Origin of the sequence: Nocardia anaemiae NBRC 100462, assembly GCF_001612725.1 — a bacterium.
GTDB lineage: Bacteria > Actinomycetota > Actinomycetes > Mycobacteriales > Mycobacteriaceae > Nocardia > Nocardia anaemiae.
In genome coordinates this window covers 1-48,259 of sequence record NZ_BDAZ01000080.1, presented here as the reverse complement: position 1 = coordinate 48,259, position 48,259 = coordinate 1, and the positions used below count along the sequence as shown (strand labels likewise).

Sequence of the window (48,259 nt, the reverse complement as noted above, 5' to 3'; positions counted from 1 at the left end):
ACGGCCGGTGCGACCGGCGCGGGCAGCGGCGCCACGAACGGCTGCACGGGCTGCACCGCAACGGGCTGCACCGCCGAGTACGGGGATCCGCCAGCGGGCTGGGTGCCGACCGAGTTGGCCGTGGCGTGCGTGCCGGAACTGTCGAGACCGGAACGTCCGGTACCGCCCGGGGTTTGGCCGAGCCAATCGGAGAACCTGTCGATATTGTCACCGACCCGACCCGCACCGACCTCGACCTTCAGCGCGCCGTCGACCTCGACCTTGGACTGCGTGGCCAGGTGCATCCCGTTCGGGCCGACACTGAAGTCGACTCCGAGTTCGGTATGCACGCTGAAAGCGGCCTCCGCATTGATGAATACGCCGACGGCATCTGGATTGCCGACACCGTGGAACATGTCGGCCCCGTGGAGTGCGTCGCTACCTTGGAACGCGTCGTTGCCGTAGTAAGCGTCGTTGCCGTGGAACAACGCACCGCTGCCCCCGGTCGCGCCGCTGTGGAACATGTTGCCGCCGTAGAACGAAACATTGCTCGCGTCCGCATCGCCGTCGTCGGTGCCTTCGGCATCGCTGCTCACCGATTCGCTGATCGCGATGTTGTCGGCCGTCGCCGACACCGGAACGCGGGGCAGAGCAAAAGGGTTCGAACCCGGAGTGAGGAACCCGTTCGGGTTGGGCAGGTTGAAACCGTGACCGGCCTGCCCCAGGTCGAATCCGGGTAGGTTGCCGAAGCCTCCTGGCACGTGTCCGGTACCGAGATCGAGGCCGGACGGCGGTGAATCGCTGTGCAGATCGAGACCGGACCGTTCGCTCTCGGTTCCGAGGCCGAGTCCGGGCTGATAGCTGTTGCCGTATCCGGCGTTCTGCCACGGCTGTGCTGAATGCTGCTGCGGCACAGGCCCGATGTATACGCCTGAATTGGGCACGTTCGGGATGGTGAACGGCGCGTTGACGCTGACATCGCGCGGCGTCGGCGTCGACGAATGCACCGGTGCGGGCGGTGTCGAATTCGGGTCCGGATCCGGGAAGGTGACCACCGGACTCGGCGCGTCCGCATCGGGATCGCGAGTGTAGGCCGAAGTCCAGCTGTCGAGCCGTTGCCCGCCGGGATGAACGGGGGCGGGACCGCCATTGGTGGCGACCAGCGCACCGCCGGTGACGTACGCGCCCGCCCGCGCTACCCGCGCGACGCCGGTGGCGACGCGATAGGCGGTATCGCCCGCACGATCGTCAGCATCGGTGGCATCGCTGTCGAAGGGCAGGTCACTCGTCATGCAAGCTCCACTCTCAGGTTTCCAGCATCCTCACCACGCCGGGCAGACCGAGTGAAGATCACCTAACGATATTCCGGAAAACCCAACTGTCACATTCTGCAGGTCCGCAGAGCATACGACTGTGACGAGCAACATAACTTGCCATTGGAAAAACCAGAACGGAAGCCCTGTTTCTGCGGGCATCCCGAACCGGGGCCGGTGTTGCCATCGGACCTGCTCGAGCGCTCCGGGCCCGCGGCCCGAAACCGTGTCGACGAGACTAACTCGTCGGCGGCCACGCGTACAGCCCGAAGTTGGATGCGCCGCAAGAGATTTCTAATAATTGCTCAAGAGTTGGTGAAGTTGCGCTGCTTAACGTCGGTCTCGCCGGAACAGACCCGGCACCGACGCGAAGGAGATCCCATCATGACCCTCGGACGCGGCCGAGCCCGCATTATCACCATCGTCACGGGTACCGCATTCGCCGCGACCGCGACCGCGCTGGTCGCCGGAGCCGCCTCGGCCCATCCGCCGCTCCCGGACGACGGGGACCTGACGGTGACGTGCGTGGTGCAGGAGCCTGGCGAACCTCATGTGGTGATCCAGGAGCGTCGGGAGCTCGGCGCTCCGGGCGCACCGCTGCCGCCGATCTTCGCACCGCCGGGCTGCCCGGACATCGATCCGTCCGGACCGGTCATCGTGCGGCCCGACCGGCCAGGCGAGCCTGCTCGGCCCGGCGTCGTGTACATCCAGCCCGCCCGTCCGGCGCCGACCGGCAGCAGCGGCAGCTGACCGAGGGGCGGCTCTATGGTGGCCCCATGACCGGACAACGCATCTTGGTCGTGGACGACGAGGTTCGAGTTCTCGCGTCGCTGCGGCGCGGGCTCGAACTCTCGGACTTCGAGGTGGTCACCGCGGGGGACGGCGCCGAGGCACTGTCGATGGTCCGCAGCGCCGAGCCGGACGCCATGGTGCTCGATGTGAATATGCCGAATCTGGATGGGGCCGGCGTGGTTACGGCTTTGCGCGCGATGGGCAACGACATTCCGATCTGTGTGCTCAGCGCGCGCACCGCGGTCAGCGATCGCATCGCGGCACTGGAGCGCGGCGCTGACGATTACCTGACCAAGCCCTTCGACCTCGGCGAACTCGTCGCGCGCCTGCACGCGTTGCTGCGCCGTCGGCCCGCGCTGATCCGGCCGTCCGGTGATGAGCAACGCCAAGTCGGACAGGTGCGCATCGATCGGGCCGGGCATCGGGTGTTCGCGAGCGGACAGCAGGTCGAGTTGACCAAACGGGAATTCGAGGTGCTCGCACTGCTCGCCGAGAACATCGGCATCGTGCTCAGCCGCGAGCAGATCCTTTCCGCGGTCTGGGGATACGACTTCACCACCGACACCAATGTGGTGGATGTGTTCGTCTCCTATCTGCGGCGAAAGTTGGAGGCGCACGGTGCGCCTCGGGTGATCCACACCGTGCGCGGGGTGGGATTCGTACTGCGGGAACAAGCATGAGCGCTACGGAGGAATCATGAGCGAGCAGCGGAATCGTGAGCGAGCAGCGGAATCGGTCCCCGCACAACGACCCGAGCGCCGATGAGTCGGTGGAGTCGGACAGTGAAGTCCGCGAGAGGCAAAGTGTCCCTGTCGTTGCGCGCTCGTGTGGCGTTGGTGTCGGGCGTGGTCGCGGCGCTTGTCGCGGTCACGCTCGGCATCGCCTACACGGCACTTCTCGACGCTACCGGTTCCCGTCAGTTCGACGACACGGTCTCGACCATGGGTGTCGCCATCGCACCACCACTGGATACGCCACCGCACGTAGTGATTCGGACCCTCCCCAACCCACAGCACCTCCCCGCACCGCAACCGGGTCCCGACATCCCCCTCCCGACTCTCGATCCCGCCATACCAGCGCGAGTGATCGTCAGCCCCGGTGACGTCCGCACCGCCGTCGCGGGCGCGCCCGGTTTGGTGGTGCGGCTCGAACCCGATCGCGCACTGGTGGATTCGGCCATCCGCCACAGCCAGCTTATTGGGGTCGGGATCGGCATCGCGGGCGTCCTGCTCGCCGCGGTGCTCGGCTGGTTCCTGGCCGGTTACGCCGCGCGGCCACTGCGCCGACTGGCCGCCGCGACGCACGGCATCGATACCCTCGAACAGCTTCCGCCGCTGAGCGGCCGCGGAGCCCGTGAGGCGGAAGAGCTTTCCGACGCCATCACCCGCATGCTCACGCGACTCGAAGCGGCACACGGCGCCACCAATCGCGCGCTTGCCAGTGCCAGGGACTTCGCCGCGGTCTGCGCCCACGAGCTGCGCACACCGCTCACCGCGATGCGCACCGACCTGGAAGTCCTGGCCACCAAGGAATTACCCGCCGATCAGCAGCGCGCGGTACTGGCCGATGTCCTGCTCGCCGAGCGCCAGATCGAGAACACCCTGACCGATCTGGAACAACTCGCCGTCGGCGAACTCACCGAATCCGACGCCTTCGAGCCCTTCGAAGTCTGCGAAACCCTCGACCGCGCAGTGCAAGACGCCCGTCGCCGACACCCGGAGGTCAGCATCGACCTCGCCGAATGCACCCCGGCCACGGTGACCGGTCTCCCCGGCGGCCTCATGCTGATCGTTACCAATGCGGTTGCCAACGCCGTCCAGCATGGTCACGCGAACACCGTCACGGTCGCCGCCCACCGCCACGACGACGACACAATCGAAATCACCATCGACGACGACGGCACCGGCATCTCCGATGCCCTCCGCCCCACCGCCTTCGACCGCTTCGCCAAGGGCCCCGGCTCCCCCGGCTCCGGCCTAGGCCTGGCCCTGGTCCGTCAACAAGCCGAACTCCATTCCGGCACAGCCGAACTGGACCAGAGCCCACTGGGTGGTGTACGCCTCCGAGTAAAGATCGCAATCACAACCTGACAGCAGCCTGGCGATGCACTGACCGATGGCGCTGTGTATACCGAATCAGCCACTTCGACGCGGCCAGTCGGCCTACTTCTGGCCCTTGGGTTTATCGGAGGCGGCGTCGGAGGAGAGGGCGGCTACGAAGGCTTCCTGGGGGACGTCGACGCGGCCGATGGTCTTCATGCGCTTCTTGCCCTCCTTCTGCTTTTCGAGCAGTTTGCGCTTACGGCTGATGTCACCGCCGTAGCACTTGGCGAGCACGTCCTTGCGGATGGCGCGGATGTTCTCGCGGGCAATGATTTTCGAGCCGATGGCGGCCTGGATGGGCACCTCGAACTGCTGGCGCGGAATGAGTTCGCGCAGTTTGGTGGTCATCTTGTGGCCGTAGGCCTGGGCGGCGTCGCGGTGCACGATCGCGCTGAACGCGTCCACTGCCTCACCCTGCAGCAGAATATCCACCTTGACCAGCGCCGATTCCTGCGCACCCGACTCCTCGTAGTCGAGGCTGGCGTAACCGCGGGTGCGCGACTTCAGCGAATCGAAGAAGTCGAAGATGATCTCGGCCATCGGCATGGTGTAGCGCAATTCGACGCGGGTCTCGGACAGATAGTCCATGCCGCCGAGTTCACCGCGCCGGGACTGGCACAGCTCCATGATCGAGCCGATGAATTCGCTCGGCGAGATGATCGTGCACTTGACCACCGGCTCGTACACATGCCGGACCTTGCCCTCGGGCCAGTACGACGGATTGGTGACGACGTGTTCGGCGCCGTCCTCCATCTCCACCTTGTAGACCACATTCGGGGCTGTCGATATCAGGTCCAGATCGAATTCGCGCTGCAGACGCTCGCGAGTGATCTCCATATGCAGCAGGCCGAGGAAGCCGCAGCGGAATCCGAAGCCGAGCGCGACCGAGGTCTCCGGCTCGTAGGTCAGCGCGGCGTCGTTGAGCTGGAGCTTGTCGAGCGCGTCGCGCAGGTCCGGGTAGTCCGAGCCGTCGACCGGGTACAAACCGGAGTACACCATCGGGCGCGGCTCGCGATAGCCGGTGAGCGGTTCGCTCGCACCGCCGCGCGCGGAAGTCACGGTATCGCCGACCTTCGACTGGCGCACATCCTTAACACCGGTGATCAGATAACCGACCTCGCCGACGCCGAGGCCCTGGGTGGGCTTGGGCTCCGGGGAGACGATGCCGACCTCGAGCAGTTCGTGCGTCGCGCCGGTGGACATCATCTTGATCTTCTCGCGCGGAATGATCTTGCCGTCCACCACGCGGACATAGGTGACCACGCCGCGATAGGTGTCGTAGACCGAATCGAAGATCATGGCGCGCGCGGGTGCGTCCGGATCGCCGACCGGCGGTGGCACCTGCTTGATGACCTCGTTCAGCAGCTCCGCCACACCGACACCGGTCTTACCGGAGACCCGCAGCACGTCATCGGGTTCGCAGCCGACGATATGGGCGATCTCGGCGGCGTAGCGGTCCGGATCCGCGGCAGGCAGGTCGATCTTGTTCAGCACCGGGATGATCGTCAGATCCTTGTCCAGCGCCAGGTACAGATTCGCCAGCGTCTGCGCCTCGATGCCCTGCGCCGCGTCGACCAGCAGCACCGCACCCTCGCATGCCTCGAGCGCACGCGACACCTCGTAGGTGAAGTCGACGTGGCCGGGGGTATCGATCAGATGCAGTACATAGTCGGTGCCGTCGACCTGCCAGGGCAGCCGCACATTCTGGGCCTTGATGGTGATGCCGCGCTCGCGCTCGATATCCATCCGGTCCAGGTACTGGGCGCGCATCGCCCGCTCCTCGACCACACCGGTGAGCTGCAGCATGCGGTCGGCCAGCGTCGACTTGCCGTGGTCGATGTGCGCGATGATGCAGAAGTTCCGGATCCGGGCGGGATCGGTGAACGTCGTGTCGGCGAAGCTGGCGGGCACTCCACTCCTCATGGGTATCGGCAAACTGCCGTCTATCGTCCCATGCGCGAGGTAGCGGCACTGTCAGCGGTTCACCGTTCTGCGTTCCGTACCACTTTTCAGCCGCGGTAGCCGGTGCCGGGGATGCGGTGCGTGTAGTCGGTGCACAGGTAGGTCTCGGGTACCTGTTCGGTCACCGGCACCTCGAAATAGTCGTCCTTGGTGCGGACCGCGAGGTACTGGTCCTTGGCATCGCGATGACACCACATGCCGGTGAGGCCGTGGCCGTACGGCGAGTAATCGGAGAACAGGCAGGTAATGCAGGACAGCAGGCGGATATCGTCCGGGAACTGCTGTCCGAGTCGGAACAATGCGTCCTCGAAGTATCTGTCGGTGCCCTGGTAGGTCTGTCCGTCGATATCGATGGCGAGCTCGAGCGACTCCCCTACCCCGCCTGGCGGCAGTGTCAGGCGGAAGTGGATGACGCCGGATCGGCGCTCACCGTGCGCCTGCACCGAGCAGGGCAGTTCGCCGGAGAATGCGCAGCCCGAGATGGCATCCCACTCGTCGATGGGCAGTCCGACCCGAAGCGCGGCGCTCTTGTCGTAGGGACCGAGCGCGTCGAAATCCGGACCCGCCACCGGAACGCCGCGGATCACCGTCCGGATATCGAACCGGTTCGGACCCCAGTGCCGCGATGGCCCGATCCGCCACATGATGCGCTCGGTGCCGTGGTCGTCGGTGTAGGTTCCGGGAAAAACCTGCGGTTGCACAGCTGGATTACCTTCTCCCGCGACGAACTTCGCCAGACTCTAGCGGAGAATGCGCGCGCACGAACCCTGTTGCGCGGCATCGCCGAATCCGTCCCGCTAATCGGACAAATCCCACACACCGGCGGGTCCGCGGCCGTACGTTCGGCGGATGGAGAAATTGGTCTTCGTCCTGCGCCGATCCGATGCCGAGGCGACCGAATCATGGTGCGAATCGCTGCGCACCACCGTGGCCGCGCGCCTTGTCGACCTGGGGGTCGCGGGTGTCACCGTCTATGTCCGTGACGCGGCGGTGCAGGCCGCACTGATGCGAATGGTCACGCTGGATCCGCCGATCGCCGCGGCGGTCACGGTCTGGGTCGAGCAGAGCTACGGTCCCGAGGCCACGGCCGCGGCGGACATCCTCGCCGAATTCGCCACCGCGGCACACGGCTACCTGGTGACCGAGTCGGTGCCGCTACGGCTCGACGATTCGGTCCCGAACCGCACCGAGGGCTTCGGCAACCTCGCCTTCTTACGCAGACCCGCCGAACTCACCCAGGCGCAATGGCTCAGCGACTGGCAGGGACGGCACACCGCGGTGGCCATCGAGACACAGTCGACATTCGGCTACACGCAGAACGTGGTGGTCCGGGCGATCACACCGGACGCACCCGCCATCGATGCCATTGTCGAGGAACAGTTTCCGGCCGCGGCGCTCACCGATCCGCTGGTCTGGTACGGCGCGCGCGATGCCGCCGAATTCCAGGACCGAGTGCGCCGGATGCTGGACTCGGTCACCCGGATCGGCGCCGATCGCGACCTCGATACCGTATCCGCCAGCAGGTATCCGGTGCTGCAACCGTTTTCGACACGCGTCCGTCAGCGCACCGGCGCATGACGCGCGAACTCGCACTACCGGGCGGTAGGCAGTGCTGATGAGAAGACGAGATCGCGCCGTTACCATCCAAGGATGGCCCGAACTTGGAACACGATCGGCAAGCAGCTAGGCCTCATCGCGAAGGAGCAGGGTCCCAAGATCGTCAAGCAGCAGGGACCGAAGCTGGTGGACAAACTGCAGCGTTCATCGCTGCTCGAGCGCGCGGTCGGGTCGCTGGCGACACGTAAGGCGCCCGCGGTCGCGATCCGGCCGATCGCCTCGACCCCGGTGCCGACCGCCGAGCGGGCCAGACAGATCGTTTACTGCCCGCAACTGGACGGTCGCGCGGATCCGGGCGAGATCGTGTGGACCTGGGTGCCCTTCGAGGAGGATCCGAACAACGGCAAGGACCGCCCGGTGCTCGTGGTCGGTCGCGACCGCAGGACGCTGCTCGGACTCATGCTGTCATCGAATCCGGAACGCGCCCACGATCGCGACTGGGTCGGAATCGGCAGTGGCAGTTGGGATCACGAGGGCAGGCCGAGCTGGGTCCGCCTCGATCGAGTACTCGATGTCCCGGAGGACGGCATCCGCCGCGAAGGCGCGATCCTGGCCCGCAAGACCTTCAACCTGGTCGCCCACCGCCTGTGCGCCGAATACCACTGGCATTGATGGGAATCGGGTCCGGGTGCAGCTGACGCGGTTACCGTCAGTGGCCGCTCACCGCCCTGGCAGCAGGGCCCATTTCGTCGCGACGACGCACGGTTCGCAGACCACACGCCTGCCCCACGCTCTCACCTTCCAGGACATACTGCAGCGCGATCAGAACAAAGCCGAACAGCCACCGCCACAACGTCTGCCAGAAGCGCGGACGCCTGCCATTCTTCCACCGCACCACCCGCATTCCGAGCAACAGCTTGGCGACGCTGCCACGAACCAACAATGTGCCGACCACGTGATTGACGAAAGACACCGCAAAGACACAGGAAACGAAACCCGCGAGGAATTCCATAGCGCCGTCGGTATCAGGAAAGATCCTTACCGAAACGCTCAGACCGACAGTCAGGGCCAGTAAGCCGTCGATCATGGCCGCCAGGGCCAGGCGATTCTCACCTGCCTCCTCAGGAACATCCGCCTGCGGCCGAGATTGCGGATGCTGACCAACCCCGCGGGCTCCAGGGCCCGGATATTGAACACTCACGCGACGCATTGTGCCGTACTCCCATGATCTGGAGCCCTACGCTCGACCCCGTAGCGAGACCCGCACACGAACGATCAAAGCCCCAGCGCCACAATGGATGCCCAGCTGCATCGGGCGACAGCAACGCTCGGCGGCACGACCGCATGCCCTCTTCAGGGGGGTCTCGACGCGCTGCGGCCGGAAGTTCTTGCGCGGGAGCCGAAATCGGTTCGCCGCGCTTCAGCTGTCGTTAAGGACTTCTTAAGCGCGATCGGCAAGCGTAATCGTGAACCAACAGTCTACCAATGGATTTCACGCAAATTCGGACTCTGACGACGAGTAGACGCTTACTGCTGCTGCGACAGTGATTTCGATTCGATCAGGAGCCTTGATGATCCCAACCCGTCTTACCCTTCTTGGGCTTTCCGCGCTCGCGCTGACCGCTACCGCCGGTCTAGCAGCGGCTCCCACTGCCGCGGCTCAACCCCCGCTCCCGACCTACACCTGCAAGTACACGCCCATCGTAAACGTCTTAGTGGTATTCAACTCGATGAAAGGGCGCAAGTGCACGGCCTCACCCGGCGCCCCGTTGGATGACACATATTTCTACCCTGTCTGGATGGAAAACAGCGTCACCGGCGAAAAATGGGAGTGCGGTGCTGCGTTCGTATACTTCGACAATCCGGTCCACCCGGGAATGTTATACGCGGAGGAGGTACTCAACGCCGGGGTGGACGCGAGCAACTGTCACCCTATCTGACGCGGCTGCGCAAACGATATAGCCGTTCGCGAGAGACCATTTCCCACGGTGTTACTTATTTCGATTTCGAACAGGAACCACGATGATCACAACCCGCCTTGTCCGCCTCGGCTTGCCCACACTCATCCTTGCCGCCACTACCGCCGGTCTGGTGACCACCCCCACAGCTACGGCACAAGCCCTGCCGACCTACACCTGCAAGTACACACAGCTCACGCCATTCGGATCCGTGAAAGGGCGTGAATGCACGGCCGCGGCGGGTGCCCCTTTAAGCGGCTGGCACATCTTGAATTTTCTCATAGAAAATAGTGAAACGGGTGAGAAATGGCTGTGCCGAGATGTCGAAGCAGCCATTATCCCGTATTACATGGACAAGGTCGATCCGAGTTATTCCGATTTTGAACGGGCGTACGGTCGCGGGGCAGACGCGGGCAGCTGTGACCGCATACTGGACTGATCCTTTTACGTGCCCTCTGTTGTCTCGGATCCGCAGAAGCTCGGGCTATACCGAACTGAACTTACTGGGGAACATCGCCCCAGCACGTTGGCCGTGAACCAGTGAGTACACAGAGGAGGTTGAGTACACCATTGAGCAGATATCCAGAGCCACTGGACGATCCCGAATCGATCGGAGCCGCTACGGTGGTAGAGGTTTGAGCAGAAAGATCGGAGGCGGCCGACGCGGTCGGAGCAATGGTCGCAACCAAAGCCAGACCAGCGGCGACGGCCGCCAGCGAACGTTTCAGCCGAACTTGTGCCGTACTGGTTTCCATGGATGGTGTCTACCTTGACCGGCGAGCCAGGGGCAACACTGCCGCGGCTCCCATGGCAGGGGATAACTCGAAGTCTCTCAGCTTGTGGGAGGCGGTCAAGACACCATTTCGCGGGAGCGGCCGAACAGCAGGCCATAGATCAGCGCGCCGAGCACGCCACCGATGAGCGGGAACACCACGAAGACCCAGACCTGGGGTCCCGCACCGTTCTGGTAGAAGGCGACGGCGAGGCTGCGCGCCGGGTTCACCGAGGTGTTGTCCACCGGGATCGAGATCAGGTGGATGACCGCGAGTGTGACGCCGATCGACAGACCGGCCAGCGGGATATCGGAGATCTGGTCGGTGGAGGCCAGCACCACGAATACCAGCAGCGCGGTCAGCATGACCTCGATGATTATCGTCGCGGACAGGCCGTAGCCGTTCTCGATCACCACCTGTCCGAGCGGGCCGCGCACCGCGGACGGACTGTGCTTACCCCAGCCGTTCGCACCGAGCCCGTTGACCGCGCGGTCGTAGGAGGGCAGGTTCTTGGCGATCGCGAACAGCACGAGTCCGGCCAGGAATCCGCCGATCAGCTGCGCGATCACATAGCCGACCGCGGAGATCACCGAGAGCCTGCCGAGCAGCAGCTGCCCGACGGTCACGGCCGGATTCACATGGCAGCCGGAGATCGGGCCGATCGCGTACACCAGAAACAGCAGAGACAAGCCGAAGGCCAGTGCGATGCCGAGCGCACCGACGCGCTCACCGGCCAGTACCGCGGTGCCGACACCGCTCATGACCAGCACGAATGTGCCGAGCGCCTCGGCGGCCCACTTCTTGGCCTCTGGCGTCGGCTCCAGTTCGGTGACTTCCTCGACGACTTCCTGAGCAGTGGGAGACATACGCGCCACCTTCCGAGAGGATCTTCCCCGTATGCGCGGGGCTTCTACCTGGGACCTGCTACGAAAATCACGGCTGATGCGAAAAAGGACGTTACGCGAGACAGGTGAGCACTACAACGCTATGACTTGGCTAGGCGAGCCGGGTGATCTCAACGACGACCTCCAGATCAGTCGATCCGCCGCCGGAGAAGATGCCCTTGAGCGGTGGCACATCGGCATAATCGCGGCCGACGCCGACCGATATGTGCTGCTCGTTGATGGCGATATTGTTGGTCGGGTCGTAGCCCCACCAGGCACCGGTCCACGCCTCGATCCAGGCGTGCGACTGCCCCGCGACCGTCGCATTGATCTCGGCGGCCGGGTTGGGGTGCAGATATCCGGAAACGTAGCGGCTCGGAATCCCCATGCTGCGCAACAAAACCAGGGTCAGGTGCGCGTAATCCTGGCATACGCCTCGGCGTTCGGCGAAGGCCTGGACGGCCGAGGTGTGCACCGAGGTGGTACCCGCGACGTAATTCATTTCGCCGTGCACCCATTCGGCCGCGCGCACAACGGCTTTCGCGGGCGACACACCGCGCGCGAGCTGTTTCGCGATCGCGGCCAACTTCTTGTCCTGCGGCACATAGGCTGTGGTCGAAAGCATTTCGTCGAAACGGTCGACGATATTCTCCGAATGCAATTCCGCCCAGGACAACTCCTCGACTGGTCCGGCGAACGGTTCGGTCTCCACCACCGATGATCCGGTGACCTCCAATTCGGTATGCGGGGCGTGCAGATCGAAGGAGGTGACCGCGGTACCCCAGTAGTCGGTGTAGCGATAGGACCGGGTGGATGGCACCGTCTCGACCCGATTGAGGATGACGTTCTGTCTGCTGTCCGCGCGCGGAGTGAGCCGAGCCTCGTTGAACGACCGGGTGACCGGGGCGTCGTAAACATAACCGGTGGTGTGCACCACCCTGATCCGCCAGCTCACAGGTCTCCCTCTACCTGCGCATGGTTATCGTGACTGCTGCGCAGATCGGTCCAGGCCACCCACGGCGCGGCGTGGAAATACTGCAGCGCGATCGCCTCGCTGACCTCGCGACAGGTCTTCTGCAGGGAAAGCAGGCGATTCTGTAGATCCTCCAGCAGCGCACCGGGCGGGAGGAATTCGAGTTCGCTGCGGGCCCGGCCGAGCAGTCGCTGCGCCTCGTGACGCGCGCCGACCCGGCTGCTCGGGCGCTGATCGAGTTCGGCGAGGCAGGCCTCGGCGACCCGCACCGAATGGAAGACCGAACGCGGGAAAAGCCGGTCCAGCAGGATGAATTCGGCGACCAGATGCGCATCGAGCGCGCCGCGGTGGGTGCGCAGATAGGTGTCGTGCGCACCGGCCGAGCGCAAAACCGTCACCCAGGCCGGTGACGAGGTGCGGTCGCCCGCGCGCGAAAGCAGCAGGCGCACAGTCATATCCACGCGTTCGATGGAGCGACCGAGCAGCAGGAAGCGGTAACCGTCGTCGCGACTGAGCGTGGAATCGGAGAGCCCGGCGAACATCGCCGCCCGATCCTTGATGTAGTGGAAGAATTCGTGCGGGCCGAGACCGCGGGCGGCCTTCTCGGTGGCCGTGAGCCCGATATACGTGGCGTTCAAGCACTCCCACATTTCGCTGGAAGTGACTTCTCGTGCGCTCCTGGCATTTTCGCGCGCATTGGCGATCGAGTCGACAATGGAATTGCCGTGGTCGTGACTGAAGGCCACCAGGTCGGTGACCGACCAGACATCGAGTTCGACCTCGGGCGGTTCGATACCGAGTACCCGCAACAGGACTCGCGAGGTTCGGTCCGGATCCACCGTGGCGTCCTCGAGCAATTGATGCACCGCCACGTCGAGGATGCGGGCGGTGTCATCGGCACGTTCGACGTATCGTCCGATCCAAAACAGGGATTCGGCGTTACGGGCCAACATCAGCGCGTCCCCCGCTCTGTTGCCCCAGCCGCTGCTCCTGTTGTTGCTGCTGCTGTTGCCGATTCGACTGTGCCGTGGTCGATTCCCGGCCCAGCTCGCGCCGATCGGACTGCGGCGGGTCACCGACCAGTTCCTCGCCCGCGAGCTCACGGTCGGCGGGTGAGGTCCGCCCGGCCAGCACCCAGGTGTCCTTACTGCCGCCGCCCTGACTGGAATTGACGACCAACGAACCCTCCGGCAGTGCCACCCGCGTCAAACCGCCGGGCAGCACCCAGATGTCCTCGCCATCATTGACCGCGAACGGCCGCAGGTCGACATGGCGCGGCAGCAGCTCGTTGCCGATCTTGGTCGGCACGGTGGACAGCTGCACCACCGGTTGCGCGATCCAGCCCCGCGGATCCGACTCGATCTTGCGTCGGATCGTCTGCAATTCCCGTGATGAGGCCACCGGACCGATGACGATGCCGTAGCCGCCGGACCCCTCGACCGGTTTGATCACCAGTTCGCCGATGCGGTCGAGCACCTCTTCACGCTCGTCGTCGAGCCAGCAGCGATAGGTATCGACATTGGGCAGCACCGGTTTCTCGGCAAGGTAGTACTCGATGATCGTCGGCACATACGCGTAGGTCAGTTTGTCGTCGCCGACGCCGTTGCCGATCGCGCTGGAGATGACCACATTGCCCGCCCGCGCGGCATTAACCAATCCGGCGACGCCGAGCACCGAATCGGGCCGGAAGTGCATGGGGTCGAGGAAGGTGTCATCGATGCGGCGGTAGATGACATCGACCTGGCGCTCCCCCGCCGTGGTCCGCATATAGACGACGTTGTCGCGGCAGAACAGATCGCGCCCCTCGACCAGTTCCACCCCCATCTGCCTGGCCAACAGCGAATGTTCGAAGTAGGCCGAGTTGTAGACGCCGGGCGTGAGCACGACGACCGTCGGATCGGCCTCGTTCGGCGCGGCCGAGGCGCGCAGTGCGGCCAGCAGATGGCTCGGATAGTCGCCGACCGCGCGCACCCGGTGTGAGGAGAACAGATCCGGGAAGACCCGCGCCATGGTGCGCCGGTTCTCCATGACATAGGACACCCCGGATGGCGAGCGCAGATTGTCCTCGAGCACCCGGAAATCTCCGCGCTCGTCGCGGATCAGATCGATACCCGCCACATGGATGCGCACCCCGTTCGGTGGCACCAGTCCGGCGGCCTCGCGGTGGAAGTGCTGACATGAGGTGACCAGCCGCCTGGGGATGACCCCGTCGCGCAGGATGTTCTGCTCGCCGTAGACATCGGCGAGGAACAGCTCCAGCGCCGTCACCCGCTGCTTGATCCCGCGCTCGAGCTTTGTCCACTCGGCCGCCGCGATCACCCTGGGCACCAGATCGAGTGGAAAGGGCCGTTCCTGTCCGGATAGCGAGAAGGTGATGCCCTGATCGATGAAGGCGCGGTCGAGTGCGTCCGAGCGGGCCGCGAGATCGGCCACGTCGATCGGCGCGAGCGCCGAGAAGATTCCCTTATATGGCTGACGAACCCGTCCTTGGCCGTCGAACATCTCGTCGAAGGCGTCCGCGTATCGGCCGGGACGGTAACCCTCGAATAGGCCGGATGTGGTTGCTGTGCCATTGCCGTTCGCATGCCCGTTCGACCGGACTCGTGTCGGCGCAGGTGATCGCGCCGAACGTGGCGGCGAGGCGGGAGTCATGCAAAAATCGTGCTACACGCAGCATCAATGCCGTGTGAGACGCAGGTAAATTTCTTGCGTCACAGTCCTGTTTTCGCCCCATTACCGTGGTCGGTAGCGTTGCCGGTCGAACTGTTCGCGCGGTGGCGATTTCGCGCGCCGGGCTGTGGTGATTTCGTGTGCGACGCGGCGGCTGGTACCCTCGATCTTCGGCGTCGCGTTACCTGATTACTCCGGTTTCCAACGCGCGCTCGCGAACTTTTCAGCACAGTCCACCAGCGACAGGAACACGAGGAAACAGGCGTGGCCAACATCAAGTCCCAGATGAAGCGGATCCGTACCAACGAGGCGGCGCGCAAGCGCAACCAGTCGGTCAAGTCCGAGCTGCGCACCGAGATCCGCCGCTTCCGGGAGGCCGCCGCGGCCGGTGACACGGACAAGGCCGCCCAGCAGCTGGTCGTCGCCAGCCGCAAGCTGGACAAGGCCGCTTCCAAGGGTGTCATCCACGCCAACCAGGCCGCCAACAAGAAGTCGGCTCTCGCGCTGGCGCTGAACAAGCTCTGAGCACACCGGTACCGCCCGCGGTACCACCCATACGTTGACGCAGCCGCCGTGGCCTCGATGACCACGGCGGCTTTTGTCGTCGCTGACCAACTATTGCGAGGATCACTTTTCCGGTTCGGCGGCGTCGATTCCGATATTTTTCAGCAACAGTTCGGCAATCTCAATCTTCGGCTGCGATGCCGCTCCCTGGGCGTCGAGCGGAACCCGCCTGGCAGGCGCCCTGGCATCGAGCCTGTCCTGGCAAATCGGCAGGAAAGTGGCGACACGACAACATGCCCAGGTCATCGCCGCATCCCATTCCTCGAGCCGAATTCGGATCGGGCAGCCAGATGTCGGAGGTTCCCGCTACGATTCGGCGCATGGTTACCGTGTACGCCAATCAGACGCCGGTTCGCTCCGAAGATCTGCCGGACATCATCCGCGCAGCCGAGGTCCTAGGCATCGGACTGAAGATCGAGAACGTCATGGTCCCCGATGAGGAAGGCGGCTACTCGCTGGAGTGGATCGTCACCCGGGACGAGGAAATTCCGGTCTACGAGGAGTGGGAGGGCCGGTACGAGGAGTCCGAAGACGACGTCGAGCTGGTTCTCAGCTCGGTCGAATAGATCCAGCGAATCCGCACCCGCGCCGAGCGGGTGCGGATCTGGCGAGTAGCTCAGTCCAGGTCGCCGTTCAACCGGTCCAGCGCGGCCTGGGAGTCCGCATCGGCCGCGCGATAGATGATGACGCGCTGGTCGGGATCCTGTAGCGGCATGAGCACTTCGAAATTGACAACCAGCGGCCCGACCTCCGGGTGGCGCAGCGGCTTCTTCCCGCGCCCCTGCACCCTGACGTCGTGCCTGGCCCAGCCCTGCGCGAACTCCTCGCTTCGCGCGGTGAACTCGGCGACCAGATCGGCCAGCTCCTGATCATCCGGATGGGCCGCCCACGCGGCGCGCAGATCGGCGGCGCCCTCGCGAATGATCCGGTCCCGATCGCAGTAGAAATCGCGCATCGCGGGATCCAACAGGCACAGCCACATCGAGTTGCGCTGCCGCGGCGGCAGGGCGCCGAAGTCGACGACCAGCCGCGCCATTTCCGGATTCCACGCCAAGATGTCGTAGCGGTGATTGATCAGCATCGCGGGCAGCGGCGACAGATCGTGCACCAGCAGCTCCAGCGCGGGCGGGGGGACGGTGCTCGGTTTCCCGGCATTCGGCTGGCGCTGCTGGGCAAGATCGAAGAGGTAGGCGCGCTCGTCGGTGTCCAGGCGCAGGGCGCGTGCGAGCGCTTCCAATACGTCCGCGGACGGACGTAGGCCGCGTCCCTGCTCCAGTCGCACGATGTAGTCGGTGCTCACACCCGCCAGCTCGGCGACTTCCTCACGCCGCAGCCCCGGGGTGCGCCGAGCCTGTTTGCGCGGGGGCAGACCCAGGTCGCCGGGATTCAAGCGCTCACGCCGAGCGCGCAGAAAGGCCGCGAGTGCTTGTGCCCAATTCGCGGAGCTCCCTTGCCCGCTATCACCTCCGGGCCTGAGCTCGCTCCGCTGTCTGGCATTCACCGTGCTCGTCATCGTCCTCGATCTTACGGCTGACTAGGACTGGGCTTCCCAGGAAAAGCCTTCCCTTACCCATGCTCTCGCGCTGTTCCAGACTCGAAGGCACCGGAAACGCAGTACGAACGACAGGAGCACGACATGTCCGGAGCCCGCACTCTCGATACCTACCGGTTGCTCGGCCGCTCGGGTCTTCGGGTGTCTCCGCTGTCCCTCGGGACCATGACGTTCGGCGCCGATTGGGGTTGGGGCGCCGATAAGGACGAGGCCCGCAAGATCTTCGACACCTATGTCGAGCGCGGCGGCAATTTCATCGATACCGCGAGCCAGTACACCAACGGCACCTCCGAGCAGCTGCTCGGCGAGTTCAGCGCCGCCAATCGCGAAAGTCTGGTGCTGGCAACGAAATACACGATGCTGCGGCGCCCGACCGATCCCAACTCCGGCGGCAATCACCGCAAGAGCATGGTCGGTTCGGTGGAGGCCAGTCTGCGTCGGCTGAATACCGACTACATCGACCTGCTGTACCTGCACGCCTGGGACTTTCTGACCCCGGTCGAGGAAATCCTGCGCGCTATGGACGATCTGGTGCGCGCCGGGAAGGTGCTCTATGTCGGCATCTCCGACGCACCGGCCTGGCAGGTCGCCCGCATGCAGACCATCGCCGACCTGCGCGGCTGGTCGCCCCTGATCGCACTGCAGATCGAGTACAGCCTCATCGAGCGGACCGTCGAACGCGATCTGATTCCGATGGCACGGGAACTCGGCCTCGGTGTGGTGCCGTGGTCGCCGCTGGCCAGCGGTGTGCTCACCGGCAAGTACAGCCGCGCCGATTTGGACCACGACACCGCCAGCTCACCGGAGGGCACCCGCAAGAACGTCGCGGCGGCCAACGGATCGCTCACCGAACGCGGCCTTGTTATCGCCGATGTCGTGAAAGACGTTGCCGCACAACTCGGTAAGACGCCCTCGCAAGTAGCGCTCGCCTGGACACTGCAGAACCCCGGTGTCACGGCACCGATCATCGGCGCACGCACGGCCGCACAGTTGGAGGACAACCTCGGCGCACTCGAGGTCGAATTCGACACCGCTCAGCTGGATCGGCTCGAACAAGCCAGCGCGATCGAACTGGGCTTCCCCCACAACATGCTCGCCCGTCCGATGACCCGCAGCGTCACCTTCGGCGACCTGAAAATCGAAGGCCGCGACTGAGTTTCACCCGATGCGGTGGTGCGAGCCCAACTCGCACCACCGCATCACCGCGTCAGCCTCCGATGGGTCGATGAGAAGTTGGCGACCGAGCGGTAGTGCGTTGACACGGTGGTGAAGGCAGTTCATCGAGGAGGGCGGTGGCACCTTTCGACCAGAGTGCCCCATCGCGGTCGCCGAACCGCTGCCCGGGGCGTGCCTATACCGCGCCACTTCGCATAGGGCGGTGCGGTGCCGCTGTCGGCCTGTGCCGGGATCGGCTAATTGCTATCGCGGCACCGATTCAGCTCGCGGAGTGCAGGTCCAGGATCTGGGTGAGTGCGTGTTCCAAGGCGTAAGTGGCGTCGGCGGCACCGCCCTTGACGTCGGCATTCAGTGTGGCGACTACTTGCAGGGCCGTGCCGATGCTGGCCTGGTTCCAGCCCCGTGCTTGGGCCTGGGCCTTCTTCACCTTCCATGGCGGCATGCCCAATTGCTGGGCCAGTTTGAACGGGTCGCCGCGGCCCGCGGAACCGACGCGGGCAATGGTGTGCACGGAGTCGGCGAGTGCGTCGGCGAGCAGTACATGCGGTACGCCGCGGTCGGTGGCCCAGCGCAACGCCTCCATGGCACCGGGCCGATCCCCCGCGACCGCGAGTTCCGCGACATCGAAACCGGAGATCTCGGCCTTGCCGGAGTAGTAGCGGCGCACCGCGGCGATATCGATCTTGCCGCCGGTATCGGCGACCAATTGTGAACAGGCCGCGGACAATTCCCGCAGATCCGAGCCGACCGCCTCCAGCATCACCTGCACGACCTCGCTCGAAACCCGCACCCCCGCATTGCGGAATTCGCCGCGCACGAACTCCACCCGCTCGGCGGCTTTGGTCAGCTTGGCGCAGTCGTGCACGTGCGCACCCGACTTCTGCAGCGCGGGGGCCAGCGCCTTGGCCCGGCCGCCGCCGGAGTGCAGCACCACGAGCACCACACCATCGGGCGGATCTCCGGCGGCGGCGGTGATCACCGCGACCGCCTCCTTACCGGCCTCCGCCGCCGACTCGAGCACGATCACCCGATCCTCGGCGAACAGCGAAGGACTCAGCAATTCCGCTAGCTCAGCGGTGCTGGCATCACCGGCCCGCAGCCGATCAACGGGCACCGCATCGGGATCCGGCGCATTCGCCCGCACCTGCGCCGTAATCCCCGCGATGGCCCGTTCGACCAACAGTTCTTCATCACCGAGCACCAGGTGCACAGCCGCAGTCCGTTCGGTCACGACTGCACCTCGCTGGTGCTCGACTCCGTCGGGCCCGACAGAGCCGTGTCTTTGGTTCGCTCGCTGCGCTCGCTCACGCGAGCATCCTACGGTTCGTCACCGACACGTCGTCACGACCAGCACCCCGCTCTCAACCACCAGGTGCGGCGGATGTGCAGCGGCCGTCGCAGACGATGTCGTTTGCGCCGGGGTGGTGCTGTTCGAACTTCCGCGCGCCGGTCGCCCCAAACATTTCCGCGAGCCAGGGGCACGAGTGTGGGCGCCCGTCTGGGGCAGAATCGTGGCGCTGAATAGCGGGAATGCATGCGGCCGCGAGCAGTACCGCAAAACGACGGTCAGTCGCCCGCTGGGAGTGGCCAAATGTTGGAAGTGTCGGTCCGCATGGTGATCCGCGACGTCGAAGCGCTATCGGCGGCGACAACTGCGTATCAGCCGCCAGCGTCCCAGGATTTGTGTCCGGATATGGCAAGTCATCTACCCGGGTCCGCCGAACTGCTGGGCGCGGCGTAGCAGGGTGGGATCGTGGGCGTTGACCAGCAGCAGCTCATGAGCGTGCGTGGTCCACAGTTGGGCGAGGCGTTCGTGGTTGGCGTAGACGCGGGGCATGTCGCTGGCGACGAAGCGTTCCATGATGGTCAGGGCTCGGGGCACGTGACCGGTGCCATCGATCTGGCCATGGTGATAGAACGCGTCACCAGCGTGGAAGATCCATTGCTCGCCGGTGTCGACGGCAATGGCGGCGTGGCCGCGGGTGTGGCCGGGCAAGCTGATCATGACCAAGCCCGGGGTGATCTCGGTGAGTTCCTTGGCCGCGGCGAAGCCATACCAGGGTTCGCCGTCACCGGGCGTATGACAGACCAGCGTCGGATGGTGGTTGCGGTGGGTGGGCAGGTAACGGCCGGTTTCGACGAACCCCTGCGGATGTAGTGCCGCTTCCGCCTCGTCGGCGGTGAGATGGATTCTGGCCCAAGGGAAGTCGGCGAGCCCTCCGGTGTGATCGGCGTCGAAGTGGGTGAGCACGATATCGCGGACATCGCGCGGGTCGAAGCCGAGGCGTTCGATCTGCCGGATAGCGGATTCGTTCTCGTCGAACCGTGGGCGCACGTAGAAGCGGGCCGGGCCGAACCGGCCTGCCGGGTCGGCGGCGTCGCGCAGGCCCAGTCCACTGTCCACCAGCGCGAGGCCGGAGCCGGTTTCCAGCAGCAGAACGTGGCAAACCAACCCGTCGGGTGTGGCCGGTGGACGCATGGTGCCGCAGTTGAGGTGGTGGACTTTCATCCCAGCGCGCCGCTGCCGTCGGTTTCGGCGAGAAGGACCGATGCCAGGTCCTCGGTGGTGGTGTCGATCGTGACATCGGCACCGGCCGCCAGCAGTACGGCGCGTTTGCTGTCGCTGGTGGTGCCCTTGCCACCGACGAGCGCACGTATTGTCACGGTCTACTCCTGAGTTCGTTCGAGTTGCGGTCGGCGGTCAGTCGCCGAGGTTCGGTGGTGTGGTGGTCAGCAGGCGCGGGTCTGGTTCGTTTCCGGCTGTGGCGACGGCTCCGGCGAGAGCACGCGCGAGGGTGAGCAGGTCGCGTGGGTTGCGTTTGTCCAGCCCGCCCAGCAGTTGCTCGAGGATGGTGAGCTGGTCGAAGTAGATCCGTTCGGTCGTCAGGTTCTCGTGCTCGTCGAATATGAAGTAGGCCGTCATCCTGGTCCGATGGGTCGACCCGGTCGGCGGTATCTTGCCCAGCGGCCCCAGATGTGTTCCGAGCAGCCAGAATTCGACGATTACCGCGTCGTGACTGTGGCGCAGGGCGATGATCTCGTGGTCCTGGTCGGGAAAGGCGCGGCGGGTGTCGCGGTAGTAGTCGCGGACCTCGTCGTCGCCGTCGTGGACGACCATCGGCGCGATCAGCTCGTAGTGCGGGTGCGGGAATGTCGCAAGTGTCGCGTCCCAGTCCTGGGCCACCTCATCGTGGAAATGGTCGAGGACGAGTTTCTCGCGAGCGCGCAGGATGTGTTCGGGGGGAAGGGTGAATCGTGCGGACATGATCTAGTCGCTCCTAGCGCTGAGGACCGTGGGTGATGTGGCCGTGATGGAAGGTGGGGTGGGTGCCTGGGTTGGTCCACACCCCGGTGAGCTCGCTGGAGGGGAAGAACTGCAGGAAACGTGAGTCGGCTTGGCTGCGGTCGGCCAGCGTCTTCTCGACGATGATCGAGTTGTACTGATCGGCGGTGGTCTCGATGGTGTTGGCATTGAGCACGACCTCCTGCTGCCACTGCTGCGCCCATCGCGCAAGTCCCGGCATCCTGGAGTGCTCCGGGGTCAACGCCTCGGTCGCGATCACGTTCTCGCTGCTGACCCAGATCCCGGTCGAGGTGTTGAGCACCAGGCTCTGATTGCCGAATACATGTCCCGGCGTCTTGACCACGGCGACACCGGGACCGAGGACGATCGAGCCCTCGATGGGCAGGAACGCATCGGCGGGGACATCGCGGTAGGTGGCGGGCTGGTACCACGGCTTCTGCAGCGGGTGCAGCTCGGCCATTCCCGCCAGCTCGTCACGCTGGACGATGACTTTTGCGCTGGGGAAGATCGCGGCCGGTTGGGTGTTCAGGTCGGCTTGATGGCTGGTGGTGCCTATCCAGCGCCGCAGGTCCTGAGTGTGTAGGTGGTCGAACATCAGATAGTCGACCTCCTCGCGGGCGATCCCCAGGCGCGACAGATGCTCCAGTACCGTGCCGTGCTCGCGGACCATGCGCCGTTCGATCACGGCCGGGGTGCGCTGGGAGAGGTCGTCGAAATACGGTGTGTAGCGGCCGAGTTCGACGTCCGAGGGCTCGAACAGCAGGGTGCGACGGCGGCCATCGGAGTCGTGCCAGCGAATCACGAGCATCCGGTTGGTGATCGACAGGAACGGCGCGATCGCCCGCGAAGCACGGAACAACCCGAATCGCGTCGGATACGGCAGTGTCACCAGATCACAGGTGGTGATGCTGTCAGGCGTGCCGGTACTCGGAAACTCGCGGCGGAATGCTGCTGCCTGTTCACGAGCCAGCCGCAGGCGCGTGCCAGGACCGCCCTCGACGTGAGCGAGATCGGTGAATGTGTCGATGCGCTCTCCGACCGTCGGAAGATCGGCTACGTCGGAGATGCCCCAGGGAAAACGCATATCGGACTCCAATATCCACAGCGTGGGTTTACGCGTAGCGGCCACGATATACCCACAATGTGGATTAAATCAAGAGGATTGAGGCAGAATGGCCGAATGACCAGCCGAGTTCCCTCGACCCGACGCGGACGACCTCCGAAAGGGGCCGGTCAGCTCACCCGTGCGGCGATCGTCGAAGCGACCCTGGAAGTGATCGACCGCGACGGGGTCGGCGCTGTCGGTATGCGGGGGGTTGCACGAGTGCTCGGGGTCGATCCGAAAAGCCTGTACAACTATGTCGACGGCAAGGACGGGTTGCTCGATGCGGTGACCGAGCACCTGCTGGCCTCGATCGAATTACCTTCGCGCAGTGGCGATCTGCGCGCTGACCTACGTGCCATCGCGGACGCCTTCCGTGCTCGCGCACTGGCGCATCCCGCGGCCTCGGCGCTGGTGCTCACGCGGCAGCTGGCGTCCGTGGCGGGGTTGGCGCCGATCCAGGCGGTGCTGGAAGTGCTGCGCGCCGCGGGCTGTGATCCCGACGAGGCGGTACACCTGATGCGCACCCTGCTGGCCGCCCTCATCGGAACGCTATTGCGCGAGGTGAACGCCGCACCCGTCTACGGCACCAGCGATACCGCGGGCATCGCCGCCCGCCGAGCGATCCTGGAGGAGTCGGGACTTCCTGCGGTGGCCGAGGCGGCCCCGTATCTGGCACGATTCGACAGCCAGGTCGAGTTCGACTACGCGATGGACCTGGCTCTCGATGCGGTCACCGCCCGCATTTCCACTGCCCAGAAACTCTGATCCGCCGTCTCAGCGCACGGTCGGTCGACGGGGACAGCGAGGATGCGGGCCCTCCCGGACGACCGCACCGATCACCGGTCGGACGCAGTTCAGGGGGTCCATCAGCTTCATCCAGATCGGCGCGCGGATTATCGGGACAGCGTTCTGACTTATCGGGTGGTCAGGGTTCGCAGCTGGCGGCCTTCACCCAGGACCAGTACGTCACCCTGCCGATCGGTCCGAACGACGGCGACGCCCAGGTCGGCCAGATCCGCGAGCACGCGGGGATTCGGGTGGCCGAAGGTGTTGTCGGCGCCGACGCTGACCAGGGCGAGGCGAGGGTGGACGGCGGCGATGAATTCCTTTGTGGTCGTTCGGGATCCGTGATGTGGCAGCTTCAGGACGTCGGCCTGAACGGGAGCGCCCGAGTGCAGCAGTCGTTGTTGCGCGGGTGCCTCTATATCGCCGGTGAGCAGGATTCGGCCCGCAGGTGTAGTGGCGGCGATGACGATAGAGCGGTCGTTGGCATCGTCGGTGCTGGGCGGGCCGGTCGGGTGGTGCGCGAGTGGGGCCGGGGCCAATACGTTCAATTCGACAGTGCCGAAACGCAATACCTGTCCGGACGACAGCTCCAGCACCGGGATGTGAGCGTGTGCCGCGAGGCTGGCGACTTGCTCCGGTCCGCTGACCGGTGCGCGCCGATCCTGGACGGGTCGTTCATAGGAAGCACCTGTCGACTCGCCTGAATCCGACTCGGATCTGGCCGAATTCGATACGCGACGTTCGCCGGTGTTTGCGGATTCGCCCGTTGTTCCGGAGAGTTCGCCGGGACCGACCGCCAGGGCATCGACCAATCGACCTTCCAGAGCACCGGCCAATCCGGCGATGTGGTCGGCGTGCGGATGGGTCAGCACGAGCAGCGAGATTCGGTTGATCCGCAAACGATTCAGACAGGTGCGCATGATGCGCGGGTCCGGTCCGACATCGATGACCACCGCCGTGCCGTCACCGACGGACAATGCGAGTCCGTCACCCTGACCGACGTCACAGACGGCCAACACCCAGCCAGCGGGCGACCAGCCCGGATGCCAGACCCGCACCGGAATCAGCACGACTGCGATACCGAGCAGTACAGCGGCGGCGAGGCGGCGCATCATCGCCGACCGCAATGCCAGCACCACGAAAACTACCGCAGCGCAGGCGATGGCCCCTCCGCTGAGACCACCGCGCACTGAGATCTCCGCGCCCGGCACATTCGCCGCATGTTCGGCCACGAACAGCAGCCACCACAGTGGCGGTTGCGCGCAGCGCAGTATCAGTTCGGCCAGCGGCGGCCAAGCCGCAGCGAGTACGGTGCCGATAGCACCGAGCACCGTGACCGGTGCTATTACGGGGTCGACCAGGATATTCGCGAGAATCGCGACCAGACTGAGCCGCCCGGTCAGCGCGACCACGAGCGGTGTCGTCACTACGAATGCGGCGGCCGATACGGCGACGATCTCGGCTGGCACCCGCCACCAGCCTCGAGAGCGCAACCAGTCCGACCAACTCGGTGCCAACAGGATCAGTCCGGCGGTCGCCAGTACCGAAAGTCCGAATCCGGCACGCACCGCCAGTTCCGGCCACAGCGCGAGCAGACCGATGACCGCGGTGCAGAGCGCGGGCAATGCCTGCTTGCGACGACCGGTTACCAAGGCGAGCAAAGTGATCGCGCCCATTGCTCCCGCCCGCAGCACACTCGGATCCGGACGTGCCACAACAATGAACATCAGCAGCGCCGCAGCCGCGACCGCGACACCGACGCGCGGCCCCAAGGTGAGCAGCCGTACCGCACCGAGCACGACCGCCAACAAGATCGTGAAGTTGGCCCCGCTGACCACGCAAATATGTTCCAGTCCAGCGATTTCGAACTCCTCGCGGACTTCGTCGGACAGCGCGGAAGTGTCTCCCACCACCAGCGCGGGCAGCAGCCCGGCCTGCTGTTCGGGTAGTACGCGGGCCGCCGACGCGAGGTCGGTGCGCACCGCCGCCGCGACCCGTTGCCACCAGGGCAACGCGCCGACCACCACCGCCGGTCCCTGGGCACGCAGCGTGGCGACGGTGAGATCGCGATGCCACGGCTGCTCCGGCTTGGCACGGAATTCCACCGCTCGCCCGAGCAACAGCTCGCCCCAGTCCGCACCGGACCCGAGGATGACTACGGCGCCGCCCGCCCGCACCGTCGCACCGCCCTGCCGATACTCGCGCAGTCGTGCCCGAACCGTCCATTGCTGCTCACCTCCGAATGCGCTGGACCGCACCGGTTTCGGATCATCGTCGGGTACCGCGACCACACGCAACGAAGCGGCGGTATTCCGCAATGGATGCGTCGCCACCCGATGCTCGCGCCACGCCCCGGCCACCGCGAATCCGGCACCCAGCAGCAGGGCGGCGAGTGCTGCGACGGCGACCACCCGCCGCCGCTCACTGGATGGGCCACCGCGCGCAACAGCATCACCCAGAGCCCGATCGCCAGCAGTACCAGCGCCGACGCCAGCACCAAACCGGCCACCCATCCCGCCGTCAGCGCGACAATCGTTGCGCCCCAACAACTCAATGCCGCGGGCAACAACCGCGCGTCGAGCACCGGCGCCGCCGCTACCGACGGCCCACCATCCTCGGCAGCCCGTCGATCGATATCGCCCTGCCCATCCGTGACGCCCTCGAATGCGGTCATACCGTCACCAGATCCCGCAGTCGGGCCAGACGCGCCGGGCCGATGCCGTCGACCTCGCCGAGTTGGGCGACATCGGTGAATCGTCCATTCGTCGTGCGCCAGGTGACGATTGCGCGAGCAGTGACCGGGCCGATGCCCGGGAGGCCATCGAGATCGGCTTCGGTTGCGGTATTGAGGTCTATTTTGCTCGATGGTCGTTGTGCCGCTGAGGAATTCGATGCCGAGCCGCTTGGCGGCCGTCCGCCCGCACTGATCGTGGTGCTGCCCAGGTGCGGCCCCGTGTTCGGACCGCTCGGACCAACGAGCACCTGGTCGCCGTCCTGGAGACGCTGTGCGAGGTTGAGTCCGCTCAGATCCGCCCCATCCTTCGCACCGCCCGCGGCGGTGAGTGCGTCGGCGACCCGCGCCCCGGCGGGCAATCGCACCAGCCCGCCGCGATGAACGAGACCGACCACGCTGATCACCAATTCCGTTACGGGACTCGTGGTTACCGGCACCGCCGACGATGATGCCGCCATGCTCGCGGCGGACAGTCCAGCCGGTACCGTGTCGGTGCTGACACGCACCGCGGACGGCAGCGGCACCATCTGTGCGACCGGTCGCTCACGCAACACCACGACAGCCGCGACGACCACCGCTGCCAGTCCGACCGCGACGAGCGTCACCAGTCCCCGCCACCCAGGATCCAGTCGAGTGCCCCGAAACCGTTCCGGCACAAGGCGATCCCGCCACGCCGACCGCCGCTGCGGCTCAGCCAGCCAACCCGGTGCCCGTACCTCGCCGACCTCGTCCGCCCAGTCCTCCTCATCATCGAGATCGGACCTGGCCACCTCGGTATCGGACTCGTCCGCCCCGGATAACTCTTCGTCATCCCAGCGTCCACCCCGGACCAGCGGCCTACTTCGCCCCAATCGTGTTGCGGACTTCGACGAACGCGGCGAACTTCGGCACAGCTCAGCGCTTCCCGGGTCGGTACGCGCCGGACTCCCGGCACCGATCGTTCGGCTGGCACCGACTCGCTCGGTCAGCACGGTCAGTCGTCGGCGAATCCGCTCGCGTTCGTCATGTCGGGACATGGCGGCGACGCTAGTCCCGCGGTAAGGCCGGGAATCGATGCCGACCAGGCGAAATAAAAAGTCTGTTGATAACTCCGTGCCTGTGGATAACCCCGCCCGGAAAAGCCGGTCCCCCGACGGCGCGGCGAGCGCACATTACGCTGCGGCGTAGGTCAGTTCCGCACCGCTGTCAGTACTGTCGTAGTGAACCGCACCGTGAAGGAACCACCGGCCGCATCGATGGCCGCCCCAATGCCTGCCAGCACCTCTTCCTGTGTGGCAGAAGAGAATTGAGCATGACCGCCGGTCGTCGGCAGTTGATCAAGCCACTCGTCGCGGGTATAGCTTCGCTCCCAATCGAAGCTCCACTGCTCGGGGTCGCCGAAGCCATCCGCCGCCCGAATCCCCTCGCTCGCCTTGGTGGACGGCGACGCATACGCGGTCGTCGCGCCCGCTGCCCAACGAGCGGCAAGCGAGTCGGGCACGACCCGCTGATATACCTCGGCGAAGGCGCGAGCCAACTCCGTCGGCGGCTGGCCCGAATTCCAGAACACGGCCAGCCTTCCACCAGGTCGCAGCACTTTCGCGGCCTTCACGGCACCCGCGACCGGGTCCACCCAGTGCCAAGTCTGGCCGGAGATGACGGCATCGAAGATTCGCCCAGCAGGCTCCCAGGCTTCGAAGGCCGACACTTCGACCTCGAAGCCGTGCTTGCGTGCCCACTCGGCCATCCGCGCATCGACCTCCACACCGAGCACGCGACAACCCGCCGCCCGGAACTGCCGAGCCGCGATGCCGGTACCGATGCCGACATCGACGATCTCGGGTCCTGGGCTGGCCGCGACGATCGCATCCACCATCGCAGCCGGATAACTTGGTCGGGCGCGGTCGTAGCGTTCCGGATCCGAGCCGAAAGATTCGGCCAGCTCACGTGCTTGATGCGATTCGCGTTGGTCGGAGTGCGTAGGCTCCGGCGATATAGTGGGCATGCGCCCACCATAGTGGGCGCATGCCCACTTGCCAACGGGTGCGCCCGAGCAAAGGAGATACCGTGCCGACAGGCGTGGCCATGCGCGACCCGCGCGAGCAGCTATTCGATGCCGCCGAACGAATCCTGTTGCGAGACGGTCCGAATGCGCTGACCAGCCGCGCGGTGACCACCGAGGCAGGCTGCGCCAAGGGCGTCCTGCACCGGCACTTCGCCGACTTCGACGCCTTCCTCGCGGAACTCGTACTCGACCGCATCGGCCGCATCGATCAGCAGTCCGCCGCCCTGCGCGAATCCGCGGGCACCCGCACGGTCACCGACAATCTCACCGACGCCCTGACCACCGTCTTCGAATCGGTCGCGGTGGCCATCGTCAGCCTGGTCACCTTCCGCGACGGACTCCGCACCCGCCTGCGCCAGGTCCGCCCTTCCGGCGTCCCGGTACTCACCGAAGCAACAACAATGCTCGCCACCTACCTCACCGCCGAACAAACCCTCGGCCGCATCACCCCCCAAGCCGACACCGACACCCTCGCCCTGACCCTCATCGGCAGCGCCCACCTCCTCTTCGCGGACCGAACCACCACCCCACCCACCCCCGAAGCCACCCGCAAAGTCGTATCCACTGTCATCACCAGTGCTCTCAGGTGAGATGGCGGATATCACCGAGGCGGTGGTCAGCGTGACCGCAGCCAGTCCGTTTTCACTTCCGTGGGGGATTTGTCGGGCCGCAGACCGCGCCAGGACGGGTGGCGGAGGCGGCCATCGCTGGTCCATTCGGCGAAAGTCACTTCGCCGACGAGGGTGGGTGTTGTCCAGATGGCGTCGGGTACATCGGCGGTCACGGTGGGGGTTTCGCGTTGTAGGGGTTGGAGTTTGGACTGGAGGTCGGCGAGGGCGGATTGGGTGAAGCCAGTGCCGACGTTGCCGATGTAGACGAGGTTTCCGGACTCGTCGTGCACCGCCATCAGGAGGGAACCGATGGTGCGTGCGCGTCTGCCGGTTCCCGGTCGCCAGCCGACGATGATGACCTCCTGGTCGCGCATGTTTTTGACCTTGGTCCACAGTGGGCTGCGTCGACCGGGGAGGTAGGGGCTGTCGAGGCGTTTGCAGAGAATGCCTTCCAGGCCTAGGCGTTTCGCTTCGGTGAGTACATCGGCGCCGGTGCCGTGCAGGCGCGGTGGGACCTGCCAATGCGGTCCGCGCAGGCCGAGCTTTTCCAACAGCTCGCGACGCTGCTGGTAGGGCAGGTCGATCAGGGATCGGTCGCCGATGTGGAGCAGGTCGAAGATCATGTACGTCGCCGGAATGGACCTCCGCAGGGCGCGGATCATGGCGGGATTGCGCTGGTGCATGCGCGGCTGTAGTGCCTCGAAGGAGGTCCGGCCGTCGGCGGTGAAGGTGACGACCTCGCCGTCGACGACGAATCTCGGATTCCCGGGTGCGATCTCGGCGAGTTCCGGCCATGCCGCGGAGATGTCCTTATCGTTGCGCGAGATCAGCCGCAGGTCGTTGTCGACGTACCCGATGGCGCGAATGCCGTCGAATTTGACCTCGTAGCCCCAGCGGTCACCGTCGCCGGGGAGAGCACCCGCCAGCGCCAGCATCGCCGCATAGTGCGGCAGCCTCGTCACACCCGCCTCGTCGCCATCGCCGGTCCCCTTGCGAACTCGAACGCTGCTGACAATTAGCTGAATGATACCGACTGGTCGGGCAGGTGCGGGTTATCGAAGGATTCCTCTCCGGATGAGCAGGTCCGAAGCATTCCGGGCCTACTCAACCGGAGAGGAATCCTGGGCATCCGAGTTCTGTTGAGTGTCGGCACATGGCATCTACCTCCATTTCATTGTTGGGACTTCGAGCGCGGGATCTAGGTGAACAGCCTGGTGACGAAGGCGTTCATATTGTCGCGGACCCGCTCGATCTTGGTCTCCTCGGTGATGAGATCTTCGCGATACCGATTGCCGAGCGCGGGCGTGCGCTTACCGCGCGCGTAGAGCGAACACGCCAGGTCGGTGCACATATAGGTACCGATCGAGTTGCCCCGGCGTCCGGATTCGCCCGCCTTGTGCGCGGTCATCAGCGAGACGCCGTGGCCGGTATGCGAGGTCAGGCAGATCGCGCACATCTGGGTCCGGCCGGATCCGCCGGTTTCGTAGCGCAGTGCGACGCCGACGATGCGATCGTCTTGCGGCACAACGAGATAGCCGCGGCCGGGCAGCGACGGATCGCTCCAGCCGAGGAAATCGAGGTCATCCCATGGTTGGCTGTCCAGATCACGGGGCACCGGCAACTTCTTGGCGGTCGTCTTGGAACAGTTGATGAACGACGACCTGATGTCGCGTTCGGTGACGGCTTTCATGACGGCATCGACTCCTTCGATCGATCGGTGAACAAACCGAAGGAACGCTACAGCTGGTCATTAGCCCAAGCAACGGAATTTCACACGCGGCGCATCACCGACACGACCTTGCCGAGCACCACAGCCTGGTCGCCATCGATCACGTCGTAGGCCGGATTGCGCGGTTCCAGATAGACATGGCCGTTGCGACGGCGATACACCTTGACCGTCGCCTCCCCATCGATCATCGCGGCGACGATGTCACCGGAATGCGCCTCGTGCTGTTTGCGGATCACCACCAGATCGCCGTCGCAGATCGCCGCGTCGATCATCGAATCGCCGCGCACGCGCAGCCCGAAAACCGTTCCGCGACCGACGAGTTCGCGCGGCAGCGTCATCATGTCGTCGGCATGCTCCTCGGCGAGGATGGGCGTGCCCGCCGCGATATCGCCGACGACCGGAACCGCGACCGAATCCTCGGCCTGCTCCGCAACCACCGACGGCCGCAGGAACATGCGCACATCGATCGGCCGCGACATGGTCTCGCTGCGGCGCAGAAATCCCCTGTCCTCCAAGGACTTCAGATGCTTGGAGACCGAGGACGAGGACCGCAGGCCGACGGCGTCGCCGATTTCCCTGGTATTCGGCGCGTACCCGTACCGCAGCACCCAGTCCCGAATCGTGGCGAGGATCCGCTGCTGGCGCGGCGGCAGGGTCGAGGTGTCGAGGTGGTCGAAGGCATCGTGGTCGTATCCGGTCACCCGGGAATCGTAGAGGGGCATGCGGACAATTCCCGGCTTTGTCACACCCGGCCCGGCTGCGTCGTCATCCAGGTGAAACCAGCGCACGCGAACCTTGGAGGAATCATGACGACCATCCTGCTGACCGGCGGCACCGGCACACTCGGCCGCCACGTCACACCACTTCTGGTCGAGGCCGGTTTCAAGATTCGAATGCTCAGCCGCAAGGCCCACGAATCGACAGACGGCGTCGAATTCGTGACCGGAGATCTGCTCGAGGGCACCAGTGTCGAGGCCGCGGTCGACGGCACGGAGATAATCCTGCACCTCGCGGGTGGCCCCAAGGGCGACGACATCGCGACCCGACACCTGGCCGATGCCGCCGCCAAGGCGGGCGTGCAGCACATCGTCTACATCGGTGTGGTCGGCGCCGATAAGCTGCCCATCGGTTACTTCCATGCCAAGTACGCTGCCGAGCAGGCCATTGTCGAATCGGGCGTTCCGTTCACCATCCTGCGCGCGGCCCAGTTCCACGACCTCGCCCTGAAAACCGCGCGAGCCATGGCGAAAAGCCCGATCGTCCCGGCCCCTGGCGCGGTGCTGTGGCAGCCGGTCGATTCGCGGGAGGTGGCCGCGCGGCTCGTCGAACTGACGCGCGACGCACCGGCCGGTCGGGTTCCCGATCTGGTCGGACCGACGGTGTACACGTTGGCCGAGCTGATCCGCGGCTACCTGAAGGCCGAGGGTAAGCGGCGGTTGTTCCTGCCGGTTCCGGTGCCGGGTAAGGTCGGGCGCGCGTATCGCGCGAAGCAGAATCTGACCCTCGAAGGTGCGACGGTCGGCAAGCTCACCTGGGAGAACTTCCTCGCCGAACAGGTGTGACAACGAATCGGCGTAGCAATATCGACGTGCCAGCGCCATGACGGCTCTGCTACCGTGGCGCACATGAAGCGCGCTGCTGTGACGACGACGCCGGAGACCGTCCCGGCGCGCTGACTGCTGTCATGATCGAAAGCCCCGGGCGAGTGCCCGGGGCTTCGTCTTGTGGTCACTCGCCCGCTGTCCGCGAGGAGACCTCATGCACGACCACCGCAAGCTCGGCCGCGAACTCGGCCTGTTCGATACCGACCCACTGATCGGATCCGGCCTGCCGTACTGGCTGCCCGACGGCGCCACCGTGCGCCACGCACTCGAGGAATTCATCCGCACCGCGGAGCGACGAGCCGGGTACCGGCACGTGTACTCACCGGTGCTGGGGAAGCGGGAGCTCTACGAGATGTCCGGGCACTGGTCGCATTATCGCGACGACATGTTCCCGCCGATGGAATTGGGCGGCGAACAGGTGCTGCTGCGCCCGAGCCTGTGCCCGCATCACGCGGTGATGTTTCGATCTCGCTCGCACAGTTACCGCGAATTGCCGTTGCGGATAGCGGAATTGGGCGGGATGTATCGATCCGAACTTTCTGGTGTACTCGGCGGACTGACTCGCGTTCGCGCGATCCAGCTCAATGACGCACACATCTTCTGCACCGTGGATCAGGTCGGTGAAGAGGTCGCGGGCGCGCTGGAACTGATTCGATCGGCCCACGCCGCCATGGGCATCCAGCCAACTCGATACCGCCTCTCGCTGCCCGGGCCAGGCGGGAAATATGTTGCGGCCCCGGAACTCTGGCAGCAGTCGATCGCCATGCTCACCGATGTACTCGACCACTCCGGTCTGCCGTATGAAGCGGCCGAGGGCGAGGCCGCATTCTACGGCCCCAAGATCGATATCCAGTTCACCGACAGCGCGGGCCGCGAATTCACCCTGTCCACCGTGCAGGTCGACTTCCACCAACCGGAGCAATTCGACTTGAATTACATCGGCGCGGACGGCATCAAACACCGCCCGGTCATGGTGCACCGCAGCATTATCGGCAGCGTCGAGCGGGCCGTCGCGCACCTGATCGAGGTGCACGGCGGCGCGTTCCCGACCTGGCTGGCCCCGACCCAGCTGGTGGTGTTGCCGGTCTCGGCGGCCGAGGCGCGGCCCGCCGAAGCCCTCGTCGAACGCTGCCGCGAGCTGGGACTGCGCGCCGAGATCGCCGATTACGAATTCGGCAGTCTCGGCGCGCGCATTCGGCAAGCCCGCCTGATCCCCTATCAGGTGGTGATCGGCCCGAAGGAGGTCGCGAATGACCTTGTCGCGGTGCGGCTTCGGGACGGACAACGCCTGGAACCGCAACCTGCCGACGAATTGCTCACCCGCATAACCGAACTCATCGCCGCGCAGCACCGAACTGTAACCTTCAGCGCTCGGTGACGAAGTGGATCGCCAGGCGGTCGCACAGTTCACCAAGTGCGCACGCATCGATGTGTGGCGCGTCCGGCCACGCGTCGGCGTTCGTCCACGGCACCGAGGCGGGGGTGCCGTGCGGACGGGCGAATACGTGCTGATGGAAATGCGCGACGCTCAGTCCGGTGATCGCGGAGAATACGAATTCCGGTGCCAGCTCTACGTATAACGCGTGCGCGGCGCGGCGCGCGGCCCAGCCCACCGCCCGCGCCTCGGCGTCGGTCAGGGTCGATAACGTCGGTGCGTGCCGCCGGGTCTCCACGAAGAGGTAGCCCGGCACCGGTGTGCCTTCGGTGAGCGGCCGATGCGTCACCAAGACCAGCTCGTCCGCGTAGATCACCGGACCGACCAGCGCACCGATCCCCCGGTGCTTATCGCAGATCGGGCATTCGCCGTCCACATCCTCACCGTAACTTCCGTGCTCGATGTCGAAGCTGCGCCATCCCGCTCGATATCGCCGAGCGGCCTTGCGGCACTTGGTGTTATCCCGCTGACCAGGTCGGGTTGGGCGGTGCCGCCTGGCAGCGCCGCCGCACATTGTGGATCGTGGCATCGGCGCTCAGTTCAGAGCCTCGGCGGTCAGCTCATCGCGCGGAATGACCGCGTCCGGATGCGTCCGGGCGGCCGATTCGACGGTCAGCGGCGGATCGATCGGAGTTGCGGAACTCGTCATGCCGCGACGTTAGTCACCTGCGGTGCCGACCGAAGGGGTTGCGATCACGCAGAAATTATTACGCCCAGCACGCCATTCGACCGGAGATGCGGCACACTCGCGAGTGCTGGACCGTAGCCGATTAGGCGCAGCCGCCTGGCACGACCAACACACCGACCGCACCGACACCGAGGTGAACGCCCAGGGTGGGTCCGAATTCCGCGACGATCAGCTCACCGATGCCCGGCACCAGCTCGCGTAGTTGCGTGGCCACAGTATTCGCGGCGTCCTCGGCACCCAGGTGTTGTACGGCGACGGCGGCGCCATCGTCACCGGCCGCATCCACCGCTGCCGCAACGAGTTTGGCGTAAGCCTTGGAGCGGGTGCGCACCTTCTCGCGCAGTTCCAGGCGGCCCTCGACGATCTGCAGCAGTGGTTTGCTCACCAGTTCGCTGCCGAAAAATGCTGCGGCACTGCTCAACCGCCCGCCGCGCCGCAATTGCTCGGTCCGGTTCACCAGGATGAAGGTGCGTGATCGGCTGGCCGCGGCGACGGCGGTGTCATAGACGACATCCAATGTCGCGCCACCGCGCGCGCGACGGGCGGCGGCGAGCACCGGCAGACCGGTGGCCAGACCGGCGCCGAGTGAATCGACCAGCCGGACCTGATCGGCGGCGTCCATATCGCGGACCGCCTGCCGTCCCGCCTCCCAGGTGCCGGAGAGTTGGCGCGAAAGATGCACCGCGACAACGCCGTCCCCATTGCTGCGCTGCAGCGCCTGCTCGTAGACGGCACGCAGCTCACCGGGTGAGGCCGCCGAGGTCGTCACGGTATCGGAGCCATAGTCGATATCGATGGCGTCGACGCCTTCGCGGATGGTGCGGTCGCCGACCAGAACATGCAGCGGGACAACGGCAATGTCCAACTCACCGACGAGTTCAGCAGGGAGGCTGGCGGACGAATCGGTGACCACCACGACGGCCACGGACTACCGAACCTCCTGCAAGGTCTTCACCATCGCATTCGCCACCGCGGTATGTCCGGCCCAGCCCCAGTGGATTCCGTCCGGATTCGCGTCGCCGGAGAAGATGTCCTCGCGCACCGCTTCACCGAGATCGACCAGCGGAACCGAGGTCTTGGCCGACCATTCGCGCAGCGCCTTGACGGCGGGCTCCCGGCCGCTGTGCACATGCCCGTAGGCGGCACAGTTGTGCACGGATGGCAGCACCGCCACCACCGGCAGATCCGGGCGCAGCTGGGCCAGCGCCTCGCGCGCCTGCTCCAGGTAGTCCACGCTCACCTTCGGTGGCAATGCCACCGGACGACCGAGTTTCGACAGCTTGGGCTGCAGCCAGTTGTAGGTGCCGCGGACCCCGCGACGCAGCGCGGGCGGGCGCACGTAGCGGATCAACTCGCGCAGCGCGGTGGGCAGCGGCGAGGGCAGGGTGTCCATGCCGCCGACCGCGAAGACGACCGCACCCGCGCGCGGCACCGCGGCCCAGATCCGGGGATCGCCGATCAGCGCCCAGTACGCGTCCCGGCAGGTCCAGCCGATCCGCCCGATCAGCTCGACATCCCAATCGAGTTCGGCGCCGACCAGATTCGGCCAGATTTTCGGATGGTCCGCGGGCAGGCCGCCCTTGGGACCGAAGTAGGACAGCGAGTCCGCGATCACCAGCAGTACCGGGCGATCCGATTCATCGGTCGAGGCCGGTTCGGCCGCCGCGGCCGAAACCTCGTCATCGATAAACGATTCGAGCGCGGGTACCGATTCGGGATCCACGGAATCCACTGTGGCAGTGGACTCGTCCCCGCTCGTAGAAACCGCGACCGTGACATCGGGCGCGGATTCCATCGCTGTGGACTCGTCTATGGGGGCAGCCGCCGCGATATCTGTATCGGAAGCTGCCGCAACACCTTCCGGTGGTTCACTCGCTGGTTCCGCTGGCTCCGCACCGGTTCCGAACTCGGGCGTGGATGTGGCGGGCTCCTCGTTACCTTCCCCGGAGTCGGCGACCGATTCGTCGCTGTCGGACTCGCCCGTCGGCGACTCGGCCGGTTCCTCCGGCTCGACATTCTTCACCGGGGGAGGTCCGAATAGCGCGTCCGGGATCGCCCGTTCGGGCTTCGCCGAAACCCGACGGAACAATTCATCCGGTACCTGCCGAACCGGTTCTTCAGAGGACATCCGGGGCCACCTTCGCCGCTGCGTTCCACACATCCAGACGCCAACCGGGTTGATCGATGCTCGGACCGTGACTGCTCAGCTGCACCCAGCTGGTATTGGCCAATCCCCCTAGGGCAGGCCAGTTCCGCGGCGGCAGGTCGAGCAGCGCGGCCGTGAGGGCGGCGATCAGCCCGCCGTGCGCCACCAGGATGATAGTCCGGCCGGGCCAATCCTGCCGCTCGGCGAACAATTCCCGAACAACCGGTAGTGACCGTGCGCCGACCTCGAGCTTGCTCTCACCGCCAGGCGGGGTATAGGCCGCATCCAAGCGCCAGGCCACCCGCGCGCCCGGGTAGTCGGCGTCGACCTCGAGATGGGTCAACCCCTCCCAGTCGCCCAGGTTGGTTTCGCGCAGCCGCGGATCCGGGACCACCGGGAGATCGGTGTGGTCGGCCAGTGCCGAGGCGGTATCGAAGGCGCGCCGCAGATCGGAGGAGACGATGGCGATCGCATTACGCGAAACCAATTCGCGCGCGGCTTCTTTCGCCTGACGCCGACCGAGCTCGGTGAGATCGGTGTCGATCTGCCCCTGCATCCGGTCGGCGGCATTCCATTCGGTCTGCCCGTGCCGCAGCAGGATCAGCGTGCGGACGCCGGCATACTTGCTCACTCGCTGTCTTCCCCCGCTTCGCCACGCGCCACGACGTCCTCGGACTCGGTGTGCTTGAACACGTCGGTCCCGGCCGCGATCCCTTCCACCGGAACCACCGGACAATCCTTCCAGAGCCGTTCCAGCGCATAGAAATTGCGTTCGTCATTGTGCTGGATGTGCACGACGACGTCGACGTAATCCAGCAGTGCCCACCGCCCCTCGCGGGTGCCCTCGCGCCGGACCGGCTTGTGCCCGGCCACGCGCAGCTTCTCCTCGACATTGTCGACGATGGCATTGACCTGACGCTCGTTCGGCGCGGAGGCGATCACGAAGCAGTCGGTGATCACCAACTGTTCGGACACGTCGAGCACCACGACGTCGGTGGCCAGCTTCTCGTCCGCCGCGCGCGCGGCGACCTGCGCCATCTCCACCGACTCGATAGATGCGCTCAAATTAGCTACCTTCCACTCCTACGGGCACATATAAATGCCGCTTCGATATGTACTGCACGACGCCGTCGGGCACGAGGTACCACACCGGCCGGTTCTCGGCGGCACGGCGACGGCATTCACTCGATGAGATCGCCAACGCCGGTATCTCGATCATGGTCACCGCATCGACCGGCAGGTCACGCAGATGCTCCTCGAGATGATCGGTGTTCAGCTCATACCCCGGTCGGCTCACCCCGACGAATTTCGCCAGTTCGAACAACTCCGCCCAATCCTGCCACGTCAGGATGTTGGCGAGTGCGTCAGCTCCGGTGATGAAGTACAGCTCGGCATCGGGATGCTTGGTGCGCATCTCGCGCAGGGTGTCGACGGTGTAGGTGACCTTGCCCCGGTCGATATCGGCCCGGCTGACCGAGAATCGGGGGTTGGAGGCGGTCGCGATCACGGTCATGAGGTAGCGATCCTCGGCCGGGCTGACCTGCCTATCGGCCTTCTGCCATGGTTGTCCGGTTGGGACGAAGATCACCTCGTCCAGTTCGAACCGGTTCGCGACCTCGCTGGCGGCGACGAGGTGGCCGTGGTGGATGGGGTCGAAGGTGCCACCCATCACCCCCAGCTTGCGTCGACGCCGACCGTTCTCCTGCATGAGAGCCGAGCTTAACCGGTCGGTTCGGTCCGAGCCGGGGCCGGACGTTCAACTGCTGACGACTGCCCGCAGACCCGGCTTCAGCACTCCGTCGAGGTCGGACCACGGGATCGTGATGTCGATATAGCCCAGTGCGTGCGAGGCGATCTCCCCGAGGTAGACGCGTAGACCGTCGGGCGTGGCCAGCCAGTCCTTGAAGTTCTCCACCTCCGGGGCGATGCGCTGCTTGTCGTAGGGGTTCGTGCCGACCCGGGTCTTCGGGATCTGTACCTGCGCCTGCGCCGACAGCCGCTCGAGGGCCTTCGGCAGATCGGTGAACAGATCCGGCAGCGTGAGTGCCTTGCCGGTGTCGATATCCGTCACGTGGGTGCGCTTGAAGGTGATCGGATGCAGATAGCCGTCGGCCACCTCGATGCCGAGCACACCGCTGAGCACATGGCGGCCGATATGGGCGACCTCGCTGTGGAATCCGCTCACCTTCCGCGTCTCGGCCGCATCCCGCAGGAACGGATCCAGCTCGGCGCGCAAGCCTTCGTTGAAGTCGGTACGCGCGGCGTCGGGTCCGCCTTCGACCTGCGGCAGGTCGAAGGAGTACCAGGGGCCCTCGAGCTTGACAGTGGTCGCGGTGAAGGCCGGTGCCGCGGGCGTGGCGGCCCGATCGGCGGACCCGCAGGCCGTCAGCACGGCCAACAGGACGCTGACCAGGACAGCGGCAGCGGTCTTCCTCATTTCGCCTCCCCGAATAGCTCGATGCGTGCCCGAGAACGTACCACCGCGAACTGTCACGGGTTTATCAGCTGCTGAGGACCGCACGCATCCCCGGCTCCAGCACGCTGTCCAGCGCGGACCACGGCACGGTGACATCGATATTGCCCGCGGCATGCGAGGAGATTTCACCGAGGTAGATCCGCATGCCCTCCGGTGTGGCGACCCAGGTCTGGAAGTGCTCGGCCACCGGAGTGAGCAGGCTCTTGCTGTAGCCGGTCGCCCTCGGATTCTGCTGCACCTGGGCCTCGGCCTGCGTCGAGAGCGTGTTCAGGCCCTGCTGCAGATCGGTGAACAGGTCGGGCAGGGTGATGGCCTTGCCGGTATTGACATTGGTGACGTGCGCGAAGTCGTTGCTGTTCGGGTGCGCGGCCCCTTCGGAGTACATGATGACGACCAGATGCCCGCTGAGCACCTGCGAACCGATGCGGACGACCTGACTGTCACCGCCGGTGACCGAATCGCCCTGGCGGGTGATGCGGTCGATCCACTCCTGCGCCCCGGCCCGCATCGCCTCGTTGAATTCGGTTCTGGCATCGGTCTTTCCACCGCTCACCTGCGGCACGTCGATCTTGTACCCGGTGCCCTCGAGATGCAGTGTTGTCGCGGTGAAGGTTTCGGCCCGAGGTGATCCGGCGACGGTCGTCGACGCGGCCGATGTCGCGGTCACCGACGGGGCCGATGTCGCGGACGCCGACGATCCGCCCCCGGTCGTCGGCGATTCGTCCGGCCCACAGGCCGTGAGTACTGCCGCGCTGGCCAGCGCGCCGATAACAGCAGCGGTCTTCTTCATCCGGAGCTCCGAATCGACAACGCACCGAGCCGATCTCGGTGTCCCACCCAACAATGCCGCCGCCACCTAACAGTTTTCTTATCGTCCGCAAACGCTGGTCGCTGGGTGATCAGTCGTCGCGCTGCATATCGGCGAGTTGGGTGCGGGTATTGAGGAGTTCGGTGGCTACCTCGGGCGAGGGGGACGTTTCGGCGATGTTCTCCAGTTCGGCGAGTAGGTCGCGCATGATCGTGAGCCAGGGTCGGTCGGATTCGATTCCGGCGCCGTAGAGCTGCAGCCAGGCCGCGGAGCGCAGGCACTTGGCTCGCGGGCCGATGCGATCGAGGGTGCCCCACAGGTGAGCGGCGCGGAGGAAGGCCAGGACTGCTTGTTCGTCTTCGCCGCAGTAGTCGAGGACCGCGGCCGCCGACCAGGCGAGCTCGGCTTCGAGTTCGACGCGGTCGGGATCGTTGTGCACCAGACGGGCCGCCTCGACGAATTGCCGTGCCGCATCACGGAATCGGTTGAGCTTGCGCAGGGATTCGCCGTATTGGCGGCGCACGATGGCCATTTCGGCGGGCGGGTACGGTTGCTCGCCCGCCGCGAGTGGCTGTTCGAACAGCGCGGCCGCCTCCCCGTGCCGTCCGGCCCGGTGGCAGGCGCGCGCGGCGACGTAGGTGAGGTGTATCGCATCCGCGGTCGAAATCGGTTCCCAGCGTGCGGCGGCCATGAGTGCCGCATCAGCCAGTTCGTACTCGCGCCCCGGCTGTCCGGACAGCACCATGACCAGTTGGGAACTCAGCCGGGCGAGATGTTCGGCGGGCAGCGCGGTCGCGCCGATCGAAAGCGCTCGGCGCAGATATTGTTCGGCATCCTTCGGATAGTCGACGAGGCGTACTGCGGCCAGTTCGGCCAGTTGTAGCGCGTCCTCGGCTTGTTCTTCGACGCTGGCGGTGGTCGTGTGCGCCACGGCGGAAACCTTGCGCGGCAAAGTGTTTCGCATACCGAGCGGGAGGTGGTCGAGCAGCGGTTGCTGCGCGAGCCGTGCCGCCACCCGCTCGCTGACCAGCGCATTGCCATTGCGCGCGTCGTATCTCGCGGTGAGCTCGCCGATCTCGACGCTCAGCTCGGCACGCACCGAATCCACCGTGCTCGCCCCGATTGCGAGCGCACCGAGATCCAACTCGGTGAGCCGCCGCAACAGCACGCACACACCCGATATGAAGGACAGCCGAACGGCGGCGTCCGCGCCGGGATCGGTCAGCCACATCGCATGCTCGGCCAGCATCTCCAGGCCACGCGCCTCGTTTCCGGTCAATGCGCAGAATTCGATGTGCTCACCGACCGAGCGCCGCAGATCCGGAAGGTGGCGCACCAGTGGATAACCCGTCAAATGCGCACTGCGCGCCTCGGCGGTGCGCCCGGTGCGCAACATCGGCAGTAAGGCCTGCCCGAGCACCCGATGCGGTTCCTCGGCACAGCTGCGCGCACCAACGATGACCGGCCGCCAGCTCTCCAGTGCGGACTCGTCGTCACCGGCCTGCGCGTAGTTCGCACCCCATTGGTTGCGTTCACAGGCATCGCAATCGGCCATGCTGTCGCGCGGTGCCGCACGCGCCGCGTCGAGCAGTTCGGCGGCCCGATCGTGCTGCCCCAGTTCCCGTGCCAGGTCCGAGCGCAATGCGAGCACCGGGCGTGCACTGTATCCTCGCTGCCGGTAACGACTTTCGAGCTCGTCGAGCCAGCGATAGGTGGTCTGCAGCGGCACCGCGGGATTCTCGATCAGCCCCCAGGTCAGCCATTTCAGATACCAGTGCACCGAATGCGTCATCGAACCGAGTTCGGCCGGGAAGTCGTCGTAGATCCGCAACAGCCTGCCGTAGGCGACCGGTGCCAGATCGCGTTCACCCGCATAGGCGTACGCCTGGGCCAGCTCCAACAGGACACTGCCCTCCAGTGCCCGGTCCGGACCCGACTTCGCCGCGGCGGCAAGCATTTCCAGGCGTTCGGTGCGGCCGCGTCCGTGCGGCAGCGAACGGCTCTGCGCCAACGCCGATTGGATCTCGGAGGTTTCCATCTCAGGCCTCCTCCGCGGTCTCGCCCGCCGCACGTCGGGTCGCCCAGCCGAGGAATTCGCCGAATGCGCGATTGAGCAGCGCGGTATCGGCCGGTCGCAAAGGTCGATGTGTCATCAGTAACGCTTGGCCGTAGAGCGATTCGACCGCGGTCCGCAGAAAGGCCGGGTCGTCGATCCGGCTCAATCGTCGGATCACCGGACTGTTGTGGTTCAACACCAGTTGCGCGCGGGGTGCGCTCGCCTGCAGCGCGCCCAGGATGTCGGTCCAGAGCTCATCGGCGCCGACGGTGGTCTCGACGCGTGCTCGTTCATTGCGCGCGCCGCGACTGTCCAGATGCAGTGCTGGCACCGAAACCGGATGGAACGCACGCAGAATCACATCGCAGGACAGCGGATCCAGTGCGGTGCGCGCTGCGGCGAGTACCTGGGCCAGCACCAGTTCGTCGGCCGGATCCACCAGGTCGAGGGCGGCGGTGACGGCGTCCGCGTCCAGGTCGGTCACGGTGACGCCGGGCAGGATCGTCGGCAGCAGCGCGACGAGTTCCGCATCGTAGGTATAGCCCCCGTTGACGACACCGATGCCCTGCGCGGCCGCCGTGGCGGCCACCTGGCGGAATTCCTCCACGGTCGCCGTTACCCGGACGCTCGGATGGTTGCGCGCGAACTCCGTCAGCGGAATGCGGCCGTCGGTCGTCTCGAACAGCAAGTGCGGCAGCATGATCCGCAGCATGTCGGGCGAATGCCGGGCCATCGCCTTGACACCGAGCGCGTGCACGGACAGGAATGCAGCCAGCCGCTCGGGTTGTTCGGCCGCGATTTCGGTGAGCCAGTCGCGGATTCGGTCGCCGAGGCTGTCGCGGACGATGGCGAGGCGTTCGTCTTCGTAGAGGCCCTCACGCGACGCGGTCGGATGCAGGCTGTCGGTATCGATGACACAGCGCACGAAGAAGGCCCAGTCCGGCAGCAGTCCGCGCACCGCGTCACCGAGCAGCATGCCCTTGAGATACACCCGGTGCGCACTGCTTTCGGCGGGATTGCCCGGCTGTGACAGCACGAAGGCGACCCCGCTGACGCCCGCCAATTCGGCATCGAGGTCGATCACATCCAGCGGGGTGAATCCGAGGACGCGCTCGCCGTACTCGAACAGCGCCGCACGCCGCTGGGCTGGCGATGGGTAGCCGCGCCGCCACACCGGCGGACCGTCGGTCGCGCGCAGTCCGGCACCGTTCGCCTCGACCGTCACCTCGTAGGGCAGCAGCGATCCATAGTCGCGGACCAATTCCAGCACCCGCCCCGGTGTGAACCATTCCCGCGCACCGGCTCGCGGCGTGAGATGCACCGTGGTGCCCGGCTCTTGCCGCACCTCCGGATCGAGCTGACGCAGCGAGTAGGTGCCGTCGGCCGCGGCAAGCCATTCCACGGGCGGGGCGTCCGGATCGATCGCCGAGCGAGTGACCACGCGGATGGTCTCGGCCACGGTGAAGCACGCCAGCAACCCGATGCCGAACTGCCCGAGGAACTCTCGGCGCGCACCCTCGATATCGTCGCGCTTGGACGAATGCCCGATGGTGGCGAGGAAGCGGTGCACATCCGCCGCGGTGAGACCGATACCGTGATCGGTTATCCGCAACCCGGTTTCATCTACGACCAACCGAATCATCTTGGGCGCCAAGACGTCACGCTGCGTGCGCGCGGTGACGGCGTCGACCGCGTTCTGCAGTAGCTCACGGATGTAGACCCGGGGACTCGAATACAAGTGGTGCGAGAGCAGATCGACGATTCCGCGCAGATCGACCTGGAACGAATAATCCCCACTACCGCTGCCGCCAGCCCCACCCGGCGCGTTGTTCACCATGGACCGAATCCTGGTGCGCGGCCCCAATGGTTCCCTTAACGAATGCTGATGGTGTTAACGCGGACCGATGATGAGTTCGGTCACAATCGCGTCACACCGGCAGCAGCCTGGACACCACCGCGGTCAGCTGTTTGGCCGAGCGGCACTCGTGCATCTCGATCACTTCGCGATATTTGTCGGCGGCGGAATCGCCCGTGCCCCAGCTGTTTTCCTTCTCCGGGTTGAGCCAATGCGCGTGCTTGGCGGTTCGCACCAGCTCGCGCAGCGTATTCAGATCCGGATCACGGTAATTGGTGCGGGCATCGCCGAGTATCAGCAGCGAGCTGCGGGAGGTCACCGCGTCGGGCCACTGCTCGACGAAGGTCGACAGCGCATGGCCGTAGTCGGAGTGCCCGTCCAGGCCGACCACCTTGCCCTCGGTGAAGATGCGGGCCATGGACTGGTCCAGCTGGGTATTCGGATCGAAGAACCGGGTCACCTCGTCGGTCCGGTCCACGAAGGCGAATATCCGCACCCGGGAGAACTGTTCGCGCAGCGAATTGACAAGCAAGAGCGTGAAGTTGCTGAATCCGGCCACCGAGCCGGATACATCGCAGAGCAACACCAGCTCTGGGCGGCCCGGTCGCGGTTTGCGATTCACCAGATCGATGGGCACGCCACCGGTCGACATGGATTTGCGCAGCGTCTTGCGCAGGTCGATCTCACCGTGCCGAGCGTGCCTGCGCCGCACGGCAAGCCGGGATGCCAGGATTCGGGCCAGTCGCTGCGTGCCGCGCCGCAGCTCCGCGAGCTCGGTCTCCGAAGCGCGCAGGAAATCCACGTCCTCGACCTGCCGGGACACGGCATAGCTCGCGACGCGCTCCCTGCCGATATTCTCGGCGACCCGTCGATGCGTTTCCGCCTCCACGATGGCGCGGAATCCGGCGATGCGCCTGCGACCGATGCGGCGGGCGATCTCGGCATCGAATTCGCTGGTATCCGGTCCGATAGCCAGCCCTTGGAGAATCCTGGCCAGCAGCGTCTCGGGCTGGACCTCGCGCAACGTTCGGTATGCCGAGAAGGACGGACCGCGCGAGGATTCGTACTGCCCGAGTTGTTCGACCAGCTGCGCGGCGATCATTTCCTGCTGTTGGGTCGAATCCTCCCTGGTCATCAGGTCCGAGAGCAGTGCGCGCAGCGCGGGAATGTCGATCTCGCCGGACGGCGTGCGCGGAAGTTCGAGATCATCCGCGGTGCTGCTGCGCTCGCCGAGGGCGGCCGGGAACCACAGGTCGAACAGGCCGTCGAAGGTGCCGCGATGGGTGGTGCGGCGCAGTAGCGAGCAGGCCAGACCTTCGCGCACGACCTCGCGGTCCATCAGATCCAGCACCGACAACACGCGGCCGGCGTCCACCGTCTCCGAGGGACCCACCGGGATGCCATGCGCCCGCAATTCCTCGACGAAACCGACGAGATGTCCCGAAATCCCATGCGGCGCATCGAGTGTGGGCTGCGATCCGGCCGCCATGGCTCAGGCCAGCTTCAGCTCGGCCAGCGCGCGCTGGTGGTCGGCCTGATGTTTGAGTACGACACCGAGGGTGGCGCGCACCGTGGTGTCGTCGAGATCCTGCAAACCCAGCGCGAGCAGGGTGCGTCCCCAGTCGATCGACTCCGCGACGCTCGGCAGCTTCTTCAACTGCATCCCGCGCAGCACGTGCACGATCCGCACCAGCTGCGCGGCGACCGAGGCGGACAGCTCCGGAACCCGGCTGGCCAGGATCCGGCGCTCGAGTTCCTCGTCCGGGAAGTCCAGGTGCAGGTAGAGGCAGCGGCGCTTGAGCGCTTCGGACAGTTCGCGGGTCGCATTGGAGGTCAGCACCACGAACGGCTTGCGGCTCGCGGTAATGGTGCCGAGCTCCGGGACGGTGACCGCGAAATCACTGAGCACCTCGAGCAGCAGACCCTCGATCTCGACATCGGCCTTATCGGTTTCGTCGATGAGCAGCACGGTGGGATCGGCGCGGCGGATCGCGGTCAGCAGCGGACGCGAGAGCAGGAATTCCTCGGTGAAGACGTCGGCCTTGGTCTCTTCCCAGTCGTTCTCGCTGGAGGCCTGGATGCGCAGAATCTGCTTAGCGTGATTCCACTCGTACAGCGCGCGGGCCTCGTCGACGCCCTCATAGCACTGCAAACGCACCAGCTCCGCGTCCGCGGTCTGCGCGACCGCCCTGGCCAGTTCGGTCTTGCCGACACCGGCCGGGCCCTCGATCAACAGCGGCTTGCCGAGCCGATCGGCCAGGAATACCGAGGTCGCCGTCGCCTTATCGGCCAGGTACCCGGTCGTGGCCAGCCGTTCGATCACATCGTCGACCGAGGTGAAGATCGGCTCCTGCACTGCGCTTTCGGTACCCACGTAGCGTCCTTCCATTGAAACCCACCCCCAACGCTACGGGAGTGCCCGAAGCAAGCGCTCGGCGGTTCTTACACCGAACGAAATCTAGACCGGCCGGATCTGGCCGTCGCCCCAGACGATCCACTTGGTCGAGGTCAGCTCCGGCAGCGCCATCGGGCCGCGGGCGTGCAGCTTCTGGGTGGAGATGCCGATCTCCGCGCCGAAGCCGAACTGCTCACCGTCGGTGAATGCGGTGGACGCGTTCACCATGACGGCGGCGGCATCGACGCGGTTGGTGAATTCCCGGGCCGCGGCCAGCTCACCGGTGACGATGGCCTCGGTGTGACCGGTGCCCCAGGTGTTGATGTGCTCGACCGCCTCGTCGAGATCCTTGACGACCTTGAGCGCGATATCGAGGGTCAGGTACTCCTCACCCCAGTCCTGATCGTTGGCGGGCACCAGCCCGGGCAGGTCGCCGTGCACGGTGACGCCGTGGCGTTCCAGCGCCTCGATCAGCCGGGGCACGGCGGTGGTGGCGATCGCGTCATCGATGAGCACCGTCTCGGCGGCATTGCACACGCTCGGACGACGGGTCTTGGCATTGATCAGGATCTGCTCGGCCATCTCCAGATCGGCGGCTTCGTGCACATAGACGTGGCAGTTGCCGGTGCCGGTCTCGATGGTGGGCACCTGGGCATCGCGGACCACCGCATTGATCAGCCCCGCACCGCCGCGTGGGATGACCACGTCGACCAGGCCGCGCGCCTGGATCAGATGGGTCACGCTGGAGCGATCGTGGCTGGGCAGCAGCTGTACCGCATCGGCCGGAATATCCAGTGCGACAAGGGCTTCCCGCAGCACCGTGACGAGTGCGGCATTGGAGTGCGCGGCCGAGGAGGAACCGCGCAGCAGCGCGGCATTGCCGGATTTGAGCGCGAGTCCGAACGCGTCGACGGTGACATTCGGGCGGGCCTCGTAGACCATGCCCACCACACCGAGCGGCACCCGGACCTGACGGATCTCCAGCCCGTTCGGCAGCGTCGACCCGCGCACGACCACACCGACCGGATCGGGCAGTCCGGCCACCTGACGCAGCCCGGAGGCGATGCCGTCGATGCGGGCCTTGGTCAGCCGCAGCCGATCCAGCAGCGACTCCTCGGTCCCCGCCGCCTGCGCCGTCGCGATGTCCTCGGCATTGGCGGCGAGCACGGTATCGGCCGCAGCCAGCAACGCATCCGCGGCCGCATGCAGCGCCTCGTTCTTCTGCGCCGTGGTCAGCTGTGCGAGCGCGCGCGAAGCCACCCGAGCCTTACGCGCGGCATCGTGCACCGCCTCGCGGATATCCTGGCCGGTCGTCGTCCCTACCGTCATAGGTCACAGCCTACTGACCGGCCTGAGCACCCATTCCCGCGAGTGCGCTTAGTCGACCAGCGCGTTCGACATCCCAACCGCCCGCCAGCACTGGTTCGCTCAACAACGGTTCTCGCAGCCGCTGCCCCGGCCAGATGGGTTGCCGCGTATCAGGTCGGGCTCGCTCGCCGAGCGCAGTCGAAAGGCGGCACGACTCGCCCGCAGCACCAGTGCTGGACTGACTGTCGGACCGGTGCGGATGCACGGCATCGATCCGGACACCGGGCAGGTCCGATGGACGACCGACCTCGGCGAACTCTATGGCTGCCGTGAGCAGGTATTCGACGGAAAGATCGCCTGCCACGGCACAAATCGGGTGTTGATCATCGAAGCCGCCACGGGCGCGGTGCTCGCAGTAGTGGGTAACACGGTGATCGTCCGATCGGTCGATGGATCACAGCTTGCCGGCCTCGATCTCACTGACGGACACCGGATCTGGCAGCAGCCGACGCCGTTCTCGAATGCCTCCCGCTACTCCCGCAACGATGGCATAACCGACGCAAGCCACCTCATCCTGACCGATGGCACTACCGTGCACGCGATCAACGCCGGAGACGGTTCGACCGCTTGGTCGATGCCGTTACCGCCGAGTGGTAGGCCCAACTTTCGCTCGGCGGTGAAGGCGATGGGTGGCCGTATGGTCACGGTGACCGCGCAGGAATTCACTGGATACGCTGCGGCATAAGATCTTCGACATTCAGCCGCAGCCACGTTGGTGGATTCAATTACGATCGCAAGGCCCCGAACAGCCGCGCCGACAGCTGGTTCCGACGTATATCCATGCGGGCCATCCACGTGATCAAAGCCGGTCAGTCAGATCGTGCGCCGTTGCTCCCAGGGCCGAGGGATTCGACCCAATA

Annotated in this window: 47 protein-coding genes and 1 pseudogene; 14 read left to right on the top strand and 34 right to left on the bottom strand. The window is 65.7% G+C overall.

What is annotated here, in order from left to right; translation table 11 throughout:
* Positions 1 to 1,271 (bottom strand): annotated as a pseudogene (locus NA5_RS35525) (hypothetical protein); the annotation flags it as partial.
* Positions 1,272 to 1,676: 405 nt separating this feature from the next.
* Here NA5_RS35525 and NA5_RS35520 point away from each other — a divergent pair.
* The 3 genes from NA5_RS35520 (at position 1,677) to NA5_RS35510 (ending at position 4,174) form a co-directional block, all read left to right on the top strand.
* Positions 1,677 to 2,042 (top strand): hypothetical protein, encoded by a 366-nt coding sequence (locus NA5_RS35520; RefSeq protein ID WP_062993414.1) that lies wholly within the window; start codon positions 1,677 to 1,679, stop codon positions 2,040 to 2,042.
* 26 nt (positions 2,043 to 2,068) lie between these two features.
* Positions 2,069 to 2,764 (top strand): response regulator transcription factor, encoded by a 696-nt coding sequence (locus NA5_RS35515; protein ID WP_062993413.1) that lies wholly within the window; start codon positions 2,069 to 2,071, stop codon positions 2,762 to 2,764.
* 102 nt (positions 2,765 to 2,866) lie between these two features.
* Positions 2,867 to 4,174: a sensor histidine kinase gene (locus NA5_RS35510; RefSeq protein ID WP_245672590.1), complete on the top strand. Its 1,308-nt coding sequence runs from the start codon at positions 2,867 to 2,869 to the stop codon at positions 4,172 to 4,174.
* Between the two features lie 72 nt (positions 4,175 to 4,246).
* Here NA5_RS35510 and lepA read toward each other — a convergent pair whose 3' ends face one another.
* Positions 4,247 to 6,109, bottom strand: coding sequence for a translation elongation factor 4 (gene lepA / locus NA5_RS35505; RefSeq protein ID WP_062993411.1), 1,863 nt, complete (start codon positions 6,107 to 6,109; stop codon positions 4,247 to 4,249).
* An 86-nt stretch (positions 6,110 to 6,195) separates the two neighbouring features.
* Complete coding sequence (locus tag NA5_RS35500; RefSeq protein WP_062993410.1) at positions 6,196 to 6,849, bottom strand: DUF6304 family protein; 654 nt, start codon at positions 6,847 to 6,849, stop codon at positions 6,196 to 6,198.
* Between the two features lie 148 nt (positions 6,850 to 6,997).
* Between NA5_RS35500 and NA5_RS35495 the strand changes: the two genes are divergently transcribed.
* Together NA5_RS35495 and NA5_RS35490 are read left to right on the top strand one after the other, a co-directional pair.
* On the top strand, positions 6,998 to 7,726 hold the full coding sequence (locus tag NA5_RS35495) for an EthD domain-containing protein (protein ID WP_062993409.1): 729 nt from the start codon (positions 6,998 to 7,000) through the stop codon (positions 7,724 to 7,726).
* A 72-nt stretch (positions 7,727 to 7,798) separates the two neighbouring features.
* Positions 7,799 to 8,377, top strand: a complete 579-nt coding sequence (locus NA5_RS35490) for a type II toxin-antitoxin system PemK/MazF family toxin (protein ID WP_062993408.1) — start codon at positions 7,799 to 7,801, stop codon at positions 8,375 to 8,377.
* A gap of 37 nt (positions 8,378 to 8,414) precedes the next feature.
* Here the strand turns inward: NA5_RS35490 and NA5_RS35485 are convergent, their stop codons facing one another.
* Complete coding sequence (locus NA5_RS35485; RefSeq protein WP_084484668.1) at positions 8,415 to 8,915, bottom strand: RDD family protein; 501 nt, start codon at positions 8,913 to 8,915, stop codon at positions 8,415 to 8,417.
* A gap of 812 nt (positions 8,916 to 9,727) precedes the next feature.
* Here NA5_RS35485 and NA5_RS35475 point away from each other — a divergent pair.
* Positions 9,728 to 10,102 carry a hypothetical protein gene (locus NA5_RS35475; protein WP_062993405.1) on the top strand — a complete coding sequence of 125 codons (375 nt, stop codon included), beginning with the start codon at positions 9,728 to 9,730 and terminating at the stop codon, positions 10,100 to 10,102.
* A gap of 411 nt (positions 10,103 to 10,513) precedes the next feature.
* Here the strand turns inward: NA5_RS35475 and NA5_RS35470 are convergent, their stop codons facing one another.
* The 4 genes from NA5_RS35470 to NA5_RS35455 form a co-directional block, all read right to left on the bottom strand.
* Positions 10,514 to 11,302 (bottom strand): aquaporin, encoded by a 789-nt coding sequence (locus tag NA5_RS35470; RefSeq protein WP_062993404.1) that lies wholly within the window; start codon positions 11,300 to 11,302, stop codon positions 10,514 to 10,516.
* A 130-nt stretch (positions 11,303 to 11,432) separates the two neighbouring features.
* On the bottom strand, positions 11,433 to 12,275 hold the full coding sequence (locus tag NA5_RS35465) for a transglutaminase family protein (RefSeq protein WP_084484667.1): 843 nt from the start codon (positions 12,273 to 12,275) through the stop codon (positions 11,433 to 11,435).
* Positions 12,272 to 13,246, bottom strand: a complete 975-nt coding sequence (locus NA5_RS35460; protein ID WP_062993403.1) for an alpha-E domain-containing protein — start codon at positions 13,244 to 13,246, stop codon at positions 12,272 to 12,274. The genes NA5_RS35465 and NA5_RS35460 overlap by 4 nt, the downstream gene beginning before the upstream one ends.
* Positions 13,233 to 14,795 carry a circularly permuted type 2 ATP-grasp protein gene (locus NA5_RS35455; RefSeq protein ID WP_062993402.1) on the bottom strand — a complete coding sequence of 521 codons (1,563 nt, stop codon included), beginning with the start codon at positions 14,793 to 14,795 and terminating at the stop codon, positions 13,233 to 13,235. Before NA5_RS35455 ends, NA5_RS35460 begins: the two co-directional genes overlap by 14 nt.
* A gap of 432 nt (positions 14,796 to 15,227) precedes the next feature.
* Here NA5_RS35455 and rpsT point away from each other — a divergent pair, with 432 nt between their 5' ends.
* Positions 15,228 to 15,488: a 30S ribosomal protein S20 gene (gene rpsT, locus NA5_RS35450; protein ID WP_062993401.1), complete on the top strand. Its 261-nt coding sequence runs from the start codon at positions 15,228 to 15,230 to the stop codon at positions 15,486 to 15,488.
* Positions 15,489 to 15,590: 102 nt separating this feature from the next.
* Here rpsT and NA5_RS35445 read toward each other — a convergent pair whose 3' ends face one another.
* Positions 15,591 to 15,773: a hypothetical protein gene (locus tag NA5_RS35445; RefSeq protein WP_062993400.1), complete on the bottom strand. Its 183-nt coding sequence runs from the start codon at positions 15,771 to 15,773 to the stop codon at positions 15,591 to 15,593.
* Positions 15,774 to 15,847: 74 nt separating this feature from the next.
* Between NA5_RS35445 and NA5_RS35440 the strand changes: the two genes are divergently transcribed.
* A complete protein-coding gene (locus NA5_RS35440) occupies positions 15,848 to 16,093 on the top strand; it encodes a hypothetical protein (protein ID WP_062993423.1) in 246 nt (81 codons plus the stop codon).
* 50 nt (positions 16,094 to 16,143) lie between these two features.
* Here the strand turns inward: NA5_RS35440 and NA5_RS35435 are convergent, their stop codons facing one another.
* Positions 16,144 to 17,040 carry a helix-turn-helix domain-containing protein gene (locus NA5_RS35435; protein ID WP_084484665.1) on the bottom strand — a complete coding sequence of 299 codons (897 nt, stop codon included), beginning with the start codon at positions 17,038 to 17,040 and terminating at the stop codon, positions 16,144 to 16,146.
* Positions 17,041 to 17,163: 123 nt separating this feature from the next.
* Between NA5_RS35435 and NA5_RS35430 the strand changes: the two genes are divergently transcribed.
* Positions 17,164 to 18,234 carry an aldo/keto reductase gene (locus tag NA5_RS35430; RefSeq protein WP_062993399.1) on the top strand — a complete coding sequence of 357 codons (1,071 nt, stop codon included), beginning with the start codon at positions 17,164 to 17,166 and terminating at the stop codon, positions 18,232 to 18,234.
* A gap of 280 nt (positions 18,235 to 18,514) precedes the next feature.
* Here the strand turns inward: NA5_RS35430 and holA are convergent, their stop codons facing one another.
* The 5 genes from holA to NA5_RS35410 all read right to left on the bottom strand — a co-directional run bounded on the left by holA (position 18,515) and on the right by NA5_RS35410 (position 22,643).
* Complete coding sequence (gene holA / locus NA5_RS35425) at positions 18,515 to 19,486, bottom strand: DNA polymerase III subunit delta (protein ID WP_062993398.1); 972 nt, start codon at positions 19,484 to 19,486, stop codon at positions 18,515 to 18,517.
* Between the two features lie 474 nt (positions 19,487 to 19,960).
* Positions 19,961 to 20,764: an MBL fold metallo-hydrolase gene (locus tag NA5_RS35420; protein WP_062993397.1), complete on the bottom strand. Its 804-nt coding sequence runs from the start codon at positions 20,762 to 20,764 to the stop codon at positions 19,961 to 19,963.
* Positions 20,761 to 20,919 (bottom strand): hypothetical protein, encoded by a 159-nt coding sequence (locus NA5_RS40970; RefSeq protein ID WP_157110824.1) that lies wholly within the window; start codon positions 20,917 to 20,919, stop codon positions 20,761 to 20,763. Before NA5_RS40970 ends, NA5_RS35420 begins: the two co-directional genes overlap by 4 nt.
* Before the next feature lie 37 nt (positions 20,920 to 20,956).
* Positions 20,957 to 21,520: an ester cyclase gene (locus NA5_RS35415; protein ID WP_062993396.1), complete on the bottom strand. Its 564-nt coding sequence runs from the start codon at positions 21,518 to 21,520 to the stop codon at positions 20,957 to 20,959.
* A gap of 13 nt (positions 21,521 to 21,533) precedes the next feature.
* A complete protein-coding gene (locus NA5_RS35410) occupies positions 21,534 to 22,643 on the bottom strand; it encodes an MBL fold metallo-hydrolase (protein WP_062993421.1) in 1,110 nt (369 codons plus the stop codon).
* Between the two features lie 96 nt (positions 22,644 to 22,739).
* Between NA5_RS35410 and NA5_RS35405 the strand changes: the two genes are divergently transcribed.
* Positions 22,740 to 23,429 (top strand): TetR/AcrR family transcriptional regulator, encoded by a 690-nt coding sequence (locus tag NA5_RS35405; protein ID WP_062993395.1) that lies wholly within the window; start codon positions 22,740 to 22,742, stop codon positions 23,427 to 23,429.
* Between the two features lie 149 nt (positions 23,430 to 23,578).
* Here NA5_RS35405 and NA5_RS35400 read toward each other — a convergent pair whose 3' ends face one another.
* The 3 genes from NA5_RS35400 to NA5_RS35390 all read right to left on the bottom strand — a co-directional run bounded on the left by NA5_RS35400 (position 23,579) and on the right by NA5_RS35390 (position 28,168).
* Entirely contained in the window at positions 23,579 to 25,861 is a 2,283-nt protein-coding gene (locus NA5_RS35400) for a ComEC/Rec2 family competence protein (RefSeq protein WP_062993394.1), read from the bottom strand.
* 259 nt (positions 25,862 to 26,120) lie between these two features.
* On the bottom strand, positions 26,121 to 27,200 hold the full coding sequence (locus NA5_RS41555) for a ComEA family DNA-binding protein (RefSeq protein WP_084484663.1): 1,080 nt from the start codon (positions 27,198 to 27,200) through the stop codon (positions 26,121 to 26,123).
* A gap of 152 nt (positions 27,201 to 27,352) precedes the next feature.
* Positions 27,353 to 28,168 (bottom strand): class I SAM-dependent methyltransferase, encoded by an 816-nt coding sequence (locus NA5_RS35390; RefSeq protein WP_062993393.1) that lies wholly within the window; start codon positions 28,166 to 28,168, stop codon positions 27,353 to 27,355.
* Positions 28,169 to 28,230: 62 nt separating this feature from the next.
* Here NA5_RS35390 and NA5_RS35385 point away from each other — a divergent pair, with 62 nt between their 5' ends.
* Positions 28,231 to 28,818, top strand: coding sequence for a TetR/AcrR family transcriptional regulator (locus NA5_RS35385; protein ID WP_062993392.1), 588 nt, complete (start codon positions 28,231 to 28,233; stop codon positions 28,816 to 28,818).
* 26 nt (positions 28,819 to 28,844) lie between these two features.
* On the opposite strand, the gene ligD is transcribed toward NA5_RS35385, so the two are convergent.
* The 3 genes from ligD to lexA form a co-directional block, all read right to left on the bottom strand.
* Complete coding sequence (gene ligD / locus NA5_RS35380) at positions 28,845 to 29,801, bottom strand: non-homologous end-joining DNA ligase (RefSeq protein WP_245672589.1); 957 nt, start codon at positions 29,799 to 29,801, stop codon at positions 28,845 to 28,847.
* Between the two features lie 236 nt (positions 29,802 to 30,037).
* Positions 30,038 to 30,529, bottom strand: a complete 492-nt coding sequence (locus NA5_RS35375) for an FBP domain-containing protein (RefSeq protein ID WP_062993391.1) — start codon at positions 30,527 to 30,529, stop codon at positions 30,038 to 30,040.
* Between the two features lie 80 nt (positions 30,530 to 30,609).
* Entirely contained in the window at positions 30,610 to 31,290 is a 681-nt protein-coding gene (gene lexA, locus NA5_RS35370; RefSeq protein WP_218020234.1) for a transcriptional repressor LexA, read from the bottom strand.
* 84 nt (positions 31,291 to 31,374) lie between these two features.
* Between lexA and NA5_RS35365 the strand changes: the two genes are divergently transcribed.
* Both NA5_RS35365 and thrS read left to right on the top strand, forming a co-directional pair.
* Complete coding sequence (locus tag NA5_RS35365) at positions 31,375 to 32,130, top strand: SDR family oxidoreductase (RefSeq protein ID WP_245672587.1); 756 nt, start codon at positions 31,375 to 31,377, stop codon at positions 32,128 to 32,130.
* A gap of 196 nt (positions 32,131 to 32,326) precedes the next feature.
* On the top strand, positions 32,327 to 33,550 hold the full coding sequence (gene thrS / locus NA5_RS35360; RefSeq protein WP_062993390.1) for a threonine--tRNA ligase: 1,224 nt from the start codon (positions 32,327 to 32,329) through the stop codon (positions 33,548 to 33,550).
* On the opposite strand, the gene NA5_RS35355 is transcribed toward thrS, so the two are convergent.
* The 13 genes from NA5_RS35355 to NA5_RS35290 form a co-directional block, all read right to left on the bottom strand.
* The gene (locus NA5_RS35355; RefSeq protein ID WP_218020233.1) at positions 33,537 to 33,983 is read right to left on the bottom strand and encodes an HIT family protein; all 447 of its coding nucleotides are present in this window, start codon (positions 33,981 to 33,983) and stop codon (positions 33,537 to 33,539) included. The genes thrS and NA5_RS35355 overlap by 14 nt on opposite strands.
* A 394-nt stretch (positions 33,984 to 34,377) precedes the next feature.
* Positions 34,378 to 35,220: a DegV family protein gene (locus NA5_RS35350; protein ID WP_062993389.1), complete on the bottom strand. Its 843-nt coding sequence runs from the start codon at positions 35,218 to 35,220 to the stop codon at positions 34,378 to 34,380.
* A gap of 3 nt (positions 35,221 to 35,223) precedes the next feature.
* Entirely contained in the window at positions 35,224 to 36,423 is a 1,200-nt protein-coding gene (octT, locus tag NA5_RS35345) for a diglucosylglycerate octanoyltransferase (protein WP_245672585.1), read from the bottom strand.
* The gene (locus NA5_RS35340; RefSeq protein ID WP_062993388.1) at positions 36,413 to 37,072 is read right to left on the bottom strand and encodes a histidine phosphatase family protein; all 660 of its coding nucleotides are present in this window, start codon (positions 37,070 to 37,072) and stop codon (positions 36,413 to 36,415) included. Before NA5_RS35340 ends, octT begins: the two co-directional genes overlap by 11 nt.
* On the bottom strand, positions 37,069 to 37,479 hold the full coding sequence (gene rsfS / locus NA5_RS35335; RefSeq protein WP_371856485.1) for a ribosome silencing factor: 411 nt from the start codon (positions 37,477 to 37,479) through the stop codon (positions 37,069 to 37,071). The genes NA5_RS35340 and rsfS overlap by 4 nt, the downstream gene beginning before the upstream one ends.
* A gap of 28 nt (positions 37,480 to 37,507) precedes the next feature.
* Entirely contained in the window at positions 37,508 to 38,149 is a 642-nt protein-coding gene (gene nadD, locus NA5_RS35330; RefSeq protein WP_062993386.1) for a nicotinate-nucleotide adenylyltransferase, read from the bottom strand.
* Positions 38,150 to 38,197: 48 nt separating this feature from the next.
* A complete protein-coding gene (locus tag NA5_RS35325) occupies positions 38,198 to 38,878 on the bottom strand; it encodes an RsiV family protein (protein WP_062993385.1) in 681 nt (226 codons plus the stop codon).
* 64 nt (positions 38,879 to 38,942) lie between these two features.
* Positions 38,943 to 39,707, bottom strand: coding sequence for an RsiV family protein (locus tag NA5_RS35320; RefSeq protein WP_157110822.1), 765 nt, complete (start codon positions 39,705 to 39,707; stop codon positions 38,943 to 38,945).
* A gap of 109 nt (positions 39,708 to 39,816) precedes the next feature.
* On the bottom strand, positions 39,817 to 41,763 hold the full coding sequence (locus NA5_RS35310; protein WP_062993382.1) for a hypothetical protein: 1,947 nt from the start codon (positions 41,761 to 41,763) through the stop codon (positions 39,817 to 39,819).
* Between the two features lies 1 nt (position 41,764).
* On the bottom strand, positions 41,765 to 43,618 hold the full coding sequence (locus NA5_RS35305) for an HSP90 family protein (RefSeq protein ID WP_062993381.1): 1,854 nt from the start codon (positions 43,616 to 43,618) through the stop codon (positions 41,765 to 41,767).
* A 91-nt stretch (positions 43,619 to 43,709) separates the two neighbouring features.
* Positions 43,710 to 45,125: a vWA domain-containing protein gene (locus NA5_RS35300; RefSeq protein ID WP_062993380.1), complete on the bottom strand. Its 1,416-nt coding sequence runs from the start codon at positions 45,123 to 45,125 to the stop codon at positions 43,710 to 43,712.
* 3 nt (positions 45,126 to 45,128) lie between these two features.
* A complete protein-coding gene (locus NA5_RS35295; RefSeq protein ID WP_051181768.1) occupies positions 45,129 to 46,025 on the bottom strand; it encodes an AAA family ATPase in 897 nt (298 codons plus the stop codon).
* Between the two features lie 69 nt (positions 46,026 to 46,094).
* Positions 46,095 to 47,360 carry a glutamate-5-semialdehyde dehydrogenase gene (locus NA5_RS35290; protein WP_062993379.1) on the bottom strand — a complete coding sequence of 422 codons (1,266 nt, stop codon included), beginning with the start codon at positions 47,358 to 47,360 and terminating at the stop codon, positions 46,095 to 46,097.
* Positions 47,361 to 47,598: 238 nt separating this feature from the next.
* Between NA5_RS35290 and NA5_RS35285 the strand changes: the two genes are divergently transcribed.
* Positions 47,599 to 48,084 (top strand): outer membrane protein assembly factor BamB family protein, encoded by a 486-nt coding sequence (locus tag NA5_RS35285; protein WP_245672592.1) that lies wholly within the window; start codon positions 47,599 to 47,601, stop codon positions 48,082 to 48,084.
* Positions 48,085 to 48,259 lie beyond the last annotated feature (175 nt).

What these genes read in the sequence shown, in the direction of transcription:
- nadD (WP_062993386.1), bottom strand. Translation starts at nt 38,149, where the DNA reads ATGCAGGAGAACGGTCGGCGTCGACGCAAGCTGGGGGTGATGGGTGGC.
- NA5_RS35415 (WP_062993396.1), bottom strand. Translation starts at nt 21,520, where the DNA reads ATGTCCGCACGATTCACCCTTCCCCCCGAACACATCCTGCGCGCTCGC.
- NA5_RS35495 (WP_062993409.1), top strand. Translation starts at nt 6,998, where the DNA reads ATGGAGAAATTGGTCTTCGTCCTGCGCCGATCCGATGCCGAGGCGACC.
- lepA (WP_062993411.1), bottom strand. Translation starts at nt 6,109, where the DNA reads ATGAGGAGTGGAGTGCCCGCCAGCTTCGCCGACACGACGTTCACCGAT.
- NA5_RS35475 (WP_062993405.1), top strand. Translation starts at nt 9,728, where the DNA reads ATGATCACAACCCGCCTTGTCCGCCTCGGCTTGCCCACACTCATCCTT.
- NA5_RS35460 (WP_062993403.1), bottom strand. Translation starts at nt 13,246, where the DNA reads ATGTTGGCCCGTAACGCCGAATCCCTGTTTTGGATCGGACGATACGTC.
- NA5_RS35300 (WP_062993380.1), bottom strand. Translation starts at nt 45,125, where the DNA reads ATGGCGGCCGGATCGCAGCCCACACTCGATGCGCCGCATGGGATTTCG.
- NA5_RS35365 (WP_245672587.1), top strand. Translation starts at nt 31,375, where the DNA reads ATGACGACCATCCTGCTGACCGGCGGCACCGGCACACTCGGCCGCCAC.
- NA5_RS35485 (WP_084484668.1), bottom strand. Translation starts at nt 8,915, where the DNA reads ATGCGTCGCGTGAGTGTTCAATATCCGGGCCCTGGAGCCCGCGGGGTT.
- NA5_RS35390 (WP_062993393.1), bottom strand. Translation starts at nt 28,168, where the DNA reads ATGCCCACTATATCGCCGGAGCCTACGCACTCCGACCAACGCGAATCG.
- octT (WP_245672585.1), bottom strand. Translation starts at nt 36,423, where the DNA reads ATGTCCTCTGAAGAACCGGTTCGGCAGGTACCGGATGAATTGTTCCGT.
- rsfS (WP_371856485.1), bottom strand. Translation starts at nt 37,479, where the DNA reads ATGGCGCAGGTCGCCGCGCGCGCGGCGGACGAGAAGCTGGCCACCGAC.
- NA5_RS35515 (WP_062993413.1), top strand. Translation starts at nt 2,069, where the DNA reads ATGACCGGACAACGCATCTTGGTCGTGGACGACGAGGTTCGAGTTCTC.
- NA5_RS35290 (WP_062993379.1), bottom strand. Translation starts at nt 47,360, where the DNA reads ATGACGGTAGGGACGACGACCGGCCAGGATATCCGCGAGGCGGTGCAC.
- thrS (WP_062993390.1), top strand. Translation starts at nt 32,327, where the DNA reads ATGCACGACCACCGCAAGCTCGGCCGCGAACTCGGCCTGTTCGATACC.
- NA5_RS35285 (WP_245672592.1), top strand. Translation starts at nt 47,599, where the DNA reads ATGCACGGCATCGATCCGGACACCGGGCAGGTCCGATGGACGACCGAC.
- NA5_RS35295 (WP_051181768.1), bottom strand. Translation starts at nt 46,025, where the DNA reads ATGGAAGGACGCTACGTGGGTACCGAAAGCGCAGTGCAGGAGCCGATC.
- NA5_RS35325 (WP_062993385.1), bottom strand. Translation starts at nt 38,878, where the DNA reads ATGAGGAAGACCGCTGCCGCTGTCCTGGTCAGCGTCCTGTTGGCCGTG.
- NA5_RS35305 (WP_062993381.1), bottom strand. Translation starts at nt 43,618, where the DNA reads ATGGTGAACAACGCGCCGGGTGGGGCTGGCGGCAGCGGTAGTGGGGAT.
- NA5_RS35435 (WP_084484665.1), bottom strand. Translation starts at nt 17,040, where the DNA reads ATGACGAGCACGGTGAATGCCAGACAGCGGAGCGAGCTCAGGCCCGGA.
- NA5_RS35490 (WP_062993408.1), top strand. Translation starts at nt 7,799, where the DNA reads ATGGCCCGAACTTGGAACACGATCGGCAAGCAGCTAGGCCTCATCGCG.
- NA5_RS35455 (WP_062993402.1), bottom strand. Translation starts at nt 14,795, where the DNA reads ATGTTCGACGGCCAAGGACGGGTTCGTCAGCCATATAAGGGAATCTTC.
- NA5_RS41555 (WP_084484663.1), bottom strand. Translation starts at nt 27,200, where the DNA reads ATGTCCCGACATGACGAACGCGAGCGGATTCGCCGACGACTGACCGTG.
- NA5_RS35310 (WP_062993382.1), bottom strand. Translation starts at nt 41,763, where the DNA reads ATGGAAACCTCCGAGATCCAATCGGCGTTGGCGCAGAGCCGTTCGCTG.
- NA5_RS35405 (WP_062993395.1), top strand. Translation starts at nt 22,740, where the DNA reads ATGACCAGCCGAGTTCCCTCGACCCGACGCGGACGACCTCCGAAAGGG.
- lexA (WP_218020234.1), bottom strand. Translation starts at nt 31,290, where the DNA reads ATGCCCCTCTACGATTCCCGGGTGACCGGATACGACCACGATGCCTTC.
- NA5_RS35520 (WP_062993414.1), top strand. Translation starts at nt 1,677, where the DNA reads ATGACCCTCGGACGCGGCCGAGCCCGCATTATCACCATCGTCACGGGT.
- NA5_RS35470 (WP_062993404.1), bottom strand. Translation starts at nt 11,302, where the DNA reads ATGTCTCCCACTGCTCAGGAAGTCGTCGAGGAAGTCACCGAACTGGAG.
- NA5_RS35430 (WP_062993399.1), top strand. Translation starts at nt 17,164, where the DNA reads ATGTCCGGAGCCCGCACTCTCGATACCTACCGGTTGCTCGGCCGCTCG.
- NA5_RS35445 (WP_062993400.1), bottom strand. Translation starts at nt 15,773, where the DNA reads ATGACCTGGGCATGTTGTCGTGTCGCCACTTTCCTGCCGATTTGCCAG.
- NA5_RS35375 (WP_062993391.1), bottom strand. Translation starts at nt 30,529, where the DNA reads ATGAAAGCCGTCACCGAACGCGACATCAGGTCGTCGTTCATCAACTGT.
- NA5_RS35420 (WP_062993397.1), bottom strand. Translation starts at nt 20,764, where the DNA reads ATGAAAGTCCACCACCTCAACTGCGGCACCATGCGTCCACCGGCCACA.
- NA5_RS35320 (WP_157110822.1), bottom strand. Translation starts at nt 39,707, where the DNA reads ATGAAGAAGACCGCTGCTGTTATCGGCGCGCTGGCCAGCGCGGCAGTA.
- NA5_RS35440 (WP_062993423.1), top strand. Translation starts at nt 15,848, where the DNA reads ATGGTTACCGTGTACGCCAATCAGACGCCGGTTCGCTCCGAAGATCTG.
- NA5_RS35410 (WP_062993421.1), bottom strand. Translation starts at nt 22,643, where the DNA reads ATGCGTTTTCCCTGGGGCATCTCCGACGTAGCCGATCTTCCGACGGTC.